Below are 57197 nucleotides of genomic sequence, written 5' to 3'. Positions count from 1 at the left end.
ACGAGCAGGTGCTGTTGCGCGACAGCATCCGTCGCTACATGAAGAGCGAGGTCGCGCCGCTGGTGGCCGAACATGACAAGGCACATACCTTTCCCTTTGAAATCCTCAAGGGGTTGTCTCAGTTCGGCTATATCGGCGGCCGCCTGCCCGAGTCCGAGGGCGGCATGGGGCTGGACCACGTTACGTGGGGCATGCTGATGGAAGAGGCGGGCTACGCCTGGCTGTCGCTTCGCACCATGCTCAACATCACCAACGGCGGCATCCTGAAGCTCGCCAGCGAAGGCACGCCGGAGCAGAAGACGCGCTTCCTGCAACCATTGCTGCGTTCCGACCGCCGTTGCTGCACCGCGATCTCCGAGCCCGGAACGGGCTCGAACATCGCACAGATCCAGACGCGTGCGGACCTGGTCGGCGACGAGTACGTGCTCAATGGCCGCAAGCTGTGGATCACCAATGGCTACTTTGCCGATTTCGCCATCGTGGTGGCGCGCACCTTCAGTCCCGATTGCGACGGGCAACTGTCCACCTTCATCGTCGAGCGGGATGTGACGCCGTATGAAGTGCGGCGCGTGGACACCATGGTGTTGCGCAGCACCGGTACCGCGGAGCTCAACTTCGACAACGTACGCATTCCGCGCGCCAACCTGCTTGGCACGGAGGGCAGCGCCCTCAAGCGGATGCTCAAGGGACTCGATGCCGCCCGCGTCAATATCGCCATGGGCGCCGTGGGCGCGGCCCAGGCTGCGCTCGACCTGTCGATCGACTATGCCCGCACGCGCACGCAGTTCGGCCGCCCCATCGGCAGCTTCCAGCTGGTGCAGAAGCATATCGTCGACATGACGGTCCGCGTCGAAGCCGCGCGCGCGCTCGGCTACCGCGCAGCGGCGGCCCTGGACGCCAACCAGGACGCGCGCACCGCTTGCTCGATCGCCAAGCTGTACGCCACCGAGGCAGCCCACGAGGTCGCCGATATGGCACTGCAGGTCCATGGCGGCCTGGGTTACGCCACCGACTATCCGATCGAGCGCATCTTCCGCGATACGCGCGGCGGCACCATTCCGGAAGGGACCACCGAGGTACAGACACTGATCGTTGGCCGGGAGATTCTCGGCATGTCGGCCATCGCCTGATCACGCGCCCGCGCTATTGCGCCGGCCTGCTGCCATCGTCACGGGCGCCCCCCATCGCGGCCGCCCGGGCGACTGTCCTTTCCGGAGAACCAGTCATGCATTCCAACACGACGGATCTGTCCCGCCTGATCCATCCCCGCTCGATCGCGCTGGTTGGCGCATCGGATCGTCCCAACAGCATCGGTGAACGGACCCTGACCAACCTGGTCGTCCATTCGTGCATCGACGGCGACCTCTACCTCGTCAATCCAAGCAAGACCGAAATCATGGGGCGGCGGTGCTGGCCAAGCGTCGCGTCGCTGCCGGACACGCCCGACGTCGCCGTCATCGTGGTGCCTGCCGCCGGCGTGCTCGCCGTGCTCGACGAATGCGCCTCCCGCGGCGTGCGCTTCGCCATCATCCTGAGCTCGGGTTTTGGCGAAACCGGCGCGGAAGGCGAGCGCGAGCAGCAGCGCATGAAAGCCATCGCCGAACGCAGCGGCATGCGGCTGTATGGACCGAACTGCCCGGGGTTGACCAATGTCAATGCGCAGCTCGGCATGACCTTTTCGCCCTCGTTCCCGCACGATCTGGTCAAGGGTCCGATCGGGCTTGCGACCCAGGGCGGCGGGCTCGGGCGCAACGTGATGCAGGCGATGGAGCGCGGCATCGGCATTGGCTTGTGGGCTTCGACCGGCAACGAGGTCGACCTTCAGGTCGCCGACTTCATCCACTACATGGCCGACGCACCGGACATCAAGGTCATCGCCACGCTGCTCGAAGGCATCAAGGATGGCGAGCGATTCGCGGCGGCCGTGCAGCGCGCGGCCGCGAACGGCAAGCCGGTGGTGGCGCTCAAGGTCGGCCGTTCGGAATATGGGCGCCGCGCCGCGCAGTCGCACACCGCCTCGCTGACCGGTTCGGCCGAGGTCAACAGCGCGGTGTTCCGGCAGCTCGGGGTGATCGAGGTGCACGACATCGACGAGCTGGTCGATACCGCATGGCTGTTCGCACGCGCACTGCCGGCCGGTCGCGATGCCCTCGCCATCTACTGCTCGTCGGGCGGCACCTCGGCGCTGACCGCCGACGCGGTCGGTGCCGAGGGACTGACCCTTGCGCAGTTTGCCAGCGAGACCACCGATACCTTGCGCACCACGCTGCCCGACTACGCCGCCATCGGCAACCCGGTGGACACGACCGCCGCCGTCCTCAGCGATTCGTCGCTGGTGGAGAAGACGCTGGGCGCCGTCGCCGCCGATCCGAATGTCGGCCTCGTCGTGTTGCCGATTACGCTGGACTACGGCGAGACCACCACGCGCATGGCACAGAACATCGTCAACGCACAACGCGCCACCAGCACGCCAATCGTGCCGATCTGGATGAGCGATCGGCTCGGCGACGGCTACAAGCTGCTGGTCGAGCACGGCTTCGCGCCGCCACGCTCGGTCAACAAGGCGATCGCGGCGATTCGCCGCTGGACCGCCTATGGCCGATGGCGCGCCGCCGAAGGGGGCGAGCTGGCACTGCGCGTGCCCACTGTTGCAAGCAGCGTCGCCGACGGTGCAGTCGTCACGCAGCCGTTGTCAGAAGCGAACGCCAAGGCGCGGCTGCGCGAGGCCGGCATCGCGCTGTTGCCGTGCGAGATCGCGCGGACGCGCGACGATGTGGTGCGCATCGCGCGTGCGATGGGCTTTCCCGTGGTGGCAAAGATCGCGAGCGCCGATATCGTGCACAAGTCGGACATCGGCGGAGTGCGCGTAGGTCTGGAGGATGCGGCGGCGGTGCAGGAGGCATGGGATGCCATCACCGCCGCGGCGCACCGCCATCGCCCCGACGCCACCATCGACGGCGTGCTGATTGAGAAGATGGCGCCGCCGCGCGGCCTGGAACTGTTGATCGGCGTCACGCGTGATCCGGTGTTCGGCCATGTGCTGACCTTCGGCATGGGCGGCATCCATGTCGAGGTACTGCGCGATGTATCGCGCCGGATGCTGCCGCTCGGCAAGGGAGAGGCTGCGGCAATGATCCGCGAGATCCGCGCGTGGCCATTGCTGGAAGGGATTCGTGGGCGGCCGCCCGCCGACGTGGCAGCGCTGGAGGCGCTGCTCGGCCGGATCTCCGATTTCGTGCGCGACAACGCCGCGTGGATCGAGGAGATGGACCTGAATCCGGTCTGGGTCGACGTTGCGAGCGAACCCGGCAAACCTGGCGCCGGCGCGATCCCGCTCGATGCGGTGATCGTCGCGCGACAGCCACCGGAGGCTCGCGCATGAGCGCCGCCGATCCCACTGCCGTCGCGCCGCCGCTGGACGGCGTCACCGTCATCGACTTGAGCGAGCTGCTGCCCGGACCATTCTTTACGCAAAACCTGGCGGAACTGGGCGCCCGGGTGATCAAGATCGAGCGCCCGCCGCACGGCGACAACGCGCGCCGTATGGGTCCGGGAGTGTTCGAGGCCGTCAATCGGGGAAAGCAGAGCCTGCTCGTCGATCTGAAGGAGGAAGCGGGGCGCCGTGAAGTGCTTGCGCTGCTGGACGAGGCCGACGTGCTGGTCGAATCCTACCGGCCCGGCGTGATGGCCCGGCTGGGGCTCGACGCCGCTACGCTGCAGGCGCGCTTTCCGCGCCTGGTACACGTGTCGCTGAGCGGTTATGGCCAGCAGGGACCGTGGGCGCAGTTGCCAGGCCATGACATCAATTACCTCGCAGCGTGCGGTGCGCTGGCGGTATCGGGGGAGCAGCGCGGCGGTCCCGCGCAGTCGTTCGGCCTGCCGCTGGCCGACCTGTGCGGTGCGATGTACGCGCTGTCCGCCACGCTCGCCGCCTTGCTGCAGCGCGAGCGAAGCGGCCGTGGCCAGTACCTGGACGTCGCACTCGCCGACAGCGCGCTGCACTGGATGAACGCACGCTTCGGCGCCTGGCGCGAGGCGGGGGCAGGCTCGCTCGCCGAGCAGCGCGAAGCGACGCTGGTCAAACCGGCCTATGGCGCGTTCCGCTGCAGCGACGGCGAATATCTGTCGGTGGCCGCGCTCGAGGACCATTTCTGGAAGCGGCTGTGCGAGGCGTTGCCGATGGCGCCGTTCGACGGCGAGCGCTGGCATGGCATCGCCGCACGCAAGCCCGACGCCGCTGCCATCAACGCGCGTCTGGCCGAAGCGCTCGCCGCGTACGAGCGCGACCGCGCGTTCGCGCTGCTCGCGCGGGCCGATGTGCCAGTTGCGCCGGTCGTCGCACCCAACGACGTCGGTGCGCTGGCGCAGTTCCGGGAGCGCGATCGGTTCGATCCGGGCAGCGCCGATGCGCCTTTGCCGCTGGCGCGCTTTCCCGTCCCCCTGGAGGGCATGAGCGCGATGGGTCCGGGACGCGCCCCTGCGCTGGACAGTGCGCGCCGACAGCAGGGCCGGGGCGATGGCGGGCGGTGATCCATCGCGTGGGCAGCACAGCGGGCCGTTCCGCACGCGGCTGACCGAGCTGTTCGGCATCGACCATCCGATCCTGGGCGGCGGGCTGATGTGGCTGTCACAGCCGCGCTACGTCGCCGCGCTCGTCAATGCTGGTTGCATGGGCTTCATCACGCCACGTTCGTTCGAGGATCGCCCCGCGTTCGAAGGCGCGTTGCGCCAGTGCGCCTTGCTGACCGAAGGGCGGCCATTCGGCGTCAACCTGACTCTGTCGGGGCGTTCCGCCGGCAATGATGCCGTGCTCGACTGGCTCGATGCCGCGCTCCGTTGTGGCGTGCGCCATTTCGAGACCGCGGGCCGGGGCCCGGGGGAACTGATCCGGCGTATCCACGACGGTGGTGGCATCGTCCTGCACAAGGCGTCCAGCATTCGCCATGCGCTGGCCGCCGAGCGCGATGGCGCCGACGCGGTGGCGCTGGTCGGCATGGAGGAGGGCGGCCATCCCGGCCTCAACGAACTGCCGTCGATGTTGCTCGGGGCGCTTGCGCAAGACCGCGTGCGGGTGCCCATCGCCATCGGTGGCGGCATCGGCCATGGACGGCAGATCGCGGCACTGCTGGCGCAGGGACTCGATGGCGCCGTGATCGGCAGCCGCTTCCTGGTCAGCGAGGAAGTCGAGGCGCATCCGGCGTACAAGCGCCATCTGGTCGAATGCGACGAGCATGCAACCGTCGCGGTGTTGCGCTCGCTCGGCAACACCTGGCGCGTGCTGCGCAATGCCACCGCCGAGCAAGTCGCCGCGCTCGAGCGCGATGGTGCGCGCGACTATGCCGCGTATGGCGATCTGCTCGATGGTCGCAACACACGCGACCGTTGCTATCGCGAGGGCCAGTGGCAGCACGGCATGGTGTCGCTGGGGCCTTCCATTGCGTTTGCACGCCGGGTCGAGCCGCTGGCTGAGATCGTCGCCACGCTGCTTGCCGAGGCGGTGGCCTGCTTCGATTCTCTGGATCATCGGATACGTGTGAAATCATGACGACGCTGCCATTCCTGGAACGCCTGAAGGTCCCCGTCGTCGCCGCGCCGATGCTGCGCGTGTCCGGCATCGAACTGGTATCGGCGGCGTGTCGCGCCGGTGTGGTCGGCGCCTTCCCGACCGCCAATTGCCGCTCGCTGGACGAACTCGATGCCTGGCTGGCGCGGCTATCGACCGAAGCCGCAGAGGCCACGCGCAACGGCGCACCGCACCATGGCGCGTATTGCCCCAACCTGATCATGCGGCGCGACCCGGCCAAGCTGCGCGCCGAGGTCGAATTGATCGCCAGCTATCGACCCGAGGTGGTGATCACCAGCGTCGGCTCGCCGGCCGCCGCCATGCCCGCATTGCGAGCGGCGGGCTCCTGCGTGTTTGCCGACGTCGCCACCTTGCACCACGCCCGCCGCGCCCTGGATGCCGGCACCGATGGCCTCGTGTTGCTCACCGCGGGCGCCGGCGGCCACACGGGCTGGGCCAATCCGTTTGCCTTCGTGCGGGCGGTGCGGGCATTCTTCCATGGCCCGCTGATACTGGCGGGCGGCATGATGGACGGTATTGCGCTGCGGGCAGCCACGGTCCTCGGCTGCGACCTCGTATCGATGGGCACGCGCTTTATCGGGACGCGGGAGAGCCTGGCCAGCGAGGACTACAAGGCGATGCTGTGCAACAGCACGCTCGACGATGTGGTGACGACGCGAGCGTTTACCGGTTTGCCGGCCAATTTCCTGGTCCCGTCGATTCGCCGCGTCGGACTCGATCCGCAGCAGCTCGACGAATCGGTGTCCGTACATGAAGCCCGCAGCCGGTTTGGCGGCGGTGCCGACGGCGCGGTGATCCAACGCTGGGCGGACCTTTGGAGCGCCGGGCACTCGGTGTCGGGGGTGAAGGCCGTCAGCAGTGTGGCAGAGGTCGTGGAGGAGCTGGCAATAGAGTATGAAGAGGCAGAGCCGCGGCTTTCCGGCTCGCGCAATCGACACTGAGTCCCGCTGCAGCGCGGCCGCTTTGCGGGGCCTTTTTTCCTGGCTCGCGCTGGCGCCTGACCGCTGTTCGTGCGCGACGGCCCTGGTGGTCTGCCGGTCGTCGCGCAATGCCTGCACCTTGGCCGCGATCTCCAGCACGTGCCCCAGGCGTTACGACATTAGAAAAAACGGCGAACACTCGTGCCGCCGATAATACTTCTTATGTTAAATAGGACGGAATCCGTTGACGACGTCCCAGTCGGTTGGCGTTAATTTGCATAAATTTGTTACCCGTTTTTGCATAAATTTGTTACCCGCCCCTAGGCGCTCACCTTTCGGAGGCTGGCAGTTTCGATGACGGCACAGCCGGCGACTATGCCGGGAGCGCCGTGTGCTCTCTCTACCGTTTGCACGTGCTCGCGCCCCCCGCCTGCGAGATACCCCTGTCCGAGTTGTCGGCCTCTTTGCTAGTCGTGTAAAGTGACGCAAAGTTACTTTAGGACACTGCCGTGGCGTGGCAGACAATACCGAGGGCGGACATGGAATCTTCGGCGGTGCCCTGGTCACAGGGCGTGCAATTACTGTCTTGGCTGGCGCGCGAGCCATGTGTGCAAAATCCGGATGCGGTAGCGCGCGCGTGGGAGGTGATGGCCCCTGCCGCACCGACGCTGGCCGATTGCGGGCGGATGTATGCAGCCTATGGCCGGAGCTTTTCGGTCGCCCAACTGCGCTACATCGCGCAGCATTCGGCAGCGCTGTTGCTGGCGCGCTGGGCGGCCTCCGGTTGGCCTTATCTGCGGTTCAATGAGGACCTGGGCTTTACCGCCGGGCCCACTTACGTCGAGCTCCGACCAGGTCAGGTGACGCCTAGCTTCTGGGCATTTTGCTTCGGCACCGTGACCATATTCAGCCTGGCCGTCGCGGCATTCACCTATGGCAAGACTTCCGGCGGCGTGGGCGGTTTGGTGCTGGCGGCCATCTGCTTGGCCTTTCTGATGCTCGAGTTCGTCGATCTGCGCAGCCGTCACCATGCACGGCGCGCGATCGCCCTGTGCGCGGCGGGGCCGCACGCCGACAGCATGACGATCGCCATGATGCCAACCAGGGGATTCGGCTTGAAGGACTCCGTGTTTTGAGCCAGAACCGCTCGGCAACTAAGGGCAAGATTGCGCCCCCCTTGTTCGTCCGTACAGCCCGCTGTGGCGCCCTTGCGGTGTCATTTAAGCCCCAAATGCCTCTCCGATCTGCCGAGCCCGTTTGACTTCATCGCTATGCAGGTAGACCGAAGTCGTCGACACCGACGCATGCCGCAGATTGTCCCGGACGATGGTCAACTCGGCGCCCCGATCCAGAGCGTGCGTGGCGTGCGTATGCCGCATCCAGTGCGGACTGGCACGGCGCAGCTTGTCCGCAGCCGCAGGATGGTCCGAACCAATGATGTCAGCGGCCAGCTTGAAGAACCGCCTCACGACCTGCCAAAGGCGCGTGCTCGTGATTCCTGAGCCGGACTCGTCGCTCAGGTCACCGACCAGGCGAATCTCCGGACGCCACAAGCGCCGGCTGATGGGCAAACCGCGTTCGGACAGATAGCGCTCCAAGGCCCGCCGGGCCAACGGCGGCAAGGCCACCTTGCCGATGCGCCCTCCCTTCCCGGTCAGCTCGAGCCATTCATCGCCTTCTGCGTCGACCCGAAGATCCCCGAGCGTGACGCCTACCAGCTCGCTGGGCCGGAGCCCCGTCGCATAGGCAAAATCCAGCACGAAGCGCAGGCGCTGCGCCGCGGCGGCCTCCCAGCCGTGGGACCATTCAAGCCCGTCGGCAATGGTCCGCACCAACTTCCATTCACCGTCGGTAAAGGCGCGCGAATTGTCCAGCGCCGCGGTGCGGCCGCCGCCGCGCACCTTGATGCCGGCGAAGGGATTGGCCAGCACGTAGCGTTGCTCGACCAGCCAGCGGAACATCGCCCCCACGATGGTCAGGGCATGGGCGACCGAGCGTGCGGCCAGCGCACCGGTGAACGGCCGCCAGTCCGGCGACGAGCGCGGGCGTGGCGGCCCGACCCACCGCTCTCGTGGCGTGGGCCGGCGCAGGAAGGCGCGGTAGGCGACGGCGTCCTCGGTAGTCAACGACGACAGCGGCCGCTGACGCTCGACGATGGCCCACAGAATCAGCCGTTCCGCTTCCTTGCGGTAGGTGCGATGAGTGGCGGGCGACTCGTGCAGGGCCAGCCAGGCCTGCACCGCCTCGTAGTCGTTGTCCGCGGTCAAGGTGCAGCTCTCGCGCGGTGCGCGAAACCGCCCTTGCGAGCCGTCGACTTCATGAGGCAGGCGCAACTGCTCCCATGGCACGACGACGCTGCGTCGCTCCTGCACGATCAACGCGCGCGCCCGTTCGGTCAGCTCGGGATGCGCGGCGAAGAACGCCTCGATCTGCCTGGCGCTGGCAGCGCCCAGCCTCGGGATGGCCGCCCACCAGCGGCGGCGCCTGGGCACGCGCACGGTCAACGCCGCCAGCGTCTCGATGCCGTGGGCGCGCAAGGCGGCGACGGCGCGGGCCGGTAGCCAGCGGCCGATGTCGTCGGTGATCGCAGGCCGTGGCGTCGGCAGCGTGCGCAGGACCTCGATAGCACGGTCGGCCGCCCTGCCCTGCGCCACCCGCTCCGACGCCGGCATCTCGAACAACGCGGTCAGATCGTCGCGGCCGCGCTCGCGTGCCAGTGCGGCAAGCCGGCGGCGAATGCCGCCCAGCACGGCGCGCGAGGATTGGCCGCGCGCCCTCTCCTCCCCCAGGTATTGCGCCACGGCTTGCCGGGAGCTCAGGCCGGCATGCCAGGCACGCAGCGCGGCCAGGGACGCGGCATCGGGGAGTGCCGTGGAGGCATCGGTCGGGGCCGTATCCATACCCGTGCTGGCGGATGATGTGGAGTTAGGTAGGGTCAGGCGTGATTTCATGGGGGCCAGTTTAGCGCAGCGAACTGGCTATTACGATAAGAACACTTATCTCAATAGCGTCGCTATTGGCAGCGGGATCCGGCACATGGCCTAACAGTATGCCGATCTTGCTGGCATCAGCACGTGCCTCGCAGCTCGCCATGGGGGACCGGCCTCCCTAAGCTCGTGGCTGGCGCCGCGGGAAGGTCAGAATAAAGCGGGTGAGACCGCCTGACGACTCAGCCGAGATTCCACCGCGGTGCGCCACCATGATGGCTTGCGTGATCGACAAGCCAAGCCCCACGCTGTCCGAATCAGCGCGCGCCCTGGACTTGTCGGCCCGAAAGAACCGGTCGAACAACGACGGCAACAGCTCGGGATCGATCCCCTCGCCCTGGTTCTCGACCACGATGGTGGCGCCGCCGTCTTGCTCGCATGCCTTGATCACAATCGCTTTGCCGCTGGGCGTATACCGCAGTGCGTTCGACAGCAGATTGCTCAGTGCGCGGCGCAACATCAGGCGATCGCCCACGATGCTGGCGTCGCCCTGCAGGCGCAGCTGCACACCCTTGTCCTCGGCCAAGGCGTCGTAGAAATCAAACAGCGCGCGGGCCTCGTCGCCGACATGGATCGACTCCTCGTTGGGCAGCGTGATGCCGTGCTCCATCTTGGCCAAGTAAAGCATATCGGACACCATGCGGCCAAGGCGCAGCAGCTCCTCGGCGTTGGAGGCCAACACGTCGCGGTACTTGGCGGCCTCGCGCGGCTGCGACAACACGACATGGGTCTGGGTCATCAGGTTGGTGATCGGCGTGCGCAATTCGTGAGCCAGGTCGGACGAGAATTCGGACAATCGCCGGAAATCGTCCTGCAAGCGCTCGAGCATGGCATTCAGCGTCGCCGCCAGATCGGCCATCTCCACCGGCACGGTCTCCACGGGCATGCGGGCGTCAAGGTGATTCGACGTGACACCCTTGGCGCGAGAGGCCATCGTTCGCAACGGCGCCAGACCGCGCCTGGCTGCCCACCAGCCGAACAAGCCGCTGGCGAGCACCGCCAACGTGGTATAGAAGGCCAGCGAGCGACGAAACGCGTGCATAAAGTGGGCATGGATTTCGGTGTCCATGCCGACCATCACCGCCAAGGGCACCGACTCGCCGGGCACTGTCGCGTGCGCGCGCATACCTCGTTATTCCTTGTCTCCCTGCTGCCAGCTCAAGGTCGTCTCATCCGGTCCAAGCCGGCCAATAACGTTGAGCATGGCGCCAAAATCGAACCCATTGGTGCGGTAAATGACGTCACCTTTCGCGGTGCTCACATGGGCGACAAAACCGGGGTGATGTTCCACCATTTCCGCAAGACGGCTCGGCAGGTGCGTGCTGGATTGCTCCTGAGCGATCTTTTGAATCAGACGAACGTTGTCCCCAAGCACCACATAATCTTCGTCGGCAAAATGCCGGTCCATGGAAAGCCAGATCAGTATTCCGAGGCCAAGTAGCACCAATGCCGACGTCAGAGAAAACAACAACGTCAGCCGCATGGTCAGCGACATACGGCGCTTCATTCTTGCCCCTCGGGCGCTTCCAGCACGTACCCCATGCCTCGCACCGTCTGAATCAGCTTGGCGTCGAAGTCGTCGTCGATCTTGGCTCGCAAGCGGCGAATCGCAACGTCGATCACATTGCTGTCGCTGTCGAAGTTCATATCCCACACCTGGGACGCAATCAACGAGCGGGGCAGAACTTCTCCCCGCCTGCGGGCGAGCAGTTCGAGCAGCGCAAACTCCTTGCTGGTCAGCGCTATCCGGCGACCTCCGCGCGAAGCGCGACGTCGACTAAGATCAAGAACCAGGTCGCCCACCTGAATGCGGTCCAGCCCCATCTGCACAGTGCCGCGGCGCAGCAGCGTCCGGACGCGAGCCAACAGTTCGGAGAATGCAAATGGCTTTACCAGGTAATCGTCCGCGCCGAGCTCCAGTCCCTTGACCCGATCAGCGACGCTGTCGCGGGCAGTAAGGAACAAGACCGGAACCGCGCTCTCGGCCGCGCGCAGGCTCAGCAGAATTCTCCAGCCATCGAGGTCCGGCAGCATGACGTCGAGAATAATCAGATCGTAAGACTCGTTGAGCGCCAGGTGTTGTCCATCAAGCCCGTTGCCAACCAGGTCGACAACGAATCCGGCCTCGGTCAATCCCTGGCGCAGGTACTGGCCTGTCTTGGATTCGTCCTCTACGACGAGCAGTTTCATGTTCGAGCTTCCTTTTTCCGATTGTATGGCTGCGCTTGGGTCAGCCCATGGCGAGTCTACGCAGCCCTGCTCCGAGTGGCCCGGACATTACCGGAATGTAATGTTCAGGTAAGTTGTCGGTAGCCTCGTCCTCGTTACTCTCTCTTTGCCGCTGTCCGATGCGGCCATTCAAGCAAAAAGGACTATTTCATGGGACGTGATCGACAGTCTGGCATTGTGCTGGCCAACCTACCGCGCCGCCGCTTCGTGCAGGGTCTGGCTGCGGGGGGTGTGATGGCAGGATTGTCCGGTCTTGGGGGCATCGCGTGGGCCCAAGCATCAGACAAGCCGCAAGGTGCCGCGTCGGGGACGGCGCCGGTGCTGCGGGGGACCGAATTCGACCTCGTGATTGGCGAGTCGGTGGTTAACTTTACGGGCAGCCCGCGGGTGGCAACCACCATTAACGGGATGTTGCCCGGGCCGACGCTACGCTGGCGGCAGGGCGACACGGTAACGATCCGGGTCACCAATCGGCTGCGCGAGCCGACCTCGATTCACTGGCACGGGATCATTTTGCCGTTCGAGATGGATGGCGTACCAGGCATCAGCTTTCCCGGTATCGCGCCGGGCGAGAGCTTCACCTACCGGTTCAAGGTAGAGCAGACTGGCAGCTATTGGTATCACTCCCATTCGGGCTTTCAGGAGATGACCGGCGTGTATGGCGGCATTGTCATCGACCCGGCCAGCGGCGTGGACGGCGTCCGGGCTGATCGCGATTACACGGTGCTGCTGTCGGATTGGACCGATGAGGATCCGATGCGCGTCCTCTCCAAACTGAAAGTCCAGAGCGACTACTACAACTATAACCAGCCCACGGCGATCGACTTCTTCCGCGACGTCTCGAACGACGGGATCAAGAGTGCGCTCGCCAAGCGCAAGATGTGGCAGCAGATGCGGATGAATCCGACCGATCTGGCAGATCTCTCCGGTGCCACCCTGACCTATCTGACCAATGGCGTTACGCCGGCCGGCAACTGGACCGGTCTGTTCCAGCCCGGCGAGAAGGTGCGGTTGCGCTTCATCAACGGCTCAGGCAATACCTTCTACGATGTACGCATTCCTGGCCTGAAGCTTAAGGTGTTCCAGGTTGACGGGCAGAACATCGAGCCGGTGACGGTCGACGAGTTCCGTTTCGGCGCTGGCGAGACTTGCGACGTCATCGTGGAGCCGCGGGACGAGGCCTATACCATCTTTTCGCAGGCGATGGACCGCACCGGCTACGCCCGTGGCACGCTGGCCACGCGAGAGGGCCTGGTGGCCGCGGTGCCTGCGCTGGACAAGCCCAAGTGGCTCACCATGGCCGACATGATGGGTAGCATGGGTGGAATGGGCGGCATGAATCATGGTGGTATGGCCATGCAGGGCATGGACCACGCCGGCATGGACCATGGCTCCATGGGCATGCAAGCAATGGGACACGGCGCAATGGCCATGGACCACAGCCAGCACGGCATGGGCGGCATGAACAGCATGGGCGCTGACGCATCGCTCAAGGTCCCGAGCACCAAGGCGCGGCACGCGAGGACCGAATACGGCGCCAGCACGGATATGCGGGTCGACATGGCGCGCACCAACCTGGACGACCCCGGCATCGGCCTGCGCAACAACGGCCGTCGCGTGCTGACGCTGGCCGACCAACATACCATCGGCGGTCCGCTGGACCAGCGCGGCCCAGGGCGCGAAGTCGAATTGCACCTGACCGGCAATATGGAGCGTTATTCGTGGTCCTTCGACGGTGTCGAGTTTGGTAAATCCACCCCGGTCTACTTCAAGTATGGCGAACGGCTGCGCGTCATCTTGCATAACGACACGATGATGACGCACCCGATGCATCTGCATGGCATGTGGAGCGAATTGGAGGCGCCGGATGGTGCGTTCCAAGCGCGCCGGCACACCATTGCCGTGCAACCTGCGCAACGAATCAGCTTCCTGGTCACCGCCGACGCCTTGGGACGATGGGCTTGGCACTGCCACTTGATGTTGCATATGGACGCGGGGATGTTCCGCGAAGTGGTGGTGGCCTGACCTTAACCGACTAAGAACATGCACAACAGAATAAGCACGATACTGGCCGCTCTACTCGCCACGGCAGGCATGAGCACCGCTTGGGCTCAGCACGCCCACACACCGAACAGTCAAGCAGAGCCGACTGCGCGCGGTGTCGCTGAGAGCGCTGGCCCGGCGCCGAAAGCAGGCCCGCAAAGGGAGCCTACCGGCACGCAAGGCGTGGATGACAGCCAGATGCAGGGCATGGACCATAGCAAGATGCAGGGCATGGATCACGGCCAGATGCAAGGCATGGACCATAGCAAGATGCAAGGCATGGACCACGGCCAGATGCAGGGCATGGACCACAGCAAGATGCAAGGCATGGACCACGGCCAGGCGGCAGACATGGATCATGGCGACATGCAGATGCAAGGCGGCAGCCCCCCGGCTGACGCACGCGATCCGCATGCATATTCCGGTGGCTACCAGCTCGGGGTAGGGAAATACGCCATCGGACCCGCGCGATCGCTCCATATGGCAGACGAGCACGTGTTCGCTTCGGTGTTGGTCGACCGGCTCGAATGGGTCAAAGGCAACGAGAGCAATGCCGCTGCTTACGAGGCACAGGCGTGGATCGGCGGCACGTATAACAAGCTCGTCATCAAGGCCGAGGGCGAGGCGGAAAAGCGCAAGATCCACGAGGCCCGCACCGAACTGCTCTGGGGTCATTCGATCGCAACGTATTGGGACACCCAGCTCGGTGTCCGTAACGATGCCGGCTACGGACGACCAAGCCGGAATTGGTTGGCATTCGGCGTGCAGGGCCTGGCACCGTATTGGTTCGAATTGGACGCTACCGGCTATGTCGGCACGGAGGGTCGCACCGCGCTGCGCCTATCCGCGGAGTATGAGTTGCTCATTACCCAGCGTCTGATTCTGCAACCGAGAATCGAGGCAAACTTGTATGGCAAGAACGACCGGGAGATCGGCGTCGGCAGCGGGCTTTCCAGCGGCGCGGTCGGCGTGCGCCTGCGTTACGAGTTCAGTCGCCAGTTCGCGCCGTACATCGGTATCGAGCGGTATCAGACCTTCAGCAATACCGCCGACATGGTTCGCGCCTCAGGCGGCCGTAGTGGCGAAACTCGCTTTGTGGCGGGTGTCCGGATGTGGTTCTAAGCAACTATCTATAAATCTGTAATCGGAGTTCATCATGCAAGCGCCCCGCTTTACCCTTCGTGCCACGCTGGCTGCCGCTGCCGTACTGGCTAGTTCTGCTGCTTTCGCGCACCCCAAGCTCGTTTCATCCACACCGGCGGACAAGGCAGAGGTGTCGGCTCCGCAGAAGATCGAGCTGAAGTTTTCGGAGAACCTGGCGACCCAATTTTCCGGCGCCAATCTCGTCATGCCCGGCATGCCGGGCATGGCCAACCATGCGCCGATGAAAGTTGCGGCCAAGGTGTCTGGCAGCGACGATCCCAAGACGATGGTCATCACCCCAGCGCAGTCTCTGGCGCCGGGCAGCTACCGGGTGGAATGGCGCGCCGTGTCGTCCGACACGCATCCGATCACCGGTAATATCGCTTTCACCGTTAAGTGATCCACTGATGGACTGGACAACGGTTGCGGTGCGCTTCGCGCTCTATGTCGATCTAGCGGCGCTGTTCGGACTGCCGCTGTTCGGGCTGTACGCCTTGCGCCGTGACGAGATGGCGTCACGACTTGGCACGAGCTTTGTCGCTATTTGCACGGCGCTCGCTGCCATTGGCGTCGTCTTCTCATTGGCTAATATTGCCATCATGGCCAAAGGCATGACCGGCGCATCGGCGTACTCGGAGCTGCAAAGCCATGTCTTCGAAATGATCGTGACCGGCACCGATTTTGGTGCGGCCTGGGCGATGCGGCTCATTGCGCTGCTCCTGTGCGTGGCGATAGCCTTGTTTGGCCGCCGGTGGCCGACGCTTCAGTTTGCGGTGTTAACTGCGGCGGGCGGCGTGGCGTTGTCCACCCTGGCCTGGGGCGGTCATGGTGCCATGGACGATGGCGTTCGCCGCTACGTCCATCTTGCGTCCGATATTGCCCATTTGATCGCCGCCGGAGCCTGGGTCGGCGCCCTTCTCGCCTTCGTTCTGTTGTCGCACACCTCTAGCGCGCCTCAGAATGTGGTCCTTCTGAGCCGCACCTCCAACGGATTCGCCCGCATTGGGACTCTCGTCGTCGTCACCCTGGCCATCACCGGCGCGGTCAACTACGGGCTCATCGTGGGGCCAGTGTTGCCCGAACTGTCGCTGACGTCGTACGGTGGGCTGCTCGTGATGAAGCTGGCGCTATTCGGTGCAATGCTCGCGCTGGCCGCGGCCAATCGCATTCATTTGAGCCCGCGGCTCGAGCGCGCCATGCAAGGGGGCGACCAGGCCGGCGCCGTTCGGGCCCTTCGGCGCAGCCTGATGTTCGAAACCAGTGCCGCCACCCTGATTCTGGCCTTGGTTGCCTCGCTCGGCATCCTGTCGCCCGCTGGCGCGTAGCATGCCAAGGTTGCCCGATGCACTGCACGACCTGCGTCCCCTTCCTCCGTCCACCGCCAAGGAGAGGTCATGAAGACGATCAAATCATTACTGTTGGCGTTGAGCATGTCTCCGATGCTGGCGACTGCCGCCGGTATGGAGGGCAATCATGCCCATCATGACGCCGCAATCAAATCCGCTGCAGGCCAGCCTGGCGATTCCGACAAGGTAACGCGTACAGTGAACGTGGCAATGCGCGACACGATGCGCTTTACGCCCGAGGCGATTGTCGTAAAGGCCGGCGAGACGGTACGCTTTGTCGTGCGTAACCTCGGCAAAGTCGACCATGAAATGATCATCGGCACTGCCAGCGAGTTGCAGGCACACGCGCAGATGATGCGCAACATGCCGGCAGACAAGCATGCTGGCCCGAATCAGGTCACGCTGGCACCCGGACAGCAAGGCACGCTCGTCTGGCAGTTCGCTCGGCCTGAGACGGTGGACTTCGCCTGCTTGGTGCCCGGTCACTTCGAGGCCGGCATGGTGGGCAAGATCGTCGTCAGATAACAATCGAGCATCCTCGACACGAGCGCGTGGCCGGCCCCGCTCCCCCGCTGCCAGCGGCCAACTGCCAGCTGCCAGCTGCCAGCTGGGCCCAAGGTTTGCTCGGCTCTCTAACTGGTATAGCGGACTCCGGGCGCGGCGCTATGGCTGGCTCGCATGCTGATCGGTGACTTCGCGCTGCGCCGCTTCCACCTTGTCCGGCCACGTGCTCTTGATGTAGGCCAGCACCGCCACAATGTCGTCATCAGACCGATCGAATGCCGGCATGTCGCTCACATAGCCTGCGGGCGCGGTGACGCCTGGAACCAGTCCATGCTTGGTGATCGCAAAGAGCACCGCGTCGGCATGGTGCCAGGTATGCCCGGAAGCATCGTGCGGGGGCGCTGGCATGCGGCCATTGGAAAGTCGCTCGCGCCAGTTGGCCCGGCCTTGGAGCTTTGCGCCATGGCAGGACGCGCATGCCTGCGCATACAGCTGCTTGCCGCGCGCACGCGTACGGCGTCCGACGCATCGATGCGTAGCTGCCGGGCCGAGGCGGGCCGCTTATCGGCGATTGCGGCCTCCAGGTAACGTTTGGTCTGCAGTGCAACGGCGACGGCGGCGGCAGCGCCTAACGCCAACCATGCGGCGATGCGCCAGCGCGAATTTTCTGACTGTGCCATATCGGTTGACCGGCAGCGCCTGGCGCGCCGCCAGTTCGGCCATCAGTCTTTGGAAAACGGCCTGCCAGCAAAATCGACGGTCACCAGCTTACCGTCCATCTGCCCCATTCCAGGGGAGTTGGCTGGCATGCCGGGTACCGCGACGCCTTTCATCGATGGCTTGGCAGCGAGTTTTTGGATCGTCGTTGCCGGAACGTGGCCCTCCACCACTTGGCCGCTAGCGTCGATTACGGCGGTATGGCAAGAGGCGAAGTGTGCCGGGACACCGAGCTTGTTCTTCGTTGCCGCAACGTCGGGCGAATTGACCACCTTGGTTCGGATCCCTGCCTGGTTGACATGCTTGATCCACTCTTCACAGCAACCGCAGTCGGGGTCTTTATAGACCGTCAGCGTCGGCGATGCAGCATAGCAAGCTTGCACCGACGGCGAGCAACGCGACAGCCAGGATACGTTTCATCGATACTCCCAAGAAAACGATGGCGATGCGTGGCTGGTAGCGCGACGCGGCACCCACTGCGCTATCAAATATTGGTCTGCCTTAGCCGCAACGCGTTTGAATCACAGACGCGGAACTCAAACTCATCGCCAGCGCGGCAATCATAGGCGAGAGCAGCCACCCGGTAAACGGGTACAGTACCCCGGCCGCCAACGGCACGCCGAGCGCTTTGTAGAGGAACGCGAAGCCCAAGTTTTGCTTCATGTTTCGGATGGTGGCTTTCGATAGCGGCCGGGCCCGCGCAATTCCGCGCAGGTCGCCTTTGATCAGCGTCACTTGCGCATTGTGCATGGCGACATCGGTACCGGTTCCCATGGCGATGCCGACATCAAACTTGGCGAGCGCCGGCCCATCATTGATGCCATCACCGGCCATGGCAACGACGGCGCCGCCCTGCTGCAGCCCGGTGACTAGTTCCAATTTGTCTGCCGGCTTAACGTCGCCGTGAACCTTGGCAATATCCGGCTTTGCCGCGACCGCTTTCGCGGTGGCCACACCGACGCCGGTTGCCATGACTACTCGGATGCCTTCGGCCTTGAGGGTGGCTAGCGCTTCGGGCGTGGAGCTCTGGATGGGATCCGAGACGGCCAGCAGGCCGGCAAGGCGACCATCGACGGCGAGATACATGACACTCGTGTCTTGCGCCGGCAATGCATCGGCCCCTGCAGCGCTTCAGTTGCGCTGCCGTCGGTTTGCATCCGCGCGGTATTGCCGATCGCCATCGTCGTGCCCGCTACCCCGCCGCGCATGCCGATGCCGGTGTTCGGCTCAACGTCTTCCGCGTTCACCAGCGCCAGGCCACGGGCGCGGCCAGCCTCCACCAAGGCCGCAACCAGCGGATGTTCGCTGCCATGGTCAAGACTCGCCGCCAGACGCAGAACCTGCTCGTCCGCAAAGTCATTCGCCCCAATGCGCGCTCGGAAGCATCGTTGCGCCTGAGCCACCATTTGCACGATCTGCGACAGCACCGTTTGCGAGCCCACCTTGTCGGACCGAATGACTAGCCTGCCGAACCGCATTCATCGTCGCGCCGATGACACGCTCGCTTGACTGACTCCTTGTTGTCGTGGCGCTGCCAGGCCAGCCGCTCCGTGGAGAACGCCAGGCAGGCCATCGGTTATACGGTGAAACTGATGCACGATCAACCGCTGCGGCCGCCCAGCAGCGGCCGCGAAGCACCGTGGCGGCCAGACCGATGTCATCTGCAGTGGCAACCGTCGGCGCACGCGCATAGCCCGAAACTCGCGTATTCGATCGGAGTAACTGCCTTAGCAGGGCAGCATACGCGTCCCCGTCGTGGGAAAGTCAAGTGGGACGATGGCTCAAAATACGCCCCCTACCGCATACGGGGTGATGGTCTAGCCTTAGGAAAGCATTTTGGGAGGCCGAAATCAACACTGACGGGCAGTGCGCAGTGTCGCACCCAGAAAAATTCCAGGAGGCAGCGCAGAGGGTAGTATCCGGCAGGGCCGCGGTGCCATCATTAGAAACGAACGACGCCCGGTGTCGCGAAAGGGATTCCGCGATACTGGGCCTCGCTTCGGGGCCAGTCCGGTATGAGCAGCCCCGCTGCAGCAAGATTAGGCGCCGTCCGTGAAGGTGTCACGATCGCCGGCCGCATGGTTGCCATCGGTGAACGGATCGCGCGTCCCCGTGGTATGGCCCCCGTGCGTGTACGGATCGCGCGTACCCATCGCGTGCGCCCCTTCGGTAAAGGGATCGCGCGGCGAATTGACACCAGCATGGGCGAAGCCAGCAATGCTGCCAAGCGTGGTAACGGTCAGTGCCACAAGAGCGGTTCTCTTCAACTTCAGCATAATGTTTCTCCTATTGGAAAGGGCTCGATGAGCCTATGAGTTCAGTCTAGCGCGTAGCACCGAACCAAGAGCTGACAGCGACGTTACAAGCGCGTCATCTCGCTCGTTGGCTGCAGCGCTGCCTTAGTTCATCAGCCACCGGTGAAGATTTGGCTGCGTTCGATGTAGACCCGCACGCCCTTTGCATTGGACAACGCCGGAAAGAGAACGCTGAGATCGACAGTGCTGCCGTGAACGAACTCGGCAAACGTCCAGGCCATCTCCTGAGCACCGCTCCGGAACGTGACCGTGTCGCCGGAGGCCACGCGCACGGATTTCAGTCCTGGCGTAAGCGTGACCGCCCGTGATGCCGTGTTGGCCTGAGCGGGACTGCCGAAAAGCGCCGCCTGAGGTCCCAACGAAGTGGCGGCGTCCGATCTAGCCGTTGCCGCTGCCACGCCCGGAGCGGGCGACGTGCCGACCGGCTCGGCGGCTTGCCGCTGGACGTGCTCGGCCCAGTTATCGCCGGCGTTCGTTCTGGCCTTGTCCGCACTCCATGCCGTGGAAGTGGCCATCAGGGTAACGATGGACAGCGCGGTGAGCGCAGTTGTTTTGGTTTTCATGAAGCTCTCCATTGACGTCTCGAGGTAGAACCTCTTGAGCACAATGGTAGGCAGGGGCGCCTCTCCGAAGCGTTACTCGACTATTACATCCTCGTAAGTGGCGCGGCTTGTCGCGGGCGCCGATATAAATGGTTGGTGCCATGGTGAAGTAGCGAGGGTTCTCCGACAACGCCCGTCTGGCATGGGCCACAGGGACTGAGAGTTCCCTTACTTGTCGGCGATCGAGCCCCAGGCCGATACGCGTGGCTTGCACAGACAAGCGCTACTAGCATCTCGAACACTCGGGCGGTCGTGGTCTAGACGACGCCAAGCCTAAGGACATGCTGGCCTGGGTCGGTCGGGATCTGAACCGGTTATGGGTCAAATCGGAAGGCACGCATATGTACGGCAACACGGTGGAGGCAAAAGCTGAGGCATTGTGGGGGCACGCCTTTGCGACATTCTGGGATTGATAACTCGGGGTGCGCCAAGACTTTGGCAATGAGCCGCCGCGCACTTGGGGCGCCTTTGGCGTGCAAGGTCGGGCACCGTACTGGTTGATATCGAAGCCACGGCTTATCTAGGGTCGGCCGGACGCGCTGTCGCCCGGCTGCGTGTTACCTACGATATCCGCCTCACGCAACGCCTGCGGTTGACGCCGGAACTCCAGGCGAGCCGGTTGCGGCGCGAGGCATAGGCAGCGGCGTGTCCGAGTTCAAGCTTGGCTTGCGACTGCGATACGAAATCCGACGGCAGTTCGCCCCCGACCTCGGCGTGGTTTGGGGCAAAAAGCTGGGCAATACCGCCGATTTTGCGCTCGCGCCGGGGAGCGGACCACCGACAAGCAAATCGTTGCCAGCGGGCGCATCTGGTTCTGAACGCATTTCAGGCGCTGGTCAGGTGCTGGCCCGCGGGTGGTTAACCGCCAGCTTGCCGTGTGATTACATTTCGTATCCAGCTTACCAAGGCCAATCGCGTGCAAATAGAATGGCGACTATGGTCACGCGGCGGCCCTAATATGGGCGCGGCGGCTTGTGGCGTTAGTCTGAGTCCCGTTTGCATTGCCATGCCTGCGCAGCTTGGCATGAGTCGCCAACCCAGGAATGATCCATGAACGTCGGAAGGTTGCTAGTCGTGCTCGGTGGTACAGCAATGAGGATCGCGCCCGGCTCGATCCGCGCCATTTAGCTCGGTCGGAAGTCCACGCGAAATCTCAGTAGCCGCTAGTGGCAACAGTGCGACGGCGGGCCGGCCGCTACCCCGCCCGCGATGTGGCCTACCGTGGACCAGAAATGGGCAATTGGGTTGCTGTACTGTGCGGCGCAGCGGGACAGGGAAACCCGGCGATACGCGCTTGCCGCGGCACCGGTTATTCAATCATGGCAACGGCGCCGCGACTGCGCCGACTCGGACCCAGCGAAGCCATTGCGAGATGCGAGGCGGCAAAAACGTGACCGCGGCGAGCCCCGACCGCCGACACCGCAGTGATCTTGACGCGCCCTTTCGACACGCGCTTCAGCACGTGCAAACGCAGTCTTAACCTGGGCCATCGAGCGAAAGGAGACCTTGAAGATGAAAAGCGTACTCGTTGTTGCAAGTCTGATTGCCGCGGTATCGCTTACCGCGACCGCGACCGATCTGAGCACTGTCGTGAAAACCTATGAACTCAAGGACGGTTCAAAAGTCCACGTTTTCAAGGACGGCAAGATGGGGATGGAGAACAAGTACGGGAAGGCCGTCAACATGCCACAAGGCAAGGTCATGGAAACTAAGGACGGCAGCAAGATCCTGATGAAGGGCAACGAGGTGTTCCGCCTCGAGGACGCACTGATTCAGGGTCACCGCGAAGGCGGCTAACCGGGCGACTTGACATTGGCCAGCGCAAGCGGGCGCCCATGAGGCGTCCGCTTTTTAGAGCTAGTCCGTGCCTTACCAATGTCAGCGTTACTCAGCCCTCTCCCAAGATGAGCGCGGATGCACTATTTAGCCTCAGGGTAGACGGACACGCTGAGGGGCCGGGACACCTGCAGTGTTGGGCATGACGACCATACCCATAAACCCGCGGCGATACCGGCCGCGTACAACGCATTGCGTGCCCGGCGTTATCTTGGGACCCGGGCCGGCTCATTCCCGGAACTGTCTAGTACCAGCACACAATCTCTTCCTGCGACAAGCGTTCGGCACCATGTTGCGTTGGACCGGCCCCGACGTCGATCAACCACTCAGCAGGGGGGCGACTCGGCCGGGCCACCCGGCGTGAAAGCGGCAGGCGCCGATCAAGATCCAGGATGGCTGCTTGCGCCTACGCCGAAGCCCTCGCACCGACCCGCAACGCCCATAAGCCGGCTTGGATACCATTCAATCGAAGTCTCCCTCAAAGATGTGGGATGTGACCCGTCGCGCGATGTAATGGTAAGCCGCGCGCTGTGACATGCTCAAGGGTTGCTCGGTCGCGTTTGCCTACTGCAGCGCCCACGATTCTAGGCGGCGGGCCTATCAGGAAAACTATGAGACATGGCAGTAGTGTCATTTTTGACAACGCTCGACATCAAGGGGCGCGTCGTCACGCACCCTTCCCCTTCTTAACCAGGTTCTTTCCGGCTGCGCTGCTCGTTGCAGCGACCGCTGCGGTCGACAGAAGTTGCATCGTCCCGGATCAATGTAACCGGCTTGCAATGTCGCAGTAACCTTGGTCTGACTAGACTTCAGTGGCCTACCAAATTCCAAAAAACATGGCGGGCTGGAGACACTATGAAAAGAAAAGGAATTACTGCCGCGGGCATGCTGCTTGGGTCGCTGTCGCTGGGCGCCTATGCCCAGACGAGTGTCACGCTATATGGCGTCGCAGATGTCGGGATCGAGTATGTGTCGAATGTACCGTCATCGAGCGGGGGCAGCAACCAAGTGCGCATGTCGGCTGGCAACATGTCGACCTCGCGCTGGGGCCTGCGGGGCACGGAAGATCTCGGCGGTGGCCTCAAAGCGGTGTTCGAACTCGAGAGCGGATTCTCGCTCGATACTGCCCAATCGAGCAGCGCTGGCCGTTTGTTCGACCGGGGCGCGCTGGTCGGTCTGTCCAGTCAATATGGTCAACTCACCCTTGGTCGCCAGACGACGGTGCTATACGACACCGCCATTCAGTTTGACCCGATGGGTTTCGCGCCGCGATATTCGCTCTTCAAGAGCGACGATACCATTGCTGGTCGCGCGGACAATTCCGTCAAGTACAAAGGCACATTCGGCGGGCTGACCGCCATGGCACTGTACAGCTTCGGCCGCACTGGCGGCGGCGAGGTCCCCGGCGAGCCGAAAGCAGACCGGGAGATGAGTGCCGGTCTGATGTATGCGACCGGACCGCTTTCCGTTGGCGCACTGTACGACGAGTACCGAGGGCTGACCGTTGCGTCACAGGGGCGGAAGGACCGGCGGGCGCTGGTGGGGATCAGCTATGGGATCGGCCCGGCGAAGCTGTATGCCGGCTACCGTTGGCTCAACGGTGATATCTCAAGCGCCGCGACGGCGATGCGCTCCAATCTGTATTGGGCAGGCGTGCGCTATCAGTTGAGCTCGGCGCTGTCGCTCACCGGCGCTGCGTATTATACGGATGTGCGGGGTTCCGACGCTGATCCGCTGATGTTCGTCGCCTCGACCGACTACGCGTTTTCCAAGCGCACCGACGTGTACTTCAATGTCGGCTATGTCCGAAACAAGGGTGGCTCGCAGCTGGGATTGAATGGCTTCAACGCCAGCAGTGGCGCCCCGGTCAACGTCGTGCCGGGCGATAACCAAACCGGCGTCGTGCTGGGAGTGCGGCATAAGTTTTGAGCCTAACCGTTCAAAGAACTCAAAGTCGAACGGTCCTTTTAGCGAAGGGCAAGCAGCCACCGACCGCAACGCCGTGGCTACTTCATGAAAAAATTTCCGGACCGTAGCGACGGGGTTAAAGCCAAACGCCCCTAGCTGCGCGCCGTGTTTCGCTCAGGAGGAAACGTCAGAAGCGCGTTGTGCCGTCCGACGATTCCGCCGAACCCTGGCCACCATATGCGACCAATATGGCTTGCGTGATGGAAAGCCCCAGCCCCACGCTTTCGGACTCGGTGCGCGTGCCACGGAATGGCGAAACGCCTGCATAAATGCGCATATCGTCCGCCGAACGCGCCGACCATCGATATCTGGTAGCCTGACGTCCTGGATAGTTGCCTGGACTCTATGGGGACAGGTGGTGGACGATCGTCTGTTGAGTTGAGCGGCCATTTCCGGGAACTACCGGAAGCGAAAGGCATCACGGCTGTTATCGCGCCAAGCCTGCTGTATCGGGCTGCTGAGGACGTGCCGTCTGGCGGCGCGTGCCTGACCATACGGCGACTTCGGCGGCTATGCCCAACGCCGCCAACAGGCCCACGCGGGCCGCCGAGCGACTCGCTGTGGGCGGTGGCCCTGACGCTTACACGCGTGCCGCTGATATTGGGGGGAACTAGGGTCTAGCCATATCGCGGCGTTTGCTGCGCAACGCGGGCGCGTGGCCTAGCTGCGTATGCGCGGTTGCAGGCCAGCATAGCGTGGCTAATGCAGTCGCGCGAGGACATGCAAAATGTCGTTGCCCCGCGTCGTGATGTGGAGACGATCGCCGTAACCCAAATTTTCCAGATGCACCAACTGCCGCTCAACCAATGCCTCGATCGTCGCGCGATCGAGGTCGGCGACATTTGGTGCTGCGTCTTCGATCAGCATGAGTGTGGCAACTTCATGTGGTGTCAGCATCGTTGTCTCCAGAACCCCCAGGACTGAATCGGCGGATGATTCCGCTCTCGCAGCGACGGGCTTCAGTATTCATTCAATGCCGGCAGCGCAGAGTCGTCAAGGTAAGACACTGGTCGCGGGTTTGCCATAAGGCGATGCCTAGTTTCCTTGACGGCTATGAGGCCCCCTTTACCAGCTGGGCCATCCAGACCAGTCCCTGCATGGAATGCCCTACGACTTTGGGGGCGGCGCTAGTCGTGCGCGGCATTTCTTACCTCTTCTGGGCGACATAACGATTGCTGCCGCGCACCGTTTGCCGATCTCGGCTACGACAAGGCTTCGGCATGCCCAACCCATCTCGGAGCGCAGTTTGGGCGGCGTGCGCAGCTGAAGGCGCACAGCCGTGTCCCAGTCTGGACCCTGCTGGAGCGGCACGGAAATCCCTATCCGCGATGCAAAAGCCTGAATGCCAGCAAGCCGGCCGCTTGAAAACCGCGCTGCTGCTGGCGCAGGCGTGCACACCGCGACGGGGCCGCGCAGGTTCGCCGCGGAGCCCATCCTAGGCCCCGTAACTGAAGTCGGTCCGCGTGCCTGGAGCGCCGGCTTGCGGTGGTTGCTTGGTCCCTACTTCGCGATGCCGTCGACCGGCACCTTCTCTCCAGGCCTCACACGCGAGAAATCGCCGACATGCTGCGTCTGCGCCGTGGCGCAACTTGAAGCCGATGACCAATGCAGTGCCGATCAGGATTGGACTGATGGTCCCGGAATCAGCGCCGGCGCCGCGCCGTCATTCTATGAAAAGGAAATCTTGGCGTGAGCGCAGCAAAAACCTAGATTCACGGTAGCGCATTGCCGTTTGCAAACCGCTTCGCTGGTTTGTCAGTCGAGCCACAGACCCGCCCATGGTTCGCCCGCTGGTATCTCCCTGTACGACCAAGGAGGACATTATGCGTATCCTATTGCTGATCACGGTCATGTTGGGTGGATGCGCGACCGTCGGCTAACGTACCGCGCAAGCCCAGCGCGACATGGACATCTCACTACGGGTTCGGGGACCGGCTTGCAAAAGCTTGGACATCCGAAGGCTCGGATCCGTGGCGTGACTGCGTGTTACGGCTCAGTGCAGGAAGCGGACCATCTATGCATCGACGGTTTTGAATCCGATCGCCCCGTACCACGGGGCGTCTCACTGTCAGTTGGCTTCCCACGCAGCCCCGACGCGTAGCAATTGCGCGTTGCATTACCGCTTCCGGTTCTTTTCAATTGCTGCGCGAATGCGACCCACGCACTGCTTAACCTTACCCCCGTGAAAAGGTCCATAGTACAAATGAGGACGGCATGTCGGCGATCACGCCATGGCTGCACCACGCGCCGTGGCGGGACACCTGCTCGCCGCGACGACGCTATCGCGCGTCGGCTCGGAGGGCCCAATGCGTAAGCCTATGAATCAGCTTTTGCGTGTCATCGTGCTGCTGACCTTGGCACTGGCTTTGCCCCTGCGCGCGCACGCCTGGCCATTGGACAGTTGCTGTATCGCCGGCATCGCCCAAATGCTGACACACATGCTTGTTCAAGAGGGGCAAGCCAGTGTCGATACCAGCAGTCAACATGACTGCGTCAGTCAATCCAGTTGTGCCGGTCGTCTTCCCTGCCCGGCCTCCGCGTGTGCAGCCTTCGCAGGCACGCCGTGGGCCAGCGGATGGGCCACGGATGCATGGGCCAGCGTGTTGGTCGCGCATCCGGAATTCGCGTATCGCTCCATCGTTCCGCCCCGTCTCGAGCGCCCGCCCAAACGGAACCGTGTGTAGCGCGATCCGCCACACAGGGATGCCGCACTTGGTGGCGTCTCACCAGCACGCTCCTGTCTGACTTGGACATCAGCGGCGTTGCCGGCCGCTCTCTTGGGTTGGCCGGCGAGCTGCATACACCGAATGAGGAAAATCATGAAGTCCCTACTCCACGCTCTCGTGGGCGCCGTCTCCCTTGGAGTCTCCCTGTCGGCCGTCGCCGGGCCGAACTGGGATGTGATTGAAAGCGCTCGTACCGCCAAACGGGCTGAAGCGCAGCAACACAAGCCACAGAAGCCGGACGACTCCAAGGCGATGTTGCGCCACCATGACGCCATGATGCAAAAGTGTCGCGAAATGATGGATCAGACCAAGTAACCCAGCCGCTCTCCGGTGCGCTGCGTGCGCGCGGTCGCCGGAGCGATCTCCGGGCGGGCATCAACTAGGCGGCCACCGCCCTTATCCGGCGCACTACGCGGCCGCCGGTCCAGCAACAACTTAGCCCGCCCATCATGCGCTTATGCATCAACAGCATGCCTACCACAGCCAGGATGGCAATCACGCAGATGATTGTGCACACAACTCGCACGGAGGCGGCTCTTCCGATGGACCCGCGATGGGTGGCACGCCGCAGCCGCCGGCACGAATGAGCGACTTCGTCAACGGTGACGGCGCAACGAATCGACGCTAGGGATGTCTTCGCCATGCTCGACCGGACGCTGAGACGGCATCCCGTCGCCGCTGGTGGCGGCCGGAAGAACCGACGCGTTTAATGACAGCGACGTTGCAGTCCTGTAGTCCGCGCGGGCTTTCGCGTGACCGTAGAGAGCCAAAAAGTTAGCGTCATGGCCGTTCTGCCGTTGGCAGCCGATCGTGCTACGCCATGGCGCGGCATGCCTGCGCACAACGCCGGCACGCTTGAGCGCATTCCTGGCAATGCTGAGCCGCATGTCGCTCGCACTCGGCACCGCATGCTTCGCAAGCGGTCGCGCAAAGGTTGCACAGATCCTTGGCGAAGCGACTTCCCCGCGCCATATAGGCGCTGGCCATCCGGCACATTGCGGCGCAATCGAGATCCAGGCGAATGCACTCGGCCATCTCGTGTACGTTCGGCTCACTTAGACACGAGGCGGCGCAGTGCTCGCATGCCACTGCGCAAGCATTGCACTCGTCGATACAGTGTTGAAAATTCTGATGCGGCATGGTCGGCTCCTTGAAGTGATGACGCCACGTCGGCGCCGCTATCGTCACAGCAATATTTGGACCGGCCGCACCGCGAGGCCGCAGCGCTCGCACGTTTTGCCCTCCCTTTGCTCGCGACGGTGCTATGACCGCGCTCATTTCCGCTTAAAGATTGAGGCCAAATTACAAGGCGAGGAATATCTTTCAGGAATAAGCTTGCGCGTTGATTACAGCCCGGTAATGTCGTGGCCTGCCGGCACTTCGAGTTTATGGCGACTTAGTATTTCGCTGGTCATGCGCGGATGACTCCGTTTGATTCGCTTCCTTGGGAGGGGCGATGCCAACATTGCTCGGGCTGACCAGTTCGTCCCGCACACGCGCCTCTTCTCGCGTTGCCTTCGCCGACGAGCGTTCTCCCGCGCGATGCCCGGCGCTCAATTTGAGACCAGCATTCACGCGCGGGCTATCCAATCACGGCACGCGCTTTGCTATCTGCTTTGCTATCTGTTGGGCTGCCAGTGCCGCCGCGCCACCAAGGGACGGCGCCCGGCGCACGCAAGCACCATGGCGTTGACCCGCGATGTCGGGAAGTCCTGGACGCCTGCGCCGATAACCTGTGCCGCCATGAAACTCGGTACAAGGAGGCATGATGGGCTCGATCTCCATCTGGGCGGCCACGCGCCCGCGTCGGCCTCGACCGGCCCTTGAGGGCGACCTGCGCGTCGACGTGGTGATCGTCGGTGCCGGCATCACGGGCCTGACCGCCGCCCTGCTGCTCGCAAAGACCGCCCGGTCGGTGGCGGCGATCGAAGCCCGTGCCGTAGGCGCGGGTGATAGCGGCGGCTCCACCGGTAACCTGTATCAGACCGTCACCGGTGGCCTCGAAACGCTGGCGGCTAAGTGCGAAGCGGACACCGCCCGCGCCGTCGTAGCGTCTCGCGGGGAAGCGATCGCCTGGATCGAGCAGCAAGCGCAGGCGATGGGGCCGAGCAGCGGCTTCCGCCGCTGCCCGATGTACCAGTATCCGCTAAGCCCGGATGCCGAGCCGACCATACTGGGGGAGCTGAAGGCATTGCGCGCAGCAGGTCTGGACGCGCAGTTGGCCTCTGAGATGCCCCCCGGCTTGCCCGCCGCAAAGGGCGCGGTGCTTCTGCTTTCGGCACAAGCGCAGTTCCATCCGATCGGCTATCTGCACGCCTTGGCCCTGCAAGCCGAACACGCCGGCGCCCGCCTCTTCGAAAACTCCCCTGCCCTCGAGCTGGACCTGGAAGTCGGCGTCGTTCGCACACGGACCGGTACCGCCTTCGGCCACCATATTGTGCTGGCCACCCATTCCCCGCTGGGTTTTCACTTGGTGCAAGCCGGCATGGCTGTGCGCCGCGAATATGGTTTGGCCTTCCACGAACAAGCCGTTCCGGCTGGCATCTTCTGGGCGCAGGCCCATCCCAGGCTATCGGTCCGCGGATTGGAGGCAAACGGCAAGCATTACTTGCTTTGCATCGGTGAACACCACGAAACGGGAAGGCATGATGCAGCCGCGGCACTCGCTCAACTTGAACGGGCCGCGCAGGAATACCTGGCTGTCGGTTCACCCGTTCAGCGCTGGTCGGCACAACACTTTCATTCTCCGGACGGCCTTCCCTACATCGGCCGGGACGAGTCAGGGGCTTTCATCGCCACTGGTTTCTCCACCGACGGGCTGGTGTACGGCACAGTCGCGGCCCACATCATTACTGATCAGATCATCGGCGCGCAGAGCCGTTGGAGTTCGCTGTACCTGGGGTCGCTTCAGAGAACGGAAAATATTGCACGCTAAGCCAGTCGGCACGGACGTCGGCTACCGAGCGGCAAAGGCCTGACCTATTTGGTGTGCCCGCTTGACTTCGTCGCTTTGCAAGTAAATCGAGGTGGTGGCCACCGACGCGTGGCGTAGGTTATCGCGCACGGTGGTCAGTTCCGCGCCGCGAGCGAGGGCGTGTGTAGCGTGGGTATGCCGCGTCCAGTGGGGACTGGCTCGGCGCAGCTTTTCGGCGAGTGTCGGGTGGTCGCCGGCGATGATGTCCGCGGCCTGGCCAAAGAAGCGCCGCATTACCATCCACAGCCGGGTGCCGGTGATGTTAGTGACGCTGTCCTGCTCCAGGCTGGCGATCAAGGGTGTCCTGGGGTCCCAACGGGCTGGTGTCACCGGCAGTCCGCGCTGTACAAGATGCTGATCGAGTGCGGTTCGCGCAAGTGGCGGTAGCGCCACCTTTCCCGGGCGCCCACCTTTGCCGACCAGGTGCAGCCAGCGGTCGTTGCGCTCGTCAGTGCGGATATCGCCCAGCGTCGCGCCAACCAGTTCGCTGGCCCGCAGGCCGGTCGCGTAGGCAAAATCGAGAATGAAGCGCAAGCGCTGCGCTGCGGGCACGTCCCACCCGTACGACCATTCCAGGCCATCGGCAATGGTGCGCACCAGCAGCCATTCGCCCTCAGTAAAGCCACGTGTGGTATCGAGTGGCGCGACCCGCGTGCGGCCGCGGACTTTGATGCCGGCAAACGGGTTGGCCAATACATAGCGCTGCTCGATCAGCCATCGGAACATGGCGCCCAGCACCGTGAGGGCGTAGGCCGTCGAACGTGCCGATAGCCCCCGTGCGAAGGGGCGCCAGTCGGGCGCGCTGCGTGCCCGCGGTGGCCCGATCCAGCGCTCACGCGGAGTTGGTCGCCGCAGGAACCCGCGGTAGGCGATGGCGTCCTCGGTCGTAAGCGACGACAGCGCCCGACCGCGCTCGATAATCGCCCACAGGATCAGGCGTTCCGCCTCCTTGCGATAGGCGCGCTGCGTGGTCTGGGTTTCGTGCAGGGCGAGCCAGGCCTGCACGGCTTCGTAGTCGTTCGATGCGTCGAGCGTGCAGGCCTGTCGCGGTGCCCGGAAGCTGCCTCGCGAGCCGTCCACCTCGTCGGGCAGTTTCAGCCGCTCCCACGGGACCACCTCGCCTGGCGGCGCGCCGACGATCAGGGCACGCGCACGCTCCGTCAACCGCGGATGGGCGTGGAAGAAGGCCTCGATGTGCCGCGCGCTCGCTTGCCCCAGCCCCGGGATCGCGCCCCACCAGCGGCGCCGGCGCGGCACGCGCACGGTCAGGTCCGCCAGTGTGGAAATGCCGTGGGCTCGCAATGCGCGCACGGCCCGCGGTGCCAGCCACAGTTCAATGTCGTCGGTGACCTGTGGCTGCGGCGCAGGCAGAGCACGCAGAACCCTGATGGCCTGGCCATCGGCGAGGCCATCGGGATTGCGGGGACGCTATGCGTCGATTCACCTACAAACTTGGGCGCCAGCGGCCGTCAGCATTTTCGTTAAGTTGCTGAGGTGCGTTGGCCGTAGCGAGCGCAGACAGTTGTGACACAGCCGCAACAGCCCTACCGCGGCGGGGAGGGCTGGCAATCGCAGTGATGATAGTGTGGAACTTGCGGCAGACTGAGACCGCTAACCAACACTCCAGGGAGACCTTTCTTGAAACGGATCACCATCATTCTCACGGCCGTTCTGGCCTGTGCGTCGGGCGGCGTGTGGGCGCATAGTGGTGGGACTGACAGCCAAGGCTGCCATATGGACCACAAGACCGGCATTCGTCACTGCCACTGAAGTCAAGCAGTATTGCGGCGTCCGCCGACATCGCGGACGCCAGCGGCTTAAGGTCTTGAGTAGTTTGCTCGGCCTCAAAAAAGCGAAGCGGGGCTTCCCTTCTTGCGCCGGTCTCCGTCCTTGCCTGACCGCGCCACCCTTGCGGTTACTTCCACCTTCGTAGCACACGTTGAAACACCAGACTGTTCGGCAGCTGCAGCACCACCTCTTGTCCTTCGACTGTTGTTTCCAGTAAGGTGGTATAGACGAGATTTACGTCGAGCACACGGCCCTTAATTCCCGGCTTTTCCCCGTTCTCAAGAAGCTCCACAACATCCCCAATGCGGAACGCACCGGTGACGTATATCAGGAGCGCGCAGAACAGGTTCGAGAGTACACTCCACGCGGCGAAAAACGCGACCGCCCCGACAGTGGCAAATCCCGTGAATGCGGTCCACAGGACGGTTCCAGACACGCCCATTCGCTCCAGAGCCCAGAGCGTGGCAGCTACGTACACGATGGTCGCGACCACACGCAAAGACAGCGCCGCAACTTTTCCTGGCAGAGAATATGTATTGGTCAGCTTTCTAAGCAACCGCCGCGCGATGCGCACTGCTAACCATGCGCCAGCCGCAATCAGCACGACCTCGATAGCGGGAACAAGAATGTCGAACCAATCTGCCAGCCACTGCGGCAAGCTTTCGTGTATAGCTTGAAGAAGTTTGTTCATCGAAATAGAGATACAGCCACAGCACCGTACTGTGGCACAGATACCAATAATCGGATTTTTACCGTTCCGGTCTTTGCTTGAAGGTCAAGCGCGACAACTTACATGCCGGCGTCGTGCCTACACTCACCGGTTTTTGATCGAGGTGCAGGCTCGATCGGCTCAACCAACAGATCACCGAAAAAGTAGGCGGCAAATTGATGGCGATTGCTGAGGTTCGCCTTGGCGAATACGCCCGCGGCAATTGTCCGCACCGTCACATCATGCCACGCTAGCGAGTGAGCGCACTCTTCAAGGGTCAACCCTTTTATGAGAAGCATCGCCACTTCCGTTTCCGATGGCGTATATTTCCAGCGCTCGAACTGCAGCAGCATCGACTGCAACAACTGCCGCGTCGCCTGAATTGCCACCTCGTTTCGTTCCGCCATCACCTGCCCTCGTACCTTGGCTGCGCCAGGTAGCGCCTCAGAAACAGGTCGGTTTGGGCTGACACGACGACACCGTTTTCGAATCACGAACCAAAGGATCGCGAGGCCGCCCACTACCTACGCGACTGCGTCGGCGACGACATGAGCGTCCGGTGTTCGCGTTGCAAGGTGGTAGAAATCCCACGCCTGATAGGTCGAGATTGCCATCAGAAGTGCCGTCAGTCTCGACCGCATAGCAGCGAAGTCCTTGCGACTTTTTGGGGTTGACAACGAACACCCCGGATCTAAGCGCAGCGCGAAAGACAAGCACCTTCGAAAGAGGCTGCGCCTAAGAACATCTGATGGAAAGCGACTTCCTAGGCTTGAGCACTAAGGGTGATGAGGCCCGCTGACAACTGCGGGGCGTCAAGTTTACTATGCAGAACATTGCGGCGACATTGCCGAATGGTTACGCACCAACGCATCGAACCCGACGCCCGTTCTCCGAAGCACTTGGGTTACCATGAGCTAACGCTGACGCTTCGTCAGGCAACTTCTTCTGCCGCAAAGCACTCGACGGCGGACTGCGCCGTCATCATCTCGTAATCCCCCCGACAGGTGAGCGCCCTAGAATCCCGCTGTTCGCTCTCTGCTGGCCAAGTCGCCATCCTTCGGACTCCCGCGTGAATCGCATCCTCGGCTCGTGGGGCGTCAAGCGGCGCCGCGTGAACTGCTCCATGATCCAACATCACGACGGCGACGAACCACATCCGGCATCTATGTCGTTGCGCCCTGAGAGCATTTGACCAAGCGCGGTAGCAGTGGCCACCGCACACCTGGACGGGCAGTCTCTTGAAGCGACAGATTTTCATGGCTTTGACCATCGCACTCACGGTGGTCCTCTGGATGTCCACGCTATCCGTGCGTCCCCTCTATGAACCCGACGAGGGTCGTTACGCCGAGGTTCCGCGCGAGATGTTCGTCTCCGGCGATTGGGTCACGCCGCGGTTGAACGGCATCAAGTTCTTCGACAAGCCGCCCCTGCAGTATTGGGCGACCGCCAGCGCCTATACGCTCTTCGGGCCGTCCGAGTGGACAGCAAGGATCTGGAGTGCGCTTGTGGGACTGCTGGGCGCACTCGCCGCATGGTGGGCGGCGCGATCGCTCTATGACACGCGCATAGGCCTCGCCTCAGCGCTGGTGCTCATCGGCGCTCCCCTCTGGATTCTCGGCTCGAATCTGACAACAACAGACATTGGTGTCGGCGCACTGCTCGGCAGTGCCGCTCTCGTTTTCGCCGTGGCCTACCAGAATCGGGAACCTCGCTTATACCCCCTGATCTGGTTGTTGGTCGGTCTGGCATTTCTTGCCAAAGGCCTGATTGCCCTGGTACTGCCAGGAATCACGCTGCTGCTATACGGGGCGGTCACTCGACAATTTTCCGCATTTTTTAGCGCGAGATTCTGGCGCTGGAGCCTGCTTGCGGTGGCCATCACCATGCCTTGGTTTGTCGTGGTGTCCCAGCGCAACCCCGAATTTCTGAATTACTTCTTCATCCACGAACACTTCGCGAGATTCTCGTCCTCGGTTCACGAGCGGGACAAGCCATTCTGGTTCTTCCTGGCCGTTGGTGCGGCAGGCGTCCTATTTCTTCGTTTTCATAGTCATCTCCTTTCTAGAGACTTCGTTGATCTATGAAAACGAGTGTATAAATTGTACGCATGCTGCAGCCTTGCCCGGCGATTACAAATAGGCAATCGGGCTCATTGCACCACTCTACCCAACGACTGGTCGGTCCTGACTCGGCCTACCCACCGAAACCCGCGCTGAGGCTTCAGCACCGTTGAGCGGGAAGCGCAATGTAAAGCGTGTCTTCCCATCCAAGCCGCTCACGGCTGACGCGTCGCCGCCATGGAGCTCCATGATCGACAGGACGATGGCCAGGCCCAGCCCCGTGGACTGTGACGAGTTGGATCTCGCCCTATCCCCACGGAAGAACCGATCAAAGATGAGGGAAAGTTCCCGCTCCGGGATTGGGTCTCCAACGTTCGTGATGTCGATGCAACAATGTGCCGCTTCGCGGCGCACCACCAGATCTATCATCGAATTCGGCCACGCATGACGGACCGCATTTGACAGAACATTGTTGATCGCACGCTGGAACAGAATGGCATCAGCGACCAGGGTGGCATCCCCGCTTACCCTGATTACGACGCTTCGCTCCTCTGCAAGCACCGAAAAGTAGGCGGACAACTTGCGAAGTTCTGCATTCAACTGGAGTTCCGTCAACTCGAGCGCCACATTGGCACTGTCAGCTCGCGCGAGGAACAACATCGCATCGATCATCCTCGCAAGTCGCTGGTATTCGACCAGGCTTTCCTCCACCAAGGCGACATACTCGGGCCCGGTGCGGTCTCGTGACAAGGCGACCTCGGCATGTCCAATGAGGTTGTTAAGCGGCGTGCGCAAATCATGGGCAAGATCGGCGGAGAACCGCGACAGCTTCTGATAACCATCCTCGAGGCGTTGCAGCATCGCATTGAACGCAGAGGCGATATCACGCACTTCGGTGGGCTTGGGTGGCATGTCCACCCGGTAGCTCAGCCGTTCCACACTGATCCGGTTGATCTGCTTGATAAGTACGTGCGCCGGCTCCAGCTCACGGCGCGTAATGGCCGCCCCCACCAGGGCCGTCAATATCACACCGACGGTGGTACCAAGCACGAGCGTCGTCCGGAATCGCGCAGTCACCTGCTTCCTGTCCTCGCCAGACTTCGCCACGAACACCGTCGCCCGCGTACCGTCTCGCCCCAACACCGCATCGGCGGACTGGAACATGAGCGATGACTTTCCCGTGACCGCCGCTTGGTCAGTGCCTTCCAGCAATGCATCGTTGCCCGTGCGAAACAAAAGCCGGCCATCCAGCGCCGTGACGCGAACGATGAGGTCCGAGTAACCTCGCACCAGATCATCGAAGCGATGCTGCGCCGCCGGGACGCCCTGCACCCCGTCCACCTCGCGCAAGAAATGCTCGACCTGTTCGAGTTTTCCCTTTACAACCTCATCGTCTCTGGCCTCGAGTTGCGCGGCGAGCGAGTAGTAAGCAAAGGCGCCCATGCTGGCCAGCGCGATAGACAGTACCAATGCAAAGAAGAGCCCAAGCCGCCTCGTCAGTGACAGCGGGGTTATCGAAGTCCCGGGCCTCATTCCGTCACCGGCCGCGCTCTGGGTCGAGGACATAGCCCATTCCCCGTACGGTATGGATCAGCTTTTGATCGAAGGGATCATCCACCTTGGATCTCAGGCGCCGGATCGCGACGTCAACGACATTGGTATCCGTGTCGAAGTTGACGTCCCAGACCTGGGACGCGATCGTGGTTCGCGACAGCACCTCCCCTCTCCGGCGCATGAGCAGGTGCAACAGCGAGAACTCCTGATTCGTCAATTCAATGCGGGTAGTTCCCCGGAATACCCGCCTTCCAAGCACGTCGATGTCCAGATCGGCAATGCGCAATCGCTCGGACTCCTTCGAGGTGCTTTGGCGCAAGCAACGCCGGATACGGGCAAGGAGCTCGGCAAAGGCGAAGGGCTTGACCAGGTAATCGTCTGCCCCCAACTCGAAGCCTCTGACACGATCCGCCACATCATCCAGCGCCGTCAGAAACAGTACGGGTGTCTCGGACTTGGATCGAATGGACTTGATGACCGTCCACCCGTCCATACCTGGCAGCATGACGTCCAGGATGATGACGTCGTAGTCGGTCTCTTCCGCCATGTGGAGCCCATCGCCACCATTGTTCGCGATGTCGACCACGAAACCCGACTCCGACAATCCCTTCTGCAAATACTCCGCAGTACGCGGTTCGTCTTCTACAACAAGTACCCGCACCTTAGTTTCCTCCTGCAGCAAGCGACTTCGATCCGACCAGTGCTGGCGATGCATTGAAATGCTGAGCTGCATCCGCTTGTTCGCATGGTGCCAGTTCGAACTGAATGGTCACGTGCGTGATATCGAATTTGTCAGCCAGCATCTGCTTCAATTCCGGTAGCACTTCCATTTCCGGGTTGACGGCCGTGTCATTCACGACATGAACCGTCAAGCTCGCCTTGCCGCTGGTAAGTGCCCAGATGTGGAGGTCATGGAAGCTTTTTACCCCGGGCGTCGCCAGAATTTGCTTCTCAACCTCTGCCAGATCCACGTCATCGGGTACGCCTTCGAGCAGCACATTCAGGCTCGACTTCAGCAGGATCCACGTGCGAGGCAGTACCCAGAGGCCGATCAGCACCGCAATGGCGGAGTCGACCCACGCCCAGCCCGTGAAGCGGATGATGATCGCACCGGCGATGACGCCAACCGACCCGAGCAGATCGCTCCAGACTTCCAGATAAGCACCCTTCACGTTCAGGCTGCTGCTTTGCCCGGAGGACAGCATGCGCATGCTGATGAGATTGATGATCAGGCCCAGCACAGCCACGACGAACATGCCGGTTGACTCAATCTGAGGTGGCGATTTCAGCCGCAGGTAGGCTTCGTACAGGATGTAGATAGCCACACCGAACAGCAGCAATGCGTTAAAGGCCGCGGCAAGAATCTCAAAACGGTAGTAGCCAAATGTCCGCTTCTTGTCCGCGGGTCGCTTGGCGATCGCAATAGCAGCCAGTGCGATGGCCAGTGCGACGGTGTCCGTGAGCATGTGCGCGGCGTCGGAGATCAACGCCAGGCTCTTCGTCATGACACCACCGACCACTTCGGCAATCAGGAACGTACCGGTCAGCGCAAGGGCGATCTTGAGCGATCGCTCGTTGCCACCGGGATGGTCGTGTGAGTGACCTGCGCCCATAGAAACTCCTATAAAAATTGGGCGGTACGATGACCGCCCAAGGATTTACGTCATGCAGGCTGGCGGCCTTGATCCGGTTGATGCGTCTGAGTGACTGGCTCGCGAGTATCTTCCGCGTCCTCATCCTTGCGGTGAGCAAGTCGATAGAGCACCGGCAACACCAGTAGGGTCAGCGCCGTGGACGACAAGATGCCACCGATTACCACCGTTGCGAGGGGACGTTGCACCTCAGCGCCCGTACCGGTGGCGATGGCCATCGGCACGAAACCCAGGGATGCCACCAGGGCCGTCATCAGCACCGGACGCAGTCGCGTCAGGGCGCCAACTCGGACCGCGCTGTCGAGGGAATGCCCTTCTTCGCGCAGCGATCGGATAAACGACAGCATCACCAGACCATTGAGCACCGCCACCCCGCACAGCGCGATGAAGCCCACCGCTGCAGTAATGGACATCGGAATGCCGCGTATCCACAGGGCAAGAATCCCGCCAGTCAGCGCAAAGGGAATGCCCGTGAAGACTAGCAAGCCATCCTTGATGTTGTTGAACATCGCAAACAACAGTACGAAGACCAGCAACAGCGCCACCGGCACTACCACCTGCAGGCGGGTGGTGGCGGACTGCAGTTGCTCAAAGGTGCCACCCCATGTCATCCAGTAGCCAGCCGGGATCTTGACCTGGCTTTGGATAGCCGCTTCCGCCTCGGGCACGAATGAACCAATATCACGTCCACGAACGTTGGCACTGATCACGATGCGGCGCTTGCCGTTCTCGCGCGAGATCTGGTTCGGGCCGGGCGCCATTTCCAGCGTCGCCACCTCGCTCAATGGGATAAACGTCGTTCTCGCGTCCACTCCTTTTGGCAACGGAATCGGCAATCGGCGCAGAGCCTCGACCTCGCCGCGCACAGCTTCGGGCAGGCGGACCACGATATCGAAACGACGATCGCCCTGGAAGAAGGTTCCGGAATCACGGCCTCCGACGCCCGTTGCCACCGCGTCTTGCACGTCGCTCATGTTAAGCCCGTATCGCGCCGCCTTCTCCCGATCGATCTTGACCGTCAGCATCGGCAAGCCGGTGGTCTGTTCTACCTTCACCTCCTGCGCGCCGGGGATGCCCTGCAGCACGGCCGATACCTTCTTCGCCGTCTCGCTGAGCACGTTGTTGTCATCGCCGAAGATCTTGACTGCGACGTCCGAGCGGACCCCGGAGATCAGCTCGTTGAACCGCAGCTGGATCGGTTGGGAGAACTCGTAGTTGTTCCCGGGGATCTTGCCGGCTTCCTCCTGGATGGCGGACAGCAGTTCGGCATGTGTTTTCTTCGGCTCTGGCCAATCCTTCTCAGGCTTGAGCATGATGTAGCCATCCGAAATATTCGGCGGCATCGGATCGGATGCAATCTCCGCCGTACCTGTCCGCGCAAACACGCGCTCGATTTCGGGGAATTTTGCCTTGAGGGTCGTCTCGATCGTCTTCTGCATCTCCACGGACTGCGACAGGCTCGTGCCAGGAATGCGCAGCGCCTGGATGGCAATGTCGCCTTCGTTCAGATTGGGGATGAACTCGCTGCCCAGGCGGGCCGCAATGGCCACGCACAGAACAATTGACACCGCGGCAAACGTCAATACAACGGCCGTGTTCGCGAGCGACTTTTCCAGCAGCGGCTCGTAGCGACGCTTCGCCCAGAGCATGAGACGATTTTCTTTCTCGGCCACCCGTTCGCCGATGAACAAGGCGACCGCAGCCGGAACGAACGTCACGGACAGAATCATCGCGCCCAGCAGCGCCAGGACGACCGTGAACGCCATCGGGTGGAACATCTTGCCTTCCACCCCCGTCAGCGCAAAGATCGGCAGGTAGACGATCATAATGATGAGCTGACCGAAGATCAGTGGGCGACGCGCCTCCTTCGCTGCGGCAAACACCTCATGGAACCGCTCGGAGCGCGTCAATGGCCGGCCATGGTGTTCCTGCGCATGCGCCAGTCGCCTCACACAGTTTTCGACAATCACCACCGCGCCATCGATGATGATGCCGAAGTCGAGCGCGCCCAAGCTCATCAGGTTCGCACTGATCTTGTAGTTCACCATCCCCGTGAAGGTGAACAACATCGCCAGCGGAATGATCGTCGCGGTAATCAGCGCCGCGCGGATGTTACCCAGGAAAAGGAACAGAATTACGATGACGAGCACCGCGCCTTCAAGAAGGTTCTTCTTGACGGTCGCAATGGCCTTGTCGACCAGACGTGTCCGGTCGTATACCGTTACGATCTTCACACCTTCCGGCATCGTACGGTTAATGGAAGCGACCTTTTCATCGACCGCTTTTGACACAGCCCGGCTGTTTTCGCCGATGAGCATGAATACCGTGCCCAGCACAACTTCCTTGCCATTCTCGGTTGCCGCACCGGTACGCAGTTCCTTGCCAATCTCCACATCCCCGATGTCGCGAATGCGGATCGGCTGCCCCTGCGCTGTACCGACAATAATGTTGCGGATGTCGTCTTCGGACGCAACCTGACCCGGCGCACGAACCAGATACTGCTCGCCCCTACGCTCGATGTAGCCCGCACCCACGTTGTCGTTGTTCTTGTTCAGCGCATTGACGACGTCGGTCAGCGTCAGCCCGTACGACGCTAGCCGTTCAAGACTCGGCGCGACCAGGTACTGCTTGTTGAAACCACCGATAGTATTGATCTCGGTGACACCGGGCACGTTACGCAGTTGCGGCCGTACCACCCAATCCTGGATTTCGCGCAAATCTGTCGGCGTATAGGCAGTCCCGTCAGCTTTGCGAGCACCCTCTTCGGCTTCAACGGTCCATAGATAGATCTCCCCGAGGCCGGTCGAAATAGGCCCCATCGCCGGCACAACGCCTTCAGGCAGATTGTCCTTGGCTTCCTGGATGCGCTGGTTGACGAGTTGGCGCGCGAAATAGACGTCCGTGCCATCCTTGAAGATGACCGTCACCTGCGACAAGCCATAGCGGGACAGGGAACGCGTCTGTTCGAGTCCCGGCAGGCCGGCCATCACGACCTCGATCGGATACGTAACACGCTGTTCGGTTTCGAGCGGTGAATAGCCTGGTGCCGAGGTATTGACCTGAACCTGAACGTTGGTAATGTCAGGGACCGCGTCGATCGGTAGTCGGTTGTAGCTGAAAATCCCTAACCCGGCCATTCCAAACACGGCGAGCAGGACCAGCCATCGCTGCTGGATGGCGAAACTAATGATACGTTCAAACATTGCTGTTTCCCCCGTATCAATGGCCGTGTTCGGCGCTGGATTTGCCAAGTTCGGCCTTCAGAACAAAACTGTTGGCGGCGGCGTAACGTGCGCCCGGCTTCAGGCCCTCGACAATCTCGATGACCTTGCCGTTTGTCCGGCCGACCTTCACCGGCTGCGGCACGAATCCACCTTGAACCGCGACAAAGACTACGCTCTCGCCATTGACGTCCTGGACGGCCTCGGTCTTCACCGCAACGGGCACCTCGACATCAGCACCGAATACGTCGACCGTGACGAAGAGACCCGGTCGCCAAGCCATCTGTGGATTGGTCAATGTTACGCGGGCCTTCGCCGTCCGCGTCTGCTCGCCCAGCAGCGAACCCACGTATGAAACGGTGCCATCTGCCTTCACATCGGACGATGCCGAATTGATCGACGCCTTTTCGCCGATGCGCACCCGCTCGACATCCTTGGCAGACACCACGAACTCGGCCCAGACGGACGACAGATCCGACAGCGTGAACACGTTGGCGTTGTCCGCCACCGCTTCCCCAAGCGAGATATGCTTTTCAACGATCATGCCGTCGAACGGTGCGCGCAGCTCGTAGCGATTGAGTGCCGTCGAGCTGTTGCTGGCGCCAATGGCGGTCAGCTTCTGCTGCGCGTTCTGGACACTGATCTGCGCTTCCTGCAGCGCGTTGCGGGCGCTCAGATAATCTTGCTCCGCAGAGATCTTCTGTTCCCAGAGCTTCTTCTCGCGGTCATAAGTGACACGCGCCAGATCCAGACGTTTCTGTGCTGCGAGCAGTTCGCTGCGCTGGTCAGAAAGTCCGGTGCTCGCGATGACCGCGAGAACCTGTCCCTTCTTAACCTGTTGCCCAATATTGGCCGGAACGCTCTCTACGACGCCAGCCAGTCGCGGCACCACGTGGGCTGTCTTGTCTTCGTTGAAACGGATTTCGCCGGGGAACTGGACGCCAGCCTGGACCTTTGCCGAGCCCGCGGTTTGAACCACTACCCCTGTCTTGGCCAGCTGGTCCGCTGTCAACTCAATCTTGCCTTCCTCTTTCGAGAGCCGCACGGCGAGTGGCGAAGACGAACCGGGCAAGGTCACATTTGCGGTCACGTCAAAGACATGGGGCTCGGCAACTGGCTGTTGGCTTTCCAGCGCGTCGCCAGACACCACGAACTTGAGCGCTTGAGACTCGCCCGTAGCCCGCACGAGCTGGCCTGTCGCTGCCACGCCATTTGCCACCGCCTTCCCAGACTTGCTAACCCAGAGCCGAATACGGGCCTCGCCCTTGGATTCGGCCGTGCCAATTTCGACGTCATAGCCATCACGCGAAAAGAGCGCGCCACCATTGGGGCCCTTCTTGACCTCGTGATGCTCGCCGTCGCCGTGTGACTTGTCATCCTTGTGGTCGGCTTCCGCCGCCTGCTTGCCATGGTGCTCGGTGTCGCCATGCCCCTTGGATTCCGAGTGCCCACCCTGCTCTTCCGGCGCAGAGCGCCCGCTCAGCAGAACGCCACCAGTCGCGACGCCGCCCACCAGTACGATGGCCGCAATGGCAGCCTTTTGTTTGTTCGAAATAGCCATGTTTTATGAATCCCGTCTTAACGTCCCAGAATGCGATCGATCGTGGTCGCCGCCTGATAGGTTTGTCCAAGCACGCCGAGATAGCGGATGCGTGCCTGGAACAGCGTGCGCTGGGCATCCAGGACGTCCAGATAATTGAACTTGCCGGCCTCGAAGCCAATGGTCGCCGCGTTGAAGGCTTGCTCGGCGCCTGGCAAGACGGTCTGCTTCAGCGTTTGTGCCGAGGCGCGCGATACCGACAGCTGGTTCGATGCCATCAGGAGATTTCGGGTCAGGCTGATGCGATTGGCCAGATATTCATCCTGGGCCTTGTCCGCCTGGCGAATGGCCGAATACAAGTTGCCCTGATTCCGGTCAAAAATCGGCAACGGGATCGCCACACCGATCACCGCCATGTTGCGGTTGGCTTCTGTATCTCGCTTGGCACCCAGACTGACTGTCAGATCCGGATACTGGCGGCTGCGCTCAACGCCCACCAATGCCTGGCGGCGGTCAAGTTCAGCGCGGCTTGCGGCCACCAGCGGTGAGTTTTCCAGCTCCTTCAGAAGGAGTTCAGGCGCCGGCCTGGATGGCAGCGCGTCCAGATTGCCCTGTGCTTCGGTAAACTGCGGCGATGCATTGCCCCACAACGCCGTCAACGCCTGACGGGCGGACTGCAGGCTCGCCGTTGCTTCGGCCAATTCAAGTTCGGCGTTGGCCTGTTCGACACGTGCCTTAGTTTCGTCAACCGGGGAGATCTTGCCGGCCGCGACGCGGCGTGAAGCGGCTTGCGCGCCCCTCGCAGCGATATCCGCGGAGCCAGTTGCCAGCTTGACGCGTTCCTGTGCGATCAAGACGGAAAAAAAGCTCTCGATTACCTGCGCCCGAATGTCACCGCGAACGCCAGCCAGCGTTGCCTGCGCCAGTTCGCGCGTCCTTTCCGCGGCATTGATACGAGCCGAGCGCTTGCCGCCCAGTTCGATGGGGATATTCATCTGGGCGGTGGATGTACGGGTGGATTTCCGCGTGTCCTCGACCAGCGTCTGGAGTTCCGGGTTCGGAATAACCCGGGCCTGCATGATCCCACCTTCTGTGGAATCGAGTTCCTTGGCGGCGGCGGACAGGTTGAAATTGCTTCCTGCCGCCAGCGACAACGCGGCCTCGAGGGTCAACGGTCCCGCCGCTTCCCTTGGGAAGACGGGCACCATGGACGTGCCGGTGTCAGATTGCGCTACGGCAAAGTTTGGGCTGAGAAATGCTACCGCCAGCCCGAGCGGCAGAAATAGTCTTCGCATCGAATTGCACCAAGGTATGTGACCAGGAGAATTCGGCGAGAGACGAAAGGAGAAAAAGAGTCGTCGTCTCGCCGATCAAGCGAGACGCTGCCACTGAGGACGGTCGGGAGCCCTGGCATTCAGAGACGAGAACTCGGACGCATGTTGAGTATCGGTCACTTCTACCCGATTCGCTATCAACACGTCCTGCGTCTGTCCATAGGCGAACGGGAGGGAGACCAGATGGCATACCCCGCAGTCTGTATCCACGAATGGCTTTTTCTCGGCATCCGTTTTACCTTCCGGCTGCTGATGACGATGCTCGTGGTGCCCAAGGTGCCAAGTGGCCGTGGCTTTCTCGTGCTGACAATAGCGTGCCGCTGCCGCCCAGGAAAACTGGAACGGCAAAATGAGCAGCACGAAGATCAGAACGAAACGTCGCATTCCTTGGGAGACTGTGCGGGGGGCTTGGGGTTGAAGTACTAACGGCTGGGCCGTCGCCGAAGTTTACATGAATCCTCGATCACCAGCATTAAGAGCAGATTACGATTATCGCTTTCGCCTGCTCGTTTTGGGGTGCCGCTTTCGCCCCTCATCAGTCTTACGCTTGGGGGCGGGCCCATGCTTCCACCGCAAATAGACAGCGAACCCCACATACAGGACGATCAGGCCGACCAGCATCACGAGCATGCTCTCGACAACAGAATCGGAGACGTGAGCGTAGTGCATGGCTGTACGTGTATGCGGAGTTGCCCGCATCAGGCAAGCGTCACGACCGCCCGGAGGACGCCGGCGTCATGGAACAAATCAAACGACTCCACGACCACCGACAGGCCGAGAAACCAGACCGAGTCCGCAATATTGCGTTGAAAGGAAGACACATGGACCGTCCATGTCGACTCCCCCCTATACAGCGACAGACGGGGAAAGAACGCTGGTGTACGGCGTGCGTATTCGGCGAATTCCGGGAAGGCGGAAGCCAGAAAGCGGTCTTCCGTCCGGATGACAGCCGGGTACATCAGCGCAAATGCGAGCGCCAGGACTGCGGTAACCGCCAGCGACTCGGTCATCGCCCCTAGTCCGATAATGCCTAGCAAGTTGCAGACATAGAGCGGATGGCGACACAGTGAATATGGACCCGAGGTCACCAAGGTATTGTTCTTGCGCCCGGAAATGTACAACGCGCACCAGAGCCGCCCGACCGTGGCCAGGCTCACCCCCAACATCCCCAGCGTCAGCAGCAGCGGCGACACCCAGGTACCGTCCCAGCGAGAATGGCCAAAGACCAGACTTGCCAGGACAAACGTTACGACAACACGCCAAACGCCGATGCGGTGGCGTGTCAGGAAATTGTCCAGCGCCCTCGAGAGACCAGCGGGTTGGGACGGGGAGATTGAAGAATCGGTCATGCGGTTCGGGGGCTGGAGGAGAATGTCGCGCACTTCGAGTGGACACACTGGCGCGAAAACGAGCACTAATGGCCGGCATTCTAAGGTTGCCCTTCCGTTGTCAGGCTTTATTGCCGAAATGTAATACGTTGTTAATCTTGCCCCCGGGCCAGCGAATCCGGTTGTGTCATAGCTCGGCAATCTGACAGTCATCTTCTGCGACATAGACTGTCTTGGCCATTTTCAGGACACACCCAGAGACGCTCCGCAATGAACGACATCATCCGCACATTGAGCTCGGAATTCTCCGATCTCGCTAATGCTGCCGAGGCAGTACGTGCCGTCGTTCGAATGACCGTCTCTATCGTTTTGGGGGGCTTGCTGGGGTACGAGCGGGAGAGCTCGGGAAAATCCGCAGGCGTGCGCACTCACATGCTCGTCGCGCTGGGGGCATGCGTTTTTGTCGTGGTTCCCCTCCAGGCGGGCGTGCAGCTTGCCGACATGAGCCGCGTGCTTCAGGGTCTCACGTCAGGCATCGGATTCCTTTGTGCAGGGGCGATCCTGAAGCCGGACAATGAGACACACGTCAGGGGGCTCACAACTGCCGCGAGCATCTGGATTGCTGCCGCGATCGGCGTGGCCGCCGGCATGGGCCATGCGGTGACGGCCATCGTCGCGACTGCCTTCGCACTCATCGTGCTCAGAATCCTTCAAATGTCGAAGAAGTAAGACTCCCACTGCTCCCAAGCCACGTGCAGCGCGAATGCGCCAACTTCAGGTTCGGCCAGCATTTCCCAAACGTATGAGCGCGCTTAACAATACGCAAACTCCATCGCATGAGAATTTACCTGGATTACAACCTGTTTGCGTACCTTCACGAGGGCACGAACCCGGCTCTGCAAGCCAAAGTGAGCGCACTGTCCGATCGACATGAGTTTCCTTGCAGCCCGGCGCACATGGAAGAAATTGCCTCGGCGCTCGCAAGACCTTCGGATACTCCCCCGCTCGATCGGTTAGCGGCCGCTTTCTGCAAAATAGACGATGTTTCTCGAATTAGCCGGAACGTGCAATTGTCTCCGACGACGTTAGGCCCGATGGTTACGAAAGAAGAACAGCCTCTCGAGTGCTTTCTTCGGGTCATGCGGCACTATCGCAAAGAGCCGGTTGTCGAGAAGAACGACTGGTATACGCGGGACTCCGTAAAGAAGGGGTCACTTCAGAAAACGGAAAATATTGCACGCTAAGGCATGGAAGAGGACCACTGCTGTCCCCAGGGGCATTGGCCAGCCGATGGCAAGCAGGTAGAAACCAAAGTCGGGGGACTCCCGTTCTCAGAGATCGGCTAGCAGCAGGTAGGCGCGGTCGAGTTGCCGATGAGCTTCCTGCCGGCGATCCATCGCTTCTAGGGCGAGCAGGAGGTCCTCGGCCAGCTCGAAATCGCTTTCCTGGCATGCCCTTTCGAACACCGCAAAGACCTCTTCATACAACGTGCGCCCCGGAACGCCCATTTGACTAACCTCCGGCGGAAAATCCGATGCTCTCTGCCGACTTGGTCCTGCCACGCCGCAGGGGCTTCTGTCCCCCATGGTTAATATGGACGTTCCCACGGCAGGGAAGGTCAAGCATTTTTCCGGCCGCGGGCCGACCTATGGTTCGCAAGCCGCCGCGCGAGACGGTTAGTGCTCGCCCCCTACAGTTCGTCCAGCGACTAGTTACCCGCACCCGGGCGCAGCCGCACCACCAGCATCGCCGCCCACTGGATATGCGGCCAGGCCAGCGAATAGACGAATGTCTGGATCAGGGGTCCCCTTGATTTCGCCGCAATTTACCGGGGTAGCCACCCGTAGCAGCCATGCGGGTTCCAGGGTGATGCCCACCCTAAAACCCTAGTCAAATCAGTCACTTGCTGACTGGTCCTTTTCCCCTTGGTTTTGGAACGTTGACCGCCCCCGCCGCGCGGCCAAGCGCGCCCTGTGGCTGGAAGCCATTGTTTCCGCAAGATAACTAGATTTATCCGTCTTTGGTTTTCCCAAGCAACACATAAATGGCTTTTCTAACGTTAGGTATGTGCGTAAGATAGGCTGAAATGCGCCTCCGGAAACTGCCATGCCCCGCCTCGCCGCCACCCCCGACCAGATCCGCGCCACCGTGCTGGCCATGCTCACCGAGGCCGGCGACGCGGCGCCGCCCACGGCCGCACGCTTTCGCCGCGTGGTGTCGGTGCGCAAGCTGCGTGACCGCCTGGGCGGCGGTGACCCTGCAACGCTGTCGCGTACGCTCAACGCGATCGAGGCCGAGGTGGTGCGCTCGGGCCTGGCCGACCTCGCCCTGCCCGAGATTCCGGTCGAGATCGCCGAAGCGATGCGCGCGCTGTGGCAGGCCGCGGTCGCGGTGCAGCTCGACGACGTGGTGCGCCTGAAGCGCGAGGCGCAAGCCACAGCCGACACCGCCGAGGCCGCCCGCGCCGAGGCCGAACTGCGGGTCGAGCTGCTGCGGGCCGAACTGAGCGAGGTGCGCGGCCAGCTCGCCGCGCGCGACACCGCGCTGGCCGTAGCGTGCGCCGCCCAGGCGGCGGCGTGCGCGCGCGCCGATGAGCAAGCCGCACGCCGGGGCGAGCTCGAGGCGGCGCTGGCGACCGCCCAGGAGCGCGCCACGGCGGGCGAGCGCACCCACACCGAGGCGATCGCCACCACCCAGGCGCGCTACGAGGCGCTGTCGAAGCAGCTCCTGCAGGAAACCGCGCACCAGCGCGACGCGGTGCGGGCCGAGCGCGCGCAACTGGCCTCCCAACTCAAATTCGCCGAGCGGCGCATCGCCGCGCTGGAAGACGAGCGCGCACGACTCGACGCCGACCTGGCCAGCGAGCGGGCCGCGCGCCAGACCGCCGCGGGCGAGGCGAGCGCACTCAAGGCCGTCACCGCCAGCCAGCGCGCCCAGCTCGACGAGCTGCTGCGTGCGACCCTGGCCGCGGCGCCACCAGCGGCCAAGACGCGCGTGCCCAGATCGACGGGCAAGGCGGCCGCCAAGCGGACCGCCCAGTCATGAAGCCGGCCGACTGGATCGATACGGGCGCGGTGCCGCCGCGCCCACTGCCGGCCACCGTCGCGGCGGCCCTCGCCTACCTGGCGGAGGCACTCGGGCACCCGGTCTACGCGCACTGGACGCTGGCGCGCGTCAAGCGCCGCTATGGCTCGCTGGCCGACGCCAAGGCCGCGCAGCCGACCGTGCTCAAGCTGCTGCTGGCGCACGATGGGGCAGTCGAATACTGGGAGCGCGGGCGCCTGCGCACGGTGACGGCGGATCTGGCGCCCCGCCCGGAGACGGTCCTCGCGCGGCTGCTGCACACGCACCGGCGCCGCATCCGGTCCACCGCCGCCTTAGCGAGCGAAGCAACGGTGCCGACCGCCGCGGAAGCGAGGGGAGCTGTCGCGGCGAACCCGTGGCTGGCCGCTTACGGCCCTGCTGACCACGCGTGGCTCACGCGCGCCGGCCGCTTCGCCCAGCCGCACGCGGCGGCCAACACGCTCGGCGCCGCCGACGATGCACAGGCGCTGGCGCTCTTCCTGCGCGACCGAACCGGGCGCTCGCCCCACACGTTGCGCGCCTATGGCGCCGAACTGCGCCGCCTGATGCGCTGGTGCGGCGCGCACGAGCTTGGGCCGCTCTCGGACCTCACGCGCCAGCGGTTGCTCGGCTACCGGCACGCGCTGCAGCACGGGGAGACCGGCAGGGAGGACGCCGCGCCGCCCTTGTCAGAAGCGACCCGCACGCGCGCGCTGGCGGTGGTGGCAAGCCTCTACGGCTACTGGTACGACACCGGCTACTTGCATGCCAATCCGGCCGCGGGCCTGTCCGCCGGCAGCCGCACCCGGGCCGGCTTCGCGCCGACGCGGCTGATCCCGCCAGCGCTGCTGGCCGCGTGCGATGCCTGGCTTGAGGCGCCGGAGTTTGCCGCCGCCAACACGACCAACACGCTGGCGGCGCAGCGGCGGCGCGCGATTTGGGCGCTGTATCGTTACGCCGGCGTGCGCCTGGCGGAACTGGCCTGGTCGACAGAGATCGCACTGCCCCGCCTGGAGGCCGAGGCGCCCGGGCGGTGGACGCTCTATGTCTGCGGCAAGGGGCGCAAGGCACGGGCCATTCCGCTGCCGGTGCCGTGCGTGACGGTATTGCGCGCCTACCGACAAGCACGCGGCCTGCCGTCCGAGCCGCCGGCGCACGAGGCGCTGCCTGTAATCCACGGCAACAAGGGCGAAGCGCTACAGTCGGCAGGCCTGTACCGGGAGGTCAAGGCGATCTTTGCGGCCGTGGCCGATGGTCTGCAGGCGCGCGAGCCGGCGCAGGCGCTCTTACTGCGCGCGGCCTCCCCGCACTGGCTGCGCCATGCCTATGCGCGCACACTGGTGGTCGACCACCAGGTGCCGCTGCCGGCCGCCCAGGCGCTGCTCGGCCACGCCTCGGTGCAGACCACGGCGGCCTATGCCAGGACCGACCTGACGCAGTTGCGGGCCTTTGTCGATGCCACGTTTGCGGATGATGGGCCGTAGCGACAGCGCGCGTTGCCTTGTCGCATCGCCACGGCGCGGGTCGCCAGTCCCAGCAACAGCAAAGCTGGGGCGGTCAGCTCGATTGACACCGCCAGGCAGGCCGCAGACTCCGAGGGCACCAGCGGCACCCGGTAGTCCTCGCGGAACAGGTCGAGGGCGGCATTCCAATTGGCCAGCTTGGCGATCGCCGAGTTCCAGAAGGTTGGCTTTTTCTCAGCCCGCACAGCACGACAGTTGCGTGACATCCTTGGCAGCCCTACATGTCCATGCCGTCCATCGATCCTGCCGCGAATGGAAGGTAGTCGCAAAAAGTCCGCCACATTTGGGCCAAATCGCTGACTTTGAAATGGTCGACGAACAAAGCTTCGCGCCTGACAGGGGCTCACACCCTCGCGGTACGTTGCGATCGCAAGTTATAGGTCACGCTGGCAACGATGATGAGGAGAATAGCCACTTGCGCGGCAATGGTTTGCACAGAGGGGTAAACGCCCAAGACATCGATACGCGGCATAGAGAGCGGCGTCACTTGCAACAGGCCAACTTTCTGCAGTGCCGCCACGCCCTTGCCAATCAGGACCACGGCAAGCACGCCAACCAAGGCGGAGCTGAACGCGAAAAATTGTCGAATCGGCAAACGCGCCGTCGATCGCAGGAGCAGAAACGCAATCACTGCCAGCACAGCAATACCGCAACCGAGTCCCGCGAGCATGTAGGCACCGTTGCCATCGGACCACAGGGCCGCGTAGAAGAGCACGGTCTCAAATACTTCCCGGTAGACCGTGACGAACGATAGCAGGAAGAGCATAAACGCCGATTTCCTGTTCAATGCCGACGACAGCTTTTCCTTCACGTACGATTGCCAGCGTCCCGCCAGACTCTTCTGGTGCATCCACATGCCGACGCCGAGTAGGACGACCGCCGCGAAGACCGCGGAGAAGCCTTCGGTCATTTCGCGACTAGCGCCGCTCAGATCAACGACGTAGGTAGCTACCGCCCACGTCAATCCACCGGCTCCCAGCGCAGTGACCCAACCCGCGTGAACGTAGGGAAGGACGTCAGTGCGATTGGCCTTCTTGAGGAACGCCAGCATGGCTACGACTACCAACAGCGCTTCAAGCCCTTCACGAAGCAGGATCGTAAAGGCGCCAAGGAAGGTCGAGAATGCGTCATTGGCGCCTGCGAGCGCTTCCTGCGCCTCGTCCAGCCTTGACTGCAGTTGCGCTGCGATGTCATGCGCGCGCTCTGCCTGGCCATTCGCGACGGCATTTCGATAGAGTCCCATCGTCTTCTCGATGTCCAGGAAGAGAGCCTGGTTCTTGGCAGCCAACGCAGGCTCAACTGGTTCGAACCCATCAAGATATGCGGACAAAGCCAGTTGCGATGCGGCCCGCGTGTCTCCCTTGTCAAGCGCAGTGACACTTTCCTTCAGCTTTTCCTTGGCGATTGAGAGACTATCGGTGGTCGATGCGGCCAGTACGTCCGGTGAGCTTCGCAGGTATGCAAGACCATCACGAGAGGTCTGTGCACCCACGAATTTAGCAAGTGCCGCCTCCGAGGTCTGGCTAAGCTTGTCGAGCGTGGGAACCGCCGCGCGCAGCCCCGGTTCAGCAGTCCAAAGCTTGGCGCCCGCCTGGCGGTCAGTATCTGAATAAGACAGCGTCGAAGCAAAATAGGCCAGAGCCCATCGGTCGTCTTCGGAGAGATGGGCAAAGCCCGGCATCGATGTTCCCTCCACGCCGCGCGTGATGATCTGTTGCAAGGCAAAGACGCTGCGTTCCTGCGCGCGCGCGTGGTCGGCCAGCGCAATCGGGGGCGGGTTGAGTTTCGCTGCGAGGGGGCCGTCCGCGTTACCGGATACGCCGTGGCAGGACGCACAATGGCTTTGATAGAGCTTCGCCCCGTTCTGCAAATCAGGCGCCTTGCTTGGTGCCATAGGAACCGGATAGGCTGTGAGGACGCCGCTGGCCAACTTCCGAGCCAGTTCGGCGACAGTTTCTGGCGAGGCCTTCGCTGCGATGGACAAACGCAATGCGCCAGCTTCCTTGCCTAGTTGTTCGGAGGCGGGTCCTGGCGGCAATTCGCCTAGCTGTCGCGCGACCGTCTGCGCGAACTCTTGCATCTCGGCATATTCAGCCTCATTGGTGATGCGGCCATCGTTGACTGAACCGCCATAGTCAACGGCAAGGTAGTCCAGCAATTGCCAGACTTGCTTGGCCTTGTCTTGCGTGGATAGAGGCTCGGCCAAAGCCGTCGAGACGGATAGCGCCAAGGAGACTAGAACGAGGGAGAGGATGCGCAGGGCTTGCATGAGGAACACGCCGGGCGGGCGGCAGTTTTCGCGGACAAATGCGAATGATTGTAATTCATATCGTTTGCGCGAGCGACCCATCTTGGTGATGGAAGTATGGGGAATCGCGCTTGACTCTATAGCCGCTAGAGGGCGTAGAAATAACAACGTTAGTCAATACTGGCGACCTACTTTGAGTCAGCGCAACACAAACCGATGGGGACTTCCGGCGGATTGCTCGTATGGGGTCGAGCCAAGTGCAGCCGCGTGCAAGATGCGGGAGGGTGCAATGCGCTTACGTGAGGTGCGCACAACTTCGGGCGACCCTCCGCCTCGGCTTTCAGGCGTTCGCACGATTGCGAACAATAGAACCCAACGCTCCCATATCGCGAGTCCTTACCGTATGGTGGGATGCGAGGGGCGGAGGATGGTGATCCGATGAGTTGGGCACTTGTTCTCTACGACTGGAGCGGCTGGAATCGAGAGATCTTCCTACTGGTCAATGAAGGCACGCCGGCAATGTTCTTGCCTTTGGCCAAGCTGTTTAGCTACCTATTGGGCAACTATTGGACCGCGCCTGTTGTCATGGGAGGCTTTTGGGTCTGGTCAAGAACAACCTCGGATGTAGATCGTTCGTTGGAGCTACAGGCTCACTTGGCACGATTTGTAGTCGCATTCGGTATGGCATTTGCTGTAGTTGGAGCATCAAAGTTTCTCTTCGATTTCCCGCGGCCGGCTGCCGTGTTCGGTCACTGAATCGCCCCGGGTTTTGCGGAGGCTCTCACTCTTGAGAGAATGCGAGCCATGAGCAAGAACAACGCAAACAAGTTTTCCCCGGAAGTGCGCGAGCGCGCCGTGCGCCTGGTGCAGGAGTCGCGCGGCGAGTACCCGTCGCTGTGGGTGGCGGTCGAGTCCATCGCGCCCAAGATCGGCTGCTCGGCGCAGACGCTGCTGACCTGGGTCAAGCGCCACGAAGTCGACAGCGGACAGCGCGAAGGCGTCACCACCAGCGAGCGAGAACGCATCAAGGAGTTGGAGCGGGAGAACCGAGAGCTGCGCCGCGCCAACGACATCCTGCGCACTGCCAGCGCTTTTTTCGCGCAGGCGGAGCTCGACCGCAAGCTGAAGTCGTAAACACCTACATCGACCGGCACCGGGAGGTTTACGGGGTCGAGCCGATCTGCAAGGTGTTGCAGGTTGCCTCGTCGGCCTATCGGCGCCATGCCGCACGGCTGCGTGATCCGTCACGGCGCAGCGACCGTGCGCGTCGTGATGAACGGCTCATGCCGCAAGTCCAGCGAGTGTGGCAGGAGAACCATCGCGTCTACGGCGCCGACAAGGTCTGGCGGCAACTGAACCGCGAGGGCGTGACGGTTGCCCGCTGCACGGTCGAGCGATTGATGCGCGCCCAGGGACTGCAAGGTGTGCGGCGCGGCAAGCGGCTGCGAACGACCATCGCTGACGACGCCGCCAGTCGCCCGGTGGATCGCGTCAACCGGCAGTTCCGGGCCGACCGTCCCAATCAGCTCTGGGTCTCGGACTTCACCTACGTCTCGACATGGCAGGGTTGGCTGTACGTGGCCTTCGTCGTCGACGTCTACGCCAGGCGCATCGTCGGCTGGCGCGTGAGCAAATCCATGACGACGGACTTCGTGCTCGATGCGCTGGAGCAGGCCCTATACGCTCGCCAGCCTGGCAACGACGGTTCTCTGACCCACCACTCCGATAGGGGATCGCAGTACGTCAGCATCCGCTATAGCGAACGCCTGGCCGAAGCCGGCATCGAGCCGTCGGTCGGCAGCCGTGGCGACAGTTACGACAACGCCTTGGCCGAGACGATCAATGGCTTGTACAAGGCCGAGCTGATCCATCGCCGCGCGCCTTGGAAAACCAGGGAATCCGTCGAACTGGCAACACTGGAATGGGTCGCTTGGTTCAACCATAAGCGCCTGCACTCATCCATCGGCTATATCCCGCCCGCCGAGGCTGAGGCAAACTACTACAACCAACTCGGCAAAACCGCCGACGAGGCCGTTTTACTTTAACCAAACAGCCTCCGCGAAAACCGGGGCGATTCAGTTCCTCGTTGCGGCGCTGTTGCAAGTCCTCTCGGAATCCACGCTGCTTGCGCTGGAATTCGTGGGTCAGCTCGGCCACTTCGTGCTGGCGGCGCTGATGGTCAAGATCTGTGAGCACGGCCGCTTCCTTCTCGAGCTTGTCAGCCAAGGCCCTGGTCTTCCGGTCCATGTCCTGCAGTTCACGGTCGCGCGTGGAAAACTCCTGTGCAAGCCTGTTGTGGGCCTGCTTGGCTGGCAACGAGTCCGGCAGAATAAGTTCGGAATTGACTACGGCAATGCGCGCTGGCTGCGCTAGCACCGGTCCTACCGCGCACAGCATGGCGGCGGACAGCGCCGCCGCTATCAGAGTTTTCGGATGTGGGGTTGGCGTTTGCATGAGCGACGGAGCCGTACCTTTTGTGAGTGTATGGCGGTTACCGGTTACTTCTCGGAGTGGCGTTTGGCATGCAGAAATTCATGGGCTCGAGTGTAGTGAAATCGAAGATGTTGCAGCACATTGGATCGGTCGGCTTGGATCCCGCGCTCGGCAGGTTATAGAGCAGTGCCGAGGCATGCCCCAATGATATGGCCGGTCGCCTTTAGCCCAGCGCCTCTCATTGGCAGCCTGTCAGCTGATATGTCGGTGCGATTTGACACCATGTAGTGGCTACAGGGTCAAGACAAGGCTGCACGCATATATGCCGCCTGCTACGAACAAAGCACCCGCGCCGCACTTCAGGAGAAAAGTTCGGCAAACGCGTAGCGTTTTCCTTGACCCTATGGCAGCTACACAGTGCTAGATGAAGCACTAGAAGGGGCTAGCCCAAACTGGCGTGGACCTTGTTGGCTGGTCGCGTCTGGTCGCAGGCATGCATTTCCCGGCAGACGTTTTGGCGGCTTGGGAGGCGCACTTGGGAGTCTGTGCCTTTCTGCGGGGCTATGGCAGAGGCTGCCTTGCGCGTCGGGAACGCTTCCGCCTGCGCTGTTTGGGGTGGCGCACATGCCGCTTAGCGCCGGCGACAGGAAAGCGTTCGCTGAAGGCGGATCTGCCTGTAGTCCTTCGTGGGATCCGCGTCCCTACTCTTCTCCCAACAGCTGTGGTGTCTGATGGGCTGTTTTCGTAAGGCCCTCCAGAATGCCGCAGTCCTTGGCCTCTCGCGACAGACCGCATTGACTGCGCAATTGCTTCAGGTCACGTTCCAATGCCATCAACTCTTGTATGCGGCGCGCCACGTGTCGAATGTGGCCTTCTAGCAGGACGTTGACCTCTCCACAGTCCTCGTGGGGCGCATCCTTGAGACGCAGCAAGGACCGAATCTCGTTCAGGGTCATGTCCAACGAGCGGCAATGGCGGATGAACGCCAACCGCTCAAGGTGCTGGGAAGCGTAGAGTCGGTAGTTTCCAGAGGAACGAGCCGGCGCCGGCAGTAAGCCTTCATGCTCGTAGAAGCGAATAGTCTCCACCGTGGTGCCGGCGGTTTGAGCAAGTTTGCCGATCTTCATGCTTTTCCCCTTTGTTGGGCTCCTGTCTGACGCCCTCCATGCCGGATGGTGTCGACAAATTCAAGTCCGTGCAGTGTGAATGGAGGTTTGGACTGTGCCGTACAGACAATCCGAGCGCCACGCAGCGGCGCTGGCCGGACTCCGAATGTGGACACGAAGGTGCGCGTCAGGTGCGCGCTGTCGGCGAAGCCGGCGAGATGAGCAGCCTCGGTGAGCGTACAACCATCGGAGAGGGTGCGCACCGCACGCTGCAGGCGCAACCAACGCACGTACGCCCGGAACGACAGTCCGCTCGCCTCCGCGAACCAATGCATGAAACGGGAGGACGACAGGCCTACGGCGTCGGCGGCATGTGCGACATGCACGGGTCCCTCCAGCGACGTTTCCAGCCACTGGAGGACCGCAGCCCAACGCGAAGCCTCCGTGGCAGGTTGTGACACATTCGCTGTTTCAGACGGCATTGCGCCTCGCAGCCAGCGGTCCAGCTCATGTTCCAGCATATCCGCCTGCACGGGGCTCGGCGCCATCGTGGCTGCGGGCCGACGGCCAGTAGGGCAAACGCTGTGCATGGTCGGGTCGAGAAACACCATGCGCACCGGGCCGGCCGCTACGAGACGATGCGGCACCCCGGCCGCAAGAAAATGTCCCGGGGCCTGCAATCCGCCCCAGGCCCCTTCGAGGAGCAACATCCCCTGTTTGCTCCATGCCAACTGAGCTGCTTGATGTCGGTGCAACCGACCGGCCTCTATCGGTCCGATGTAAATGGCCCAGCCGCGGCCGATGGTCAGCAGCGGCTGCCTGTCGGATGCTTCGTGTTCATCCGCGGGCTGGGCGTGCCTGCATTCTGCCGAAGAGCTCATGGAACACGATCAAGGCAGCACCGAGTGTGATGCCGATGTCAGCCACATTGAAGGCCGGCCAATGGTACGAACCCCAATGAAGATCGATCCAGTCGACCACCGCTCCGCGTGCGACCCGGTCGATCATATTGGCCAACGCGCCGCCCAAGATCAGTCCGTAGCTGATCCGCTCGGTATCGGTGGTACCAGTACGCCGAATCATGTACACAAGGAACGCGGAGGCCGCCAAGGCAATTCCAATGAAAAAATATCGCTGCCAGCCCCCCGCGCCGTGCAGAAAACTGAAGGCGGCACCTCGGTTCAGCACATGCACGACGTTGAGGACGGGCAGCCAGTCGAGGCTTGCACCGTAGTCGACCCAGGCCACGATGGCTACTTTCGTCCCGATATCCATCGCCACGATAAGGGCCGCCAATACGAAACCCAGGCCAATGCTGCGATCAGCCCGCATGGTGGTCACTCTCAGTGGAGGGGCTGGTCCCCAGCAGGCGCAGTCCGTTGAACACCACGGCCAGGCTTGCGCCCATGTCGGCAAGAATCGCGAGCCACAGGCTGGCATGGCCGGTGAAGGCCAGCACCATGAAGACCGCCTTGGTACCGATCGCGAAGGCGATGTTTGCCTTCAGCACGCCACCCACCCGGCGCGACAGCTTGATGAACTCAGGCAGCTTGCGCAGGTCGTCCTGCATCAGCGCCACGTCGGCGGTCTCGATCGCGGTGTCGGTGCCAGCAGCGCCCATCGCAAAGCCGATGTTCGATTTGGCCAGCGCGGGCGCATCGTTGACGCCATCCCCGACCATGCCTACCGGCGCCTTCGCGCCAAGCTCTGCGATCGCAGCCAACTTGTCGTGCGGCAGCAGGTC

Annotated in this window: 48 protein-coding genes, 6 pseudogenes and 1 other annotated feature (2 of these 55 cut by a window edge); of the genes and pseudogenes, 24 read left to right on the top strand and 30 right to left on the bottom strand. The window is 62.5% G+C overall.

What is annotated here, in order from left to right; genetic code table 11:
- The 6 genes from KZ686_RS25235 to KZ686_RS25210 all read left to right on the top strand — a co-directional run.
- Positions 1-1130: the 3' portion of an acyl-CoA dehydrogenase family protein gene (locus KZ686_RS25235; RefSeq protein ID WP_149318352.1), read on the top strand. The gene continues 19 nt to the left of window position 1, outside the view; 1130 of the gene's 1149 nt are visible here — the last part of the coding sequence; the start codon falls outside the window, past its left edge; the stop codon is at positions 1128-1130.
- Positions 1131-1225: 95 nt separating this feature from the next.
- Positions 1226-3382: an acetate--CoA ligase family protein gene (locus tag KZ686_RS25230; protein ID WP_265635429.1), complete on the top strand. Its 2157-nt coding sequence runs from the start codon at positions 1226-1228 to the stop codon at positions 3380-3382.
- Positions 3379-4530 (top strand): CaiB/BaiF CoA transferase family protein, encoded by a 1152-nt coding sequence (locus KZ686_RS25225; protein ID WP_265633989.1) that lies wholly within the window; start codon positions 3379-3381, stop codon positions 4528-4530. Before KZ686_RS25230 ends, KZ686_RS25225 begins: the two co-directional genes overlap by 4 nt.
- Positions 4517-5545, top strand: coding sequence for an NAD(P)H-dependent flavin oxidoreductase (locus KZ686_RS25220; protein WP_265633987.1), 1029 nt, complete (start codon positions 4517-4519; stop codon positions 5543-5545). Before KZ686_RS25225 ends, KZ686_RS25220 begins: the two co-directional genes overlap by 14 nt.
- Entirely contained in the window at positions 5542-6525 is a 984-nt protein-coding gene (locus tag KZ686_RS25215) for an NAD(P)H-dependent flavin oxidoreductase (RefSeq protein ID WP_265633985.1), read from the top strand. The genes KZ686_RS25220 and KZ686_RS25215 overlap by 4 nt, the downstream gene beginning before the upstream one ends.
- A gap of 518 nt (positions 6526-7043) precedes the next feature.
- Positions 7044-7640 (top strand): hypothetical protein, encoded by a 597-nt coding sequence (locus KZ686_RS25210; RefSeq protein WP_174781663.1) that lies wholly within the window; start codon positions 7044-7046, stop codon positions 7638-7640.
- 84 nt (positions 7641-7724) lie between these two features.
- On the opposite strand, the gene KZ686_RS25205 is transcribed toward KZ686_RS25210, so the two are convergent.
- The 3 genes and pseudogenes from KZ686_RS25205 to KZ686_RS25195 all read right to left on the bottom strand — a co-directional run bounded on the left by KZ686_RS25205 (position 7725) and on the right by KZ686_RS25195 (position 11681).
- Positions 7725-9455, bottom strand: coding sequence for a phage integrase family protein (locus KZ686_RS25205; protein ID WP_174781662.1), 1731 nt, complete (start codon positions 9453-9455; stop codon positions 7725-7727).
- A 157-nt stretch (positions 9456-9612) separates the two neighbouring features.
- Positions 9613-10998: pseudogene (locus KZ686_RS25200) on the bottom strand (heavy metal sensor histidine kinase).
- Positions 10995-11681 carry a heavy metal response regulator transcription factor gene (locus tag KZ686_RS25195; protein ID WP_012435768.1) on the bottom strand — a complete coding sequence of 229 codons (687 nt, stop codon included), beginning with the start codon at positions 11679-11681 and terminating at the stop codon, positions 10995-10997. Before KZ686_RS25195 ends, KZ686_RS25200 begins: the two are co-directional and overlap by 4 nt.
- Positions 11682-11870: 189 nt before the next feature.
- On the opposite strand from KZ686_RS25195, the gene KZ686_RS25190 reads away from it, so the two are divergent.
- The 5 genes from KZ686_RS25190 (at position 11871) to KZ686_RS25170 (ending at position 16777) form a co-directional block, all read left to right on the top strand.
- The gene (locus KZ686_RS25190) at positions 11871-13745 is read left to right on the top strand and encodes a copper resistance system multicopper oxidase (RefSeq protein ID WP_151023046.1); all 1875 of its coding nucleotides are present in this window, start codon (positions 11871-11873) and stop codon (positions 13743-13745) included.
- Between the two features lie 216 nt (positions 13746-13961).
- Positions 13962-14885 (top strand): copper resistance protein B, encoded by a 924-nt coding sequence (locus tag KZ686_RS25185; protein WP_053823090.1) that lies wholly within the window; start codon positions 13962-13964, stop codon positions 14883-14885.
- Between the two features lie 34 nt (positions 14886-14919).
- Entirely contained in the window at positions 14920-15306 is a 387-nt protein-coding gene (gene copC, locus KZ686_RS25180) for a copper homeostasis periplasmic binding protein CopC (RefSeq protein ID WP_053821805.1), read from the top strand.
- Positions 15307-15313: 7 nt separating this feature from the next.
- Complete coding sequence (copD, locus tag KZ686_RS25175) at positions 15314-16231, top strand: copper homeostasis membrane protein CopD (protein ID WP_053821804.1); 918 nt, start codon at positions 15314-15316, stop codon at positions 16229-16231.
- Between the two features lie 69 nt (positions 16232-16300).
- Entirely contained in the window at positions 16301-16777 is a 477-nt protein-coding gene (locus KZ686_RS25170) for a cupredoxin domain-containing protein (RefSeq protein ID WP_053821803.1), read from the top strand.
- Between the two features lie 138 nt (positions 16778-16915).
- Here the strand turns inward: KZ686_RS25170 and KZ686_RS25165 are convergent, their stop codons facing one another.
- The 5 genes and pseudogenes from KZ686_RS25165 to KZ686_RS25145 form a co-directional block, all read right to left on the bottom strand.
- Positions 16916-17248, bottom strand: coding sequence for a c-type cytochrome (locus KZ686_RS25165; RefSeq protein WP_162491058.1), 333 nt, complete (start codon positions 17246-17248; stop codon positions 16916-16918).
- A 230-nt stretch (positions 17249-17478) separates the two neighbouring features.
- Positions 17479-17856, bottom strand: a complete 378-nt coding sequence (locus KZ686_RS25160; protein ID WP_226994872.1) for a DUF411 domain-containing protein — start codon at positions 17854-17856, stop codon at positions 17479-17481.
- A gap of 101 nt (positions 17857-17957) precedes the next feature.
- Positions 17958-19009: pseudogene (locus KZ686_RS25155) on the bottom strand (HAD-IC family P-type ATPase); the annotation flags it as partial.
- A gap of 503 nt (positions 19010-19512) precedes the next feature.
- Complete coding sequence (locus tag KZ686_RS25150) at positions 19513-19749, bottom strand: hypothetical protein (RefSeq protein WP_151023048.1); 237 nt, start codon at positions 19747-19749, stop codon at positions 19513-19515.
- Between the two features lie 131 nt (positions 19750-19880).
- Positions 19881-20351: a CzcE family metal-binding protein gene (locus KZ686_RS25145; protein ID WP_158507260.1), complete on the bottom strand. Its 471-nt coding sequence runs from the start codon at positions 20349-20351 to the stop codon at positions 19881-19883.
- 320 nt (positions 20352-20671) lie between these two features.
- Here KZ686_RS25145 and KZ686_RS25550 point away from each other — a divergent pair.
- The 3 genes and pseudogenes from KZ686_RS25550 (at position 20672) to KZ686_RS25125 (ending at position 24155) form a co-directional block, all read left to right on the top strand.
- Positions 20672-21347, top strand: a pseudogene (locus tag KZ686_RS25550) (copper resistance protein B).
- A 555-nt stretch (positions 21348-21902) separates the two neighbouring features.
- Complete coding sequence (gene copK, locus KZ686_RS25130) at positions 21903-22187, top strand: periplasmic Cu(I)/Cu(II)-binding protein CopK (protein ID WP_053821801.1); 285 nt, start codon at positions 21903-21905, stop codon at positions 22185-22187.
- A gap of 894 nt (positions 22188-23081) precedes the next feature.
- Positions 23082-24155, top strand: coding sequence for a porin (locus KZ686_RS25125; RefSeq protein WP_151023050.1), 1074 nt, complete (start codon positions 23082-23084; stop codon positions 24153-24155).
- 738 nt (positions 24156-24893) lie between these two features.
- On the opposite strand, the gene KZ686_RS25120 is transcribed toward KZ686_RS25125, so the two are convergent.
- On the bottom strand, positions 24894-25091 hold the full coding sequence (locus tag KZ686_RS25120) for a hypothetical protein (protein ID WP_151023052.1): 198 nt from the start codon (positions 25089-25091) through the stop codon (positions 24894-24896).
- A gap of 1421 nt (positions 25092-26512) precedes the next feature.
- Here KZ686_RS25120 and KZ686_RS25115 point away from each other — a divergent pair.
- A complete protein-coding gene (locus KZ686_RS25115) occupies positions 26513-26878 on the top strand; it encodes a hypothetical protein (protein WP_144425795.1) in 366 nt (121 codons plus the stop codon).
- A gap of 135 nt (positions 26879-27013) precedes the next feature.
- On the top strand, positions 27014-27235 hold the full coding sequence (locus KZ686_RS25110; RefSeq protein ID WP_144425794.1) for a hypothetical protein: 222 nt from the start codon (positions 27014-27016) through the stop codon (positions 27233-27235).
- A 281-nt stretch (positions 27236-27516) separates the two neighbouring features.
- Here the strand turns inward: KZ686_RS25110 and KZ686_RS25105 are convergent, their stop codons facing one another.
- Together KZ686_RS25105 and KZ686_RS25100 are read right to left on the bottom strand one after the other, a co-directional pair.
- Positions 27517-27807, bottom strand: a complete 291-nt coding sequence (locus KZ686_RS25105; protein WP_162491053.1) for a hypothetical protein — start codon at positions 27805-27807, stop codon at positions 27517-27519.
- The gene (locus KZ686_RS25100; RefSeq protein WP_012435770.1) at positions 27734-28060 is read right to left on the bottom strand and encodes a four-helix bundle copper-binding protein; all 327 of its coding nucleotides are present in this window, start codon (positions 28058-28060) and stop codon (positions 27734-27736) included. Before KZ686_RS25100 ends, KZ686_RS25105 begins: the two co-directional genes overlap by 74 nt.
- 625 nt (positions 28061-28685) lie before the next feature.
- Here KZ686_RS25100 and KZ686_RS25095 point away from each other — a divergent pair.
- Positions 28686-29855 (top strand): NAD(P)/FAD-dependent oxidoreductase, encoded by a 1170-nt coding sequence (locus KZ686_RS25095; protein ID WP_151023054.1) that lies wholly within the window; start codon positions 28686-28688, stop codon positions 29853-29855.
- A gap of 21 nt (positions 29856-29876) precedes the next feature.
- Here KZ686_RS25095 and KZ686_RS25090 read toward each other — a convergent pair.
- Positions 29877-31289, bottom strand: a pseudogene (locus KZ686_RS25090) (phage integrase family protein); the annotation flags it as partial.
- A gap of 297 nt (positions 31290-31586) precedes the next feature.
- On the opposite strand from KZ686_RS25090, the gene KZ686_RS25545 reads away from it, so the two are divergent.
- On the top strand, positions 31587-31664 hold the full coding sequence (locus KZ686_RS25545) for a YHYH domain-containing protein (RefSeq protein ID WP_223819874.1): 78 nt from the start codon (positions 31587-31589) through the stop codon (positions 31662-31664).
- A gap of 145 nt (positions 31665-31809) precedes the next feature.
- Here the strand turns inward: KZ686_RS25545 and KZ686_RS25085 are convergent, their stop codons facing one another.
- The gene (locus KZ686_RS25085; protein WP_012435773.1) at positions 31810-32373 is read right to left on the bottom strand and encodes a mechanosensitive ion channel family protein; all 564 of its coding nucleotides are present in this window, start codon (positions 32371-32373) and stop codon (positions 31810-31812) included.
- A 98-nt stretch (positions 32374-32471) separates the two neighbouring features.
- Entirely contained in the window at positions 32472-32798 is a 327-nt protein-coding gene (locus KZ686_RS25080) for a helix-turn-helix transcriptional regulator (RefSeq protein ID WP_049768032.1), read from the bottom strand.
- 849 nt (positions 32799-33647) lie between these two features.
- On the opposite strand from KZ686_RS25080, the pseudogene KZ686_RS25075 reads away from it, so the two are divergent.
- A pseudogene (locus KZ686_RS25075) lies at positions 33648-34424 on the top strand (ArnT family glycosyltransferase); the annotation flags it as partial.
- A 129-nt stretch (positions 34425-34553) separates the two neighbouring features.
- On the opposite strand, the gene czcS reads toward KZ686_RS25075, so the two are convergent.
- The 8 genes from czcS to czcN all read right to left on the bottom strand — a co-directional run bounded on the left by czcS (position 34554) and on the right by czcN (position 45101).
- Complete coding sequence (gene czcS, locus KZ686_RS25070) at positions 34554-35984, bottom strand: sensor histidine kinase CzcS (RefSeq protein WP_011229349.1); 1431 nt, start codon at positions 35982-35984, stop codon at positions 34554-34556.
- Positions 35985-35988: 4 nt separating this feature from the next.
- Positions 35989-36666, bottom strand: coding sequence for a heavy metal homeostasis two-component system response regulator CzcR (gene czcR / locus KZ686_RS25065; RefSeq protein WP_008646724.1), 678 nt, complete (start codon positions 36664-36666; stop codon positions 35989-35991).
- Position 36667: 1 nt separating this feature from the next.
- Positions 36668-37618: a cation diffusion facilitator family transporter gene (locus KZ686_RS25060; protein ID WP_004635344.1), complete on the bottom strand. Its 951-nt coding sequence runs from the start codon at positions 37616-37618 to the stop codon at positions 36668-36670.
- A gap of 50 nt (positions 37619-37668) precedes the next feature.
- A complete protein-coding gene (gene czcA / locus KZ686_RS25055) occupies positions 37669-40860 on the bottom strand; it encodes a heavy metal efflux RND transporter CzcA (RefSeq protein WP_004635342.1) in 3192 nt (1063 codons plus the stop codon).
- Between the two features lie 16 nt (positions 40861-40876).
- Positions 40877-42439 carry a heavy metal efflux RND transporter CzcB gene (gene czcB, locus KZ686_RS25050; RefSeq protein WP_004635340.1) on the bottom strand — a complete coding sequence of 521 codons (1563 nt, stop codon included), beginning with the start codon at positions 42437-42439 and terminating at the stop codon, positions 40877-40879.
- Positions 42440-42456: 17 nt separating this feature from the next.
- Positions 42457-43713 (bottom strand): heavy metal efflux RND transporter CzcC, encoded by a 1257-nt coding sequence (gene czcC, locus KZ686_RS25045; protein WP_004635338.1) that lies wholly within the window; start codon positions 43711-43713, stop codon positions 42457-42459.
- Positions 43714-43788: 75 nt separating this feature from the next.
- Complete coding sequence (gene czcI, locus KZ686_RS25040) at positions 43789-44136, bottom strand: CDF family cobalt-zinc-cadmium transporter CzcI (protein WP_144425793.1); 348 nt, start codon at positions 44134-44136, stop codon at positions 43789-43791.
- Between the two features lie 314 nt (positions 44137-44450).
- Positions 44451-45101, bottom strand: a complete 651-nt coding sequence (gene czcN, locus KZ686_RS25035; RefSeq protein WP_020206397.1) for a heavy metal efflux RND transporter CzcN — start codon at positions 45099-45101, stop codon at positions 44451-44453.
- 249 nt (positions 45102-45350) lie between these two features.
- On the opposite strand from czcN, the gene KZ686_RS25030 reads away from it, so the two are divergent.
- The gene (locus tag KZ686_RS25030) at positions 45351-45809 is read left to right on the top strand and encodes an MgtC/SapB family protein (protein ID WP_004635330.1); all 459 of its coding nucleotides are present in this window, start codon (positions 45351-45353) and stop codon (positions 45807-45809) included.
- 602 nt (positions 45810-46411) lie between these two features.
- Here KZ686_RS25030 and KZ686_RS25025 read toward each other — a convergent pair.
- On the bottom strand, positions 46412-46588 hold the full coding sequence (locus tag KZ686_RS25025; RefSeq protein ID WP_004635326.1) for a hypothetical protein: 177 nt from the start codon (positions 46586-46588) through the stop codon (positions 46412-46414).
- A gap of 598 nt (positions 46589-47186) precedes the next feature.
- Between KZ686_RS25025 and KZ686_RS25020 the strand changes: the two genes are divergently transcribed.
- Both KZ686_RS25020 and KZ686_RS25015 read left to right on the top strand, forming a co-directional pair.
- A complete protein-coding gene (locus KZ686_RS25020; protein WP_004635320.1) occupies positions 47187-48125 on the top strand; it encodes a DNA-binding protein in 939 nt (312 codons plus the stop codon).
- On the top strand, positions 48122-49627 hold the full coding sequence (locus KZ686_RS25015; RefSeq protein WP_004635319.1) for a tyrosine-type recombinase/integrase: 1506 nt from the start codon (positions 48122-48124) through the stop codon (positions 49625-49627). Before KZ686_RS25020 ends, KZ686_RS25015 begins: the two co-directional genes overlap by 4 nt.
- Positions 49628-49650: 23 nt before the next feature.
- Here KZ686_RS25015 and KZ686_RS25010 read toward each other — a convergent pair.
- Positions 49651-49827: pseudogene (locus tag KZ686_RS25010) on the bottom strand (DoxX family membrane protein); the annotation flags it as partial.
- Positions 49828-50009: 182 nt separating this feature from the next.
- Positions 50010-51935, bottom strand: a complete 1926-nt coding sequence (locus tag KZ686_RS25005) for a cytochrome c/FTR1 family iron permease (RefSeq protein ID WP_053823089.1) — start codon at positions 51933-51935, stop codon at positions 50010-50012.
- A 417-nt stretch (positions 51936-52352) separates the two neighbouring features.
- On the opposite strand from KZ686_RS25005, the gene KZ686_RS25000 reads away from it, so the two are divergent.
- Positions 52353-52670 (top strand): hypothetical protein, encoded by a 318-nt coding sequence (locus tag KZ686_RS25000; RefSeq protein ID WP_151023056.1) that lies wholly within the window; start codon positions 52353-52355, stop codon positions 52668-52670.
- Between the two features lie 39 nt (positions 52671-52709).
- Positions 52710-53959, top strand: a protein-coding gene (locus KZ686_RS24995) for an IS3-like element ISRme15 family transposase (RefSeq protein ID WP_085960508.1) whose coding sequence is annotated in 2 segments (ribosomal slippage) — positions 52710-53004 and positions 53004-53959 — 1251 coding nt in all. Because the reading frame shifts where the segments join, the coding sequence is not laid out codon by codon here.
- Positions 53003-53119, top strand: a sequence feature (AL1L pseudoknot). Its footprint overlaps the gene before it by 117 nt.
- Here the strand turns inward: KZ686_RS24995 and KZ686_RS24990 are convergent.
- The 5 genes from KZ686_RS24990 to KZ686_RS24970 form a co-directional block, all read right to left on the bottom strand.
- Complete coding sequence (locus KZ686_RS24990) at positions 53850-54311, bottom strand: OmpH family outer membrane protein (protein ID WP_407648637.1); 462 nt, start codon at positions 54309-54311, stop codon at positions 53850-53852. The genes KZ686_RS24995 and KZ686_RS24990 overlap by 110 nt on opposite strands.
- Before the next feature lie 737 nt (positions 54312-55048).
- Complete coding sequence (gene cadR / locus KZ686_RS24985) at positions 55049-55474, bottom strand: Cd(II)/Pb(II)-responsive transcriptional regulator (protein WP_053821795.1); 426 nt, start codon at positions 55472-55474, stop codon at positions 55049-55051.
- Complete coding sequence (locus KZ686_RS24980; protein WP_082371465.1) at positions 55471-56334, bottom strand: helix-turn-helix transcriptional regulator; 864 nt, start codon at positions 56332-56334, stop codon at positions 55471-55473. The genes cadR and KZ686_RS24980 overlap by 4 nt, the downstream gene beginning before the upstream one ends.
- The gene (lspA, locus tag KZ686_RS24975) at positions 56291-56785 is read right to left on the bottom strand and encodes a signal peptidase II (protein WP_053821794.1); all 495 of its coding nucleotides are present in this window, start codon (positions 56783-56785) and stop codon (positions 56291-56293) included. The genes KZ686_RS24980 and lspA overlap by 44 nt, the downstream gene beginning before the upstream one ends.
- Positions 56775-57197: the 3' end of a heavy metal translocating P-type ATPase gene (locus tag KZ686_RS24970; RefSeq protein WP_170265910.1), read on the bottom strand. 2613 nt of this gene lie beyond the right edge of the window; 423 of the gene's 3036 nt are visible here — the last part of the coding sequence; its start codon lies off the right edge, out of view — the gene reads right to left on this strand; it ends in the stop codon at positions 56775-56777. Before KZ686_RS24970 ends, lspA begins: the two co-directional genes overlap by 11 nt.

This window comes from Cupriavidus cauae (assembly GCF_026210475.1).
GTDB classification, from domain to species: Bacteria; Pseudomonadota; Gammaproteobacteria; order Burkholderiales; family Burkholderiaceae; genus Cupriavidus; species Cupriavidus cauae.
This window is presented reverse-complemented; position numbering and strand designations above follow the sequence as displayed.

Coding starts and splice junctions, on each gene's coding strand:
- KZ686_RS25230 (WP_265635429.1), top strand. CDS start 1,226: ATGCATTCCAACACGACGGATCTGTCCCGCCTGATCCATCCCCGCTCG.
- KZ686_RS25225 (WP_265633989.1), top strand. CDS start 3,379: ATGAGCGCCGCCGATCCCACTGCCGTCGCGCCGCCGCTGGACGGCGTC.
- KZ686_RS25220 (WP_265633987.1), top strand. CDS start 4,517: ATGGCGGGCGGTGATCCATCGCGTGGGCAGCACAGCGGGCCGTTCCGC.
- KZ686_RS25215 (WP_265633985.1), top strand. CDS start 5,542: ATGACGACGCTGCCATTCCTGGAACGCCTGAAGGTCCCCGTCGTCGCC.
- KZ686_RS25210 (WP_174781663.1), top strand. CDS start 7,044: ATGGAATCTTCGGCGGTGCCCTGGTCACAGGGCGTGCAATTACTGTCT.
- KZ686_RS25205 (WP_174781662.1), bottom strand. CDS start 9,455: ATGAAATCACGCCTGACCCTACCTAACTCCACATCATCCGCCAGCACG.
- KZ686_RS25195 (WP_012435768.1), bottom strand. CDS start 11,681: ATGAAACTGCTCGTCGTAGAGGACGAATCCAAGACAGGCCAGTACCTG.
- KZ686_RS25190 (WP_151023046.1), top strand. CDS start 11,871: ATGGGACGTGATCGACAGTCTGGCATTGTGCTGGCCAACCTACCGCGC.
- KZ686_RS25185 (WP_053823090.1), top strand. CDS start 13,962: ATGCAGGGCATGGACCATAGCAAGATGCAGGGCATGGATCACGGCCAG.
- copC (WP_053821805.1), top strand. CDS start 14,920: ATGCAAGCGCCCCGCTTTACCCTTCGTGCCACGCTGGCTGCCGCTGCC.
- copD (WP_053821804.1), top strand. CDS start 15,314: ATGGACTGGACAACGGTTGCGGTGCGCTTCGCGCTCTATGTCGATCTA.
- KZ686_RS25170 (WP_053821803.1), top strand. CDS start 16,301: ATGAAGACGATCAAATCATTACTGTTGGCGTTGAGCATGTCTCCGATG.
- KZ686_RS25150 (WP_151023048.1), bottom strand. CDS start 19,749: ATGCTGAAGTTGAAGAGAACCGCTCTTGTGGCACTGACCGTTACCACG.
- KZ686_RS25145 (WP_158507260.1), bottom strand. CDS start 20,351: ATGAAAACCAAAACAACTGCGCTCACCGCGCTGTCCATCGTTACCCTG.
- copK (WP_053821801.1), top strand. CDS start 21,903: ATGAAAAGCGTACTCGTTGTTGCAAGTCTGATTGCCGCGGTATCGCTT.
- KZ686_RS25125 (WP_151023050.1), top strand. CDS start 23,082: ATGAAAAGAAAAGGAATTACTGCCGCGGGCATGCTGCTTGGGTCGCTG.
- KZ686_RS25120 (WP_151023052.1), bottom strand. CDS start 25,091: ATGCTGACACCACATGAAGTTGCCACACTCATGCTGATCGAAGACGCA.
- KZ686_RS25115 (WP_144425795.1), top strand. CDS start 26,513: ATGAATCAGCTTTTGCGTGTCATCGTGCTGCTGACCTTGGCACTGGCT.
- KZ686_RS25110 (WP_144425794.1), top strand. CDS start 27,014: ATGAAGTCCCTACTCCACGCTCTCGTGGGCGCCGTCTCCCTTGGAGTC.
- KZ686_RS25105 (WP_162491053.1), bottom strand. CDS start 27,807: ATGCGGCTCAGCATTGCCAGGAATGCGCTCAAGCGTGCCGGCGTTGTG.
- KZ686_RS25100 (WP_012435770.1), bottom strand. CDS start 28,060: ATGCCGCATCAGAATTTTCAACACTGTATCGACGAGTGCAATGCTTGC.
- KZ686_RS25095 (WP_151023054.1), top strand. CDS start 28,686: ATGATGGGCTCGATCTCCATCTGGGCGGCCACGCGCCCGCGTCGGCCT.
- KZ686_RS25085 (WP_012435773.1), bottom strand. CDS start 32,373: ATGAACAAACTTCTTCAAGCTATACACGAAAGCTTGCCGCAGTGGCTG.
- KZ686_RS25080 (WP_049768032.1), bottom strand. CDS start 32,798: ATGGCGGAACGAAACGAGGTGGCAATTCAGGCGACGCGGCAGTTGTTG.
- czcS (WP_011229349.1), bottom strand. CDS start 35,984: ATGAGGCCCGGGACTTCGATAACCCCGCTGTCACTGACGAGGCGGCTT.
- KZ686_RS25060 (WP_004635344.1), bottom strand. CDS start 37,618: ATGGGCGCAGGTCACTCACACGACCATCCCGGTGGCAACGAGCGATCG.
- czcA (WP_004635342.1), bottom strand. CDS start 40,860: ATGTTTGAACGTATCATTAGTTTCGCCATCCAGCAGCGATGGCTGGTC.
- czcB (WP_004635340.1), bottom strand. CDS start 42,439: ATGGCTATTTCGAACAAACAAAAGGCTGCCATTGCGGCCATCGTACTG.
- czcC (WP_004635338.1), bottom strand. CDS start 43,713: ATGCGAAGACTATTTCTGCCGCTCGGGCTGGCGGTAGCATTTCTCAGC.
- czcI (WP_144425793.1), bottom strand. CDS start 44,136: ATGCGACGTTTCGTTCTGATCTTCGTGCTGCTCATTTTGCCGTTCCAG.
- czcN (WP_020206397.1), bottom strand. CDS start 45,101: ATGACCGATTCTTCAATCTCCCCGTCCCAACCCGCTGGTCTCTCGAGG.
- KZ686_RS25030 (WP_004635330.1), top strand. CDS start 45,351: ATGAACGACATCATCCGCACATTGAGCTCGGAATTCTCCGATCTCGCT.
- KZ686_RS25025 (WP_004635326.1), bottom strand. CDS start 46,588: ATGGGCGTTCCGGGGCGCACGTTGTATGAAGAGGTCTTTGCGGTGTTC.
- KZ686_RS25020 (WP_004635320.1), top strand. CDS start 47,187: ATGCCCCGCCTCGCCGCCACCCCCGACCAGATCCGCGCCACCGTGCTG.
- KZ686_RS25015 (WP_004635319.1), top strand. CDS start 48,122: ATGAAGCCGGCCGACTGGATCGATACGGGCGCGGTGCCGCCGCGCCCA.
- KZ686_RS25005 (WP_053823089.1), bottom strand. CDS start 51,935: ATGCAAGCCCTGCGCATCCTCTCCCTCGTTCTAGTCTCCTTGGCGCTA.
- KZ686_RS25000 (WP_151023056.1), top strand. CDS start 52,353: ATGAGTTGGGCACTTGTTCTCTACGACTGGAGCGGCTGGAATCGAGAG.
- KZ686_RS24990 (WP_407648637.1), bottom strand. CDS start 54,311: ATGCTGTGCGCGGTAGGACCGGTGCTAGCGCAGCCAGCGCGCATTGCC.
- cadR (WP_053821795.1), bottom strand. CDS start 55,474: ATGAAGATCGGCAAACTTGCTCAAACCGCCGGCACCACGGTGGAGACT.
- KZ686_RS24980 (WP_082371465.1), bottom strand. CDS start 56,334: ATGAGCTCTTCGGCAGAATGCAGGCACGCCCAGCCCGCGGATGAACAC.
- lspA (WP_053821794.1), bottom strand. CDS start 56,785: ATGCGGGCTGATCGCAGCATTGGCCTGGGTTTCGTATTGGCGGCCCTT.